Source organism: Lachnoanaerobaculum gingivalis (assembly GCF_003862475.1).
Classification (GTDB): domain Bacteria; phylum Bacillota; class Clostridia; order Lachnospirales; family Lachnospiraceae; genus Lachnoanaerobaculum; species Lachnoanaerobaculum gingivalis.
In genome coordinates, this window is sequence record NZ_RRCO01000005.1 from 1 (window position 1) to 57,671 (window position 57,671).

47 protein-coding genes, 4 tRNA genes, 2 rRNA genes and 3 pseudogenes (1 of these 56 running past the window's edge) are annotated in these 57,671 nt (G+C 35.1%); 8 read left to right on the top strand and 48 right to left on the bottom strand.

Annotation, left to right across the window (positions count from 1 at the left end):
• Positions 1 to 33 precede the first annotated feature (33 nt).
• The 6 genes from EHV10_RS10445 to EHV10_RS10470 all read right to left on the bottom strand — a co-directional run bounded on the left by EHV10_RS10445 (position 34) and on the right by EHV10_RS10470 (position 2,496).
• Positions 34 to 107: transfer RNA gene (locus EHV10_RS10445), tRNA-Ile, on the bottom strand.
• A 6-nt stretch (positions 108 to 113) separates the two neighbouring features.
• Positions 114 to 326 carry a hypothetical protein gene (locus tag EHV10_RS10450; protein WP_128674611.1) on the bottom strand — a complete coding sequence of 71 codons (213 nt, stop codon included), beginning with the start codon at positions 324 to 326 and terminating at the stop codon, positions 114 to 116.
• Between the two features lie 44 nt (positions 327 to 370).
• Positions 371 to 488: ribosomal RNA gene (rrf, locus tag EHV10_RS10455) — 5S ribosomal RNA — on the bottom strand.
• Between the two features lie 62 nt (positions 489 to 550).
• Positions 551 to 2,082: ribosomal RNA gene (locus EHV10_RS10460) — 16S ribosomal RNA — on the bottom strand.
• A 183-nt stretch (positions 2,083 to 2,265) separates the two neighbouring features.
• A tRNA-Ser gene (locus tag EHV10_RS10465) sits at positions 2,266 to 2,354 on the bottom strand.
• Between the two features lie 56 nt (positions 2,355 to 2,410).
• Positions 2,411 to 2,496 (bottom strand) — tRNA-Ser (locus EHV10_RS10470).
• A 194-nt stretch (positions 2,497 to 2,690) separates the two neighbouring features.
• Here EHV10_RS10470 and EHV10_RS10475 point away from each other — a divergent pair.
• Positions 2,691 to 4,079 (top strand): ISNCY family transposase, encoded by a 1,389-nt coding sequence (locus tag EHV10_RS10475; protein WP_128674612.1) that lies wholly within the window; start codon positions 2,691 to 2,693, stop codon positions 4,077 to 4,079.
• A gap of 139 nt (positions 4,080 to 4,218) precedes the next feature.
• On the opposite strand, the gene EHV10_RS10480 is transcribed toward EHV10_RS10475, so the two are convergent.
• The 3 genes from EHV10_RS10480 to EHV10_RS10490 all read right to left on the bottom strand — a co-directional run bounded on the left by EHV10_RS10480 (position 4,219) and on the right by EHV10_RS10490 (position 8,300).
• Complete coding sequence (locus EHV10_RS10480) at positions 4,219 to 4,506, bottom strand: hypothetical protein (RefSeq protein WP_243116125.1); 288 nt, start codon at positions 4,504 to 4,506, stop codon at positions 4,219 to 4,221.
• 61 nt (positions 4,507 to 4,567) lie between these two features.
• Positions 4,568 to 5,860 (bottom strand): UDP-N-acetylglucosamine 1-carboxyvinyltransferase, encoded by a 1,293-nt coding sequence (locus EHV10_RS10485; RefSeq protein ID WP_128674613.1) that lies wholly within the window; start codon positions 5,858 to 5,860, stop codon positions 4,568 to 4,570.
• Positions 5,861 to 5,963: 103 nt separating this feature from the next.
• Positions 5,964 to 8,300 (bottom strand): hypothetical protein, encoded by a 2,337-nt coding sequence (locus tag EHV10_RS10490; RefSeq protein ID WP_128674614.1) that lies wholly within the window; start codon positions 8,298 to 8,300, stop codon positions 5,964 to 5,966.
• Between the two features lie 281 nt (positions 8,301 to 8,581).
• On the opposite strand from EHV10_RS10490, the gene EHV10_RS10495 reads away from it, so the two are divergent.
• Entirely contained in the window at positions 8,582 to 9,154 is a 573-nt protein-coding gene (locus EHV10_RS10495; RefSeq protein ID WP_128674615.1) for a TetR/AcrR family transcriptional regulator, read from the top strand.
• Positions 9,155 to 9,197: 43 nt separating this feature from the next.
• On the opposite strand, the gene EHV10_RS10500 is transcribed toward EHV10_RS10495, so the two are convergent.
• The 9 genes and pseudogenes from EHV10_RS10500 to EHV10_RS10540 form a co-directional block, all read right to left on the bottom strand.
• Positions 9,198 to 10,682, bottom strand: coding sequence for a DUF438 domain-containing protein (locus tag EHV10_RS10500; protein ID WP_128674616.1), 1,485 nt, complete (start codon positions 10,680 to 10,682; stop codon positions 9,198 to 9,200).
• A 142-nt stretch (positions 10,683 to 10,824) separates the two neighbouring features.
• Entirely contained in the window at positions 10,825 to 11,406 is a 582-nt protein-coding gene (locus tag EHV10_RS10505) for a TerD family protein (RefSeq protein ID WP_128674617.1), read from the bottom strand.
• Positions 11,407 to 11,519: 113 nt separating this feature from the next.
• Positions 11,520 to 11,879 (bottom strand): YccF domain-containing protein, encoded by a 360-nt coding sequence (locus tag EHV10_RS10510; RefSeq protein ID WP_128674618.1) that lies wholly within the window; start codon positions 11,877 to 11,879, stop codon positions 11,520 to 11,522.
• Between the two features lie 52 nt (positions 11,880 to 11,931).
• Positions 11,932 to 12,192 (bottom strand): annotated as a pseudogene (locus tag EHV10_RS15435) (HIRAN domain-containing protein); the annotation flags it as partial.
• A 375-nt stretch (positions 12,193 to 12,567) separates the two neighbouring features.
• The gene (locus EHV10_RS10520; protein WP_128674619.1) at positions 12,568 to 12,960 is read right to left on the bottom strand and encodes a hypothetical protein; all 393 of its coding nucleotides are present in this window, start codon (positions 12,958 to 12,960) and stop codon (positions 12,568 to 12,570) included.
• Positions 12,961 to 13,023: 63 nt separating this feature from the next.
• Positions 13,024 to 14,400, bottom strand: coding sequence for a choline-binding protein A (locus EHV10_RS10525; RefSeq protein WP_158609915.1), 1,377 nt, complete (start codon positions 14,398 to 14,400; stop codon positions 13,024 to 13,026).
• A gap of 258 nt (positions 14,401 to 14,658) precedes the next feature.
• The gene (locus tag EHV10_RS10530) at positions 14,659 to 16,281 is read right to left on the bottom strand and encodes a helix-turn-helix transcriptional regulator (RefSeq protein WP_128674620.1); all 1,623 of its coding nucleotides are present in this window, start codon (positions 16,279 to 16,281) and stop codon (positions 14,659 to 14,661) included.
• Between the two features lie 14 nt (positions 16,282 to 16,295).
• On the bottom strand, positions 16,296 to 17,681 hold the full coding sequence (locus EHV10_RS10535; protein WP_128674621.1) for an extracellular solute-binding protein: 1,386 nt from the start codon (positions 17,679 to 17,681) through the stop codon (positions 16,296 to 16,298).
• 363 nt (positions 17,682 to 18,044) lie between these two features.
• Positions 18,045 to 19,052 carry a helix-turn-helix transcriptional regulator gene (locus tag EHV10_RS10540; RefSeq protein ID WP_128674622.1) on the bottom strand — a complete coding sequence of 336 codons (1,008 nt, stop codon included), beginning with the start codon at positions 19,050 to 19,052 and terminating at the stop codon, positions 18,045 to 18,047.
• A gap of 334 nt (positions 19,053 to 19,386) precedes the next feature.
• On the opposite strand from EHV10_RS10540, the gene EHV10_RS10545 reads away from it, so the two are divergent.
• Positions 19,387 to 20,124, top strand: a complete 738-nt coding sequence (locus EHV10_RS10545) for a hypothetical protein (protein WP_128674623.1) — start codon at positions 19,387 to 19,389, stop codon at positions 20,122 to 20,124.
• A gap of 284 nt (positions 20,125 to 20,408) precedes the next feature.
• Here EHV10_RS10545 and EHV10_RS10550 read toward each other — a convergent pair whose 3' ends face one another.
• The 3 genes from EHV10_RS10550 to EHV10_RS10560 all read right to left on the bottom strand — a co-directional run bounded on the left by EHV10_RS10550 (position 20,409) and on the right by EHV10_RS10560 (position 21,937).
• Complete coding sequence (locus tag EHV10_RS10550) at positions 20,409 to 21,137, bottom strand: NAD-dependent protein deacylase (RefSeq protein WP_128674624.1); 729 nt, start codon at positions 21,135 to 21,137, stop codon at positions 20,409 to 20,411.
• 40 nt (positions 21,138 to 21,177) lie between these two features.
• Positions 21,178 to 21,594 carry a YjdF family protein gene (locus EHV10_RS10555; protein ID WP_128674625.1) on the bottom strand — a complete coding sequence of 139 codons (417 nt, stop codon included), beginning with the start codon at positions 21,592 to 21,594 and terminating at the stop codon, positions 21,178 to 21,180.
• 271 nt (positions 21,595 to 21,865) lie between these two features.
• Positions 21,866 to 21,937: transfer RNA gene (locus EHV10_RS10560), tRNA-Arg, on the bottom strand.
• A 272-nt stretch (positions 21,938 to 22,209) separates the two neighbouring features.
• Between EHV10_RS10560 and EHV10_RS10565 the strand changes: the two genes are divergently transcribed.
• Complete coding sequence (locus EHV10_RS10565; RefSeq protein ID WP_128674626.1) at positions 22,210 to 22,905, top strand: DUF542 domain-containing protein; 696 nt, start codon at positions 22,210 to 22,212, stop codon at positions 22,903 to 22,905.
• Between the two features lie 60 nt (positions 22,906 to 22,965).
• Here the strand turns inward: EHV10_RS10565 and EHV10_RS10570 are convergent, their stop codons facing one another.
• Positions 22,966 to 24,381 carry an alanine/glycine:cation symporter family protein gene (locus EHV10_RS10570; RefSeq protein WP_128674627.1) on the bottom strand — a complete coding sequence of 472 codons (1,416 nt, stop codon included), beginning with the start codon at positions 24,379 to 24,381 and terminating at the stop codon, positions 22,966 to 22,968.
• 207 nt (positions 24,382 to 24,588) lie between these two features.
• On the opposite strand from EHV10_RS10570, the gene EHV10_RS10575 reads away from it, so the two are divergent.
• Positions 24,589 to 25,284: a L,D-transpeptidase family protein gene (locus tag EHV10_RS10575; RefSeq protein ID WP_128674628.1), complete on the top strand. Its 696-nt coding sequence runs from the start codon at positions 24,589 to 24,591 to the stop codon at positions 25,282 to 25,284.
• Positions 25,285 to 25,391: 107 nt separating this feature from the next.
• Here EHV10_RS10575 and EHV10_RS10580 read toward each other — a convergent pair whose 3' ends face one another.
• From EHV10_RS10580 to EHV10_RS10680, 20 genes are all read right to left on the bottom strand, one after another.
• On the bottom strand, positions 25,392 to 25,925 hold the full coding sequence (locus EHV10_RS10580) for a DUF2185 domain-containing protein (RefSeq protein ID WP_128674629.1): 534 nt from the start codon (positions 25,923 to 25,925) through the stop codon (positions 25,392 to 25,394).
• A gap of 18 nt (positions 25,926 to 25,943) precedes the next feature.
• Complete coding sequence (locus EHV10_RS10585) at positions 25,944 to 26,750, bottom strand: hypothetical protein (RefSeq protein ID WP_128674630.1); 807 nt, start codon at positions 26,748 to 26,750, stop codon at positions 25,944 to 25,946.
• Between the two features lie 18 nt (positions 26,751 to 26,768).
• Positions 26,769 to 27,569 carry a class I SAM-dependent methyltransferase gene (locus EHV10_RS10590; RefSeq protein WP_128674631.1) on the bottom strand — a complete coding sequence of 267 codons (801 nt, stop codon included), beginning with the start codon at positions 27,567 to 27,569 and terminating at the stop codon, positions 26,769 to 26,771.
• Between the two features lie 39 nt (positions 27,570 to 27,608).
• Positions 27,609 to 28,757 carry a YcjF family protein gene (locus tag EHV10_RS10595; protein ID WP_128674632.1) on the bottom strand — a complete coding sequence of 383 codons (1,149 nt, stop codon included), beginning with the start codon at positions 28,755 to 28,757 and terminating at the stop codon, positions 27,609 to 27,611.
• A gap of 153 nt (positions 28,758 to 28,910) precedes the next feature.
• Complete coding sequence (locus EHV10_RS10600; RefSeq protein ID WP_128674633.1) at positions 28,911 to 29,795, bottom strand: acetamidase/formamidase family protein; 885 nt, start codon at positions 29,793 to 29,795, stop codon at positions 28,911 to 28,913.
• Positions 29,796 to 29,864: 69 nt separating this feature from the next.
• The gene (locus tag EHV10_RS10605; RefSeq protein WP_128674634.1) at positions 29,865 to 30,407 is read right to left on the bottom strand and encodes a hypothetical protein; all 543 of its coding nucleotides are present in this window, start codon (positions 30,405 to 30,407) and stop codon (positions 29,865 to 29,867) included.
• 248 nt (positions 30,408 to 30,655) lie between these two features.
• The gene (locus EHV10_RS10610; protein ID WP_004613237.1) at positions 30,656 to 30,979 is read right to left on the bottom strand and encodes a hypothetical protein; all 324 of its coding nucleotides are present in this window, start codon (positions 30,977 to 30,979) and stop codon (positions 30,656 to 30,658) included.
• A 65-nt stretch (positions 30,980 to 31,044) separates the two neighbouring features.
• Positions 31,045 to 31,611 (bottom strand): SMI1/KNR4 family protein, encoded by a 567-nt coding sequence (locus EHV10_RS10615; RefSeq protein ID WP_128674635.1) that lies wholly within the window; start codon positions 31,609 to 31,611, stop codon positions 31,045 to 31,047.
• A gap of 445 nt (positions 31,612 to 32,056) precedes the next feature.
• Positions 32,057 to 33,097, bottom strand: a complete 1,041-nt coding sequence (gene arsB / locus EHV10_RS10620) for an ACR3 family arsenite efflux transporter (protein WP_128674636.1) — start codon at positions 33,095 to 33,097, stop codon at positions 32,057 to 32,059.
• A 91-nt stretch (positions 33,098 to 33,188) separates the two neighbouring features.
• Positions 33,189 to 34,919 (bottom strand): arsenical pump-driving ATPase, encoded by a 1,731-nt coding sequence (arsA, locus tag EHV10_RS10630; protein ID WP_128674637.1) that lies wholly within the window; start codon positions 34,917 to 34,919, stop codon positions 33,189 to 33,191.
• Between the two features lie 9 nt (positions 34,920 to 34,928).
• Complete coding sequence (gene arsD / locus EHV10_RS10635; protein WP_128674638.1) at positions 34,929 to 35,351, bottom strand: arsenite efflux transporter metallochaperone ArsD; 423 nt, start codon at positions 35,349 to 35,351, stop codon at positions 34,929 to 34,931.
• 97 nt (positions 35,352 to 35,448) lie between these two features.
• A complete protein-coding gene (locus EHV10_RS10640) occupies positions 35,449 to 35,730 on the bottom strand; it encodes an ArsR/SmtB family transcription factor (RefSeq protein WP_128674639.1) in 282 nt (93 codons plus the stop codon).
• A gap of 360 nt (positions 35,731 to 36,090) precedes the next feature.
• A complete protein-coding gene (locus EHV10_RS10645; RefSeq protein WP_128674640.1) occupies positions 36,091 to 37,518 on the bottom strand; it encodes a class I SAM-dependent RNA methyltransferase in 1,428 nt (475 codons plus the stop codon).
• Positions 37,519 to 37,575: 57 nt separating this feature from the next.
• On the bottom strand, positions 37,576 to 37,839 hold the full coding sequence (locus tag EHV10_RS10650) for a hypothetical protein (RefSeq protein ID WP_007590897.1): 264 nt from the start codon (positions 37,837 to 37,839) through the stop codon (positions 37,576 to 37,578).
• Positions 37,840 to 37,917: 78 nt separating this feature from the next.
• On the bottom strand, positions 37,918 to 40,122 hold the full coding sequence (locus EHV10_RS10655) for an ATP-dependent helicase (RefSeq protein ID WP_128674641.1): 2,205 nt from the start codon (positions 40,120 to 40,122) through the stop codon (positions 37,918 to 37,920).
• A 59-nt stretch (positions 40,123 to 40,181) separates the two neighbouring features.
• A complete protein-coding gene (locus tag EHV10_RS10660; RefSeq protein WP_128674642.1) occupies positions 40,182 to 41,078 on the bottom strand; it encodes a TIGR01212 family radical SAM protein in 897 nt (298 codons plus the stop codon).
• 176 nt (positions 41,079 to 41,254) lie between these two features.
• Positions 41,255 to 41,710 carry a DIP1984 family protein gene (locus EHV10_RS10665; protein WP_128674643.1) on the bottom strand — a complete coding sequence of 152 codons (456 nt, stop codon included), beginning with the start codon at positions 41,708 to 41,710 and terminating at the stop codon, positions 41,255 to 41,257.
• Between the two features lie 19 nt (positions 41,711 to 41,729).
• On the bottom strand, positions 41,730 to 42,602 hold the full coding sequence (locus EHV10_RS10670) for a DMT family transporter (protein ID WP_128674644.1): 873 nt from the start codon (positions 42,600 to 42,602) through the stop codon (positions 41,730 to 41,732).
• Positions 42,603 to 42,667: 65 nt separating this feature from the next.
• Positions 42,668 to 43,159, bottom strand: a complete 492-nt coding sequence (locus tag EHV10_RS10675; protein ID WP_128674645.1) for an NUDIX hydrolase — start codon at positions 43,157 to 43,159, stop codon at positions 42,668 to 42,670.
• The gene (locus tag EHV10_RS10680) at positions 43,159 to 43,551 is read right to left on the bottom strand and encodes an SdpI family protein (RefSeq protein WP_128674646.1); all 393 of its coding nucleotides are present in this window, start codon (positions 43,549 to 43,551) and stop codon (positions 43,159 to 43,161) included. The genes EHV10_RS10675 and EHV10_RS10680 overlap by 1 nt, the downstream gene beginning before the upstream one ends.
• Before the next feature lie 189 nt (positions 43,552 to 43,740).
• On the opposite strand from EHV10_RS10680, the gene EHV10_RS10685 reads away from it, so the two are divergent.
• Together EHV10_RS10685 and EHV10_RS10690 are read left to right on the top strand one after the other, a co-directional pair.
• The gene (locus EHV10_RS10685) at positions 43,741 to 44,877 is read left to right on the top strand and encodes an exonuclease SbcCD subunit D (protein WP_128674647.1); all 1,137 of its coding nucleotides are present in this window, start codon (positions 43,741 to 43,743) and stop codon (positions 44,875 to 44,877) included.
• Entirely contained in the window at positions 44,877 to 47,642 is a 2,766-nt protein-coding gene (locus EHV10_RS10690) for an AAA family ATPase (RefSeq protein WP_128674648.1), read from the top strand. The genes EHV10_RS10685 and EHV10_RS10690 overlap by 1 nt, the downstream gene beginning before the upstream one ends.
• Positions 47,643 to 47,705: 63 nt before the next feature.
• Here EHV10_RS10690 and EHV10_RS10695 read toward each other — a convergent pair whose 3' ends face one another.
• Together EHV10_RS10695 and EHV10_RS10700 are read right to left on the bottom strand one after the other, a co-directional pair.
• Complete coding sequence (locus EHV10_RS10695; protein WP_128674649.1) at positions 47,706 to 50,774, bottom strand: right-handed parallel beta-helix repeat-containing protein; 3,069 nt, start codon at positions 50,772 to 50,774, stop codon at positions 47,706 to 47,708.
• 212 nt (positions 50,775 to 50,986) lie between these two features.
• Positions 50,987 to 51,172, bottom strand: a complete 186-nt coding sequence (locus EHV10_RS10700) for a hypothetical protein (RefSeq protein WP_243116126.1) — start codon at positions 51,170 to 51,172, stop codon at positions 50,987 to 50,989.
• Between the two features lie 166 nt (positions 51,173 to 51,338).
• Between EHV10_RS10700 and EHV10_RS10705 the strand changes: the two are divergent.
• A pseudogene (locus EHV10_RS10705) lies at positions 51,339 to 52,709 on the top strand (transposase).
• A gap of 242 nt (positions 52,710 to 52,951) precedes the next feature.
• Here the strand turns inward: EHV10_RS10705 and EHV10_RS10710 are convergent.
• The 4 genes and pseudogenes from EHV10_RS10710 to EHV10_RS10725 form a co-directional block, all read right to left on the bottom strand.
• A pseudogene (locus EHV10_RS10710) lies at positions 52,952 to 53,614 on the bottom strand (Rpn family recombination-promoting nuclease/putative transposase); the annotation flags it as partial.
• A gap of 105 nt (positions 53,615 to 53,719) precedes the next feature.
• The gene (locus tag EHV10_RS10715; RefSeq protein WP_128674650.1) at positions 53,720 to 56,059 is read right to left on the bottom strand and encodes an Ig-like domain repeat protein; all 2,340 of its coding nucleotides are present in this window, start codon (positions 56,057 to 56,059) and stop codon (positions 53,720 to 53,722) included.
• A 4-nt stretch (positions 56,060 to 56,063) separates the two neighbouring features.
• Positions 56,064 to 56,420, bottom strand: a complete 357-nt coding sequence (locus EHV10_RS10720; protein WP_128674651.1) for a hypothetical protein — start codon at positions 56,418 to 56,420, stop codon at positions 56,064 to 56,066.
• A protein-coding gene (locus EHV10_RS10725) for a serine/threonine-protein kinase (protein ID WP_128674652.1) crosses the window boundary here: on the bottom strand, positions 56,420 to 57,671 show its 3' portion. 728 nt of this gene lie beyond the right edge of the window; the window shows 1,252 of its 1,980 coding nt (coding positions 729-1,980); its start codon lies off the right edge, out of view; it ends in the stop codon at positions 56,420 to 56,422. Before EHV10_RS10725 ends, EHV10_RS10720 begins: the two co-directional genes overlap by 1 nt.

A 57,671-nucleotide genomic window follows, 5' to 3' on the forward strand; every position in this document is an offset into this window, starting at 1 on the left:
CGCTTCGCTTGCTTTCATCAAGTGAAAAATGTATGGGCTTAAGTGGACTCGAACCACCGACCTCACGCTTATCAGGCGTGCGCTCTAACCGGCTGAGCTATAAGCCCTAAATTTTACATCGTACTCTGTCCTGTTATTATCATATATAACGAACATATAAACAATACAACAAACATAAGTATTTGGATAGGTCTTACTCTCAATGACCAATTATTCTTTTTAGCAAGAAATATCAACAACCCCTGTCCTACAATAAAGAGTAGTGAAACCAGACAAACTACATGCCATGGATATTGTCTTACCAAATTTCCAAATTGCTCACCCATAAGCCCCTCCTATGTGTTTGAATAATATCTTATTATAAAATATAAAGCGGCATCCACCTACTCTCCCATATCGTCTCCAATATAGTACCATCGGCCGACCGGGTCTTAACCATCGTGTTCGGAATGAGAACGGGTGTATCCCCCGGGCGCATCGACACCGCTAAGATTTCAGCCTTGAGCATTCAAAACTAAACAGTACTCACAACCCCTACTTTTATCCTTAGAAAGGAGGTGATCCAGCCGCACCTTCCGATACGGCTACCTTGTTACGACTTCACCCCAGTTATCCTCCCTGCCTTCGGCAGCTCCCTCCTTACGGTTGGGTCACTGACTTCGGGCATTGATGACTCCCATGGTGTGACGGGCGGTGTGTACAAGACCCGGGAACGTATTCACCGCAGCATTCTGATCTGCGATTACTAGCGATTCCACCTTCATATAGTCGAGTTGCAGACTACAATCCGAACTGAGACGTTATTTTTGTGATTTGCTTGACCTCGCGGCTTTGCTTCACTTTGTTTACGCCATTGTAGCACGTGTGTAGCCCAAATCATAAGGGGCATGATGATTTGACGTCATCCCCACCTTCCTCCGGATTATCTCCGGCTGTCTCGTCAGAGTGCCCATCTTACTGCTGGCTACTGACGACAAGGGTTGCGCTCGTTGCGGGACTTAACCCAACATCTCACGACACGAGCTGACGACAACCATGCACCACCTGTATCCCTTGTCCCGAAGGTCTAGACTCATTACAAGTCTATTCAAGAGTATGTCAAGATTTGGTAAGGTTCTTCGCGTTGCTTCGAATTAAACCACATGCTCCACCGCTTGTGCGGGTCCCCGTCAATTCCTTTGAGTTTCATTCTTGCGAACGTACTCCCCAGGTGGAATACTTAATGCGTTAGCTTGCGGCACCGATGAGTTTACCTCACCGACACCAAGTATTCATCGTTTACTGCGTGGACTACCAGGGTATCTAATCCTGTTTGCTCCCCACGCCTTCGAGCCTCAACGTCAGTTGTCGTCCAGTAAGCCGCCTTCGCCTCCGGTGTTCCTCCTAATATCTACGCATTTCACCGCTACACTAGGAATTCCGCTTACCCCTCCGACACTCAAGCTATACAGTTTCCAAAGCAGTTCATGGGTTGAGCCCACGCCTTTCACTTCAGACTTGCATTGCCGTCTGCGCTCCCTTTACACCCAGTAAATCCGGATAACGCTTGCCCCCTACGTATTACCGCGGCTGCTGGCACGTAGTTAGCCGGGGCTTCTTAGTCAGGTACCGTCATTTTCTTCCCTGCTGATAGAGCTTTACATACCGAAATACTTCTTCACTCACGCGGCGTCGCTGGATCAGGGTTTCCCCCATTGTCCAATATTCCCCACTGCTGCCTCCCGTAGGAGTTTGGGCCGTGTCTCAGTCCCAATGTGGCCGTTCACCCTCTCAGGCCGGCTACCGATCGTCGCCTTGGTGGGCCTTTACCTCACCAACTAGCTAATCGGACGCGGATCCATCTTATACCTATAAATATTTTACCCCTGCACCATGCGGTGCTGTGGTCTTATGCGGTCTTAGCGGAAATTTCTCTCCGTTATCCCCCTGTATAAGGCAGGTTATCCACGCGTTACTCACCCGTCCGCCACTAAGTCTACCTAAATTCCATCCGAAGACTTCCTTTAAGCAGCTTCGTTCGACTTGCATGTGTTAAGCACGCCGCCAGCGTTCATCCTGAGCCAGGATCAAACTCTCATATAAAAGTTTAATCTAGCCTTCTCGCTAGCTTGCATCTGTTTTCACAGATCTACTGTTTTTTAAAGGTTTTAAATTCTATTCGAATCTAAACGTTGTTTTTACTGAAATCTCATCGATTATTATTAAAATAATCAAGTTATTTTCAGGGTTGTGTGTACTGTTTAATCTTAAATTATCAAGGTTCAACGCAGAAGGAGGGATTTGAACCCTCGCACCGCTATTAACAGCCTACTCCCTTTCCAGGGGAGCCCCTTCAACCACTTGGGTACTTCTGCTTGGTTGCGAGTTATCCTTCTTCTGTTCACCTCTTTGCTTTTAGGCAAAAAGGAAGCGGAGAGGGTGGGATTCGAACCCACGCGCCCTTGCGGACAAACGGTTTTCAAGACCGCCTCGTTATGACCACTTCGATACCTCTCCGTAACTGCCTAATTATAATATCGCAACAAGGGTTTAATGTCAAGCATTTATTTTTATTTTTTTTAAAATTTTATAAGCCATAAATGATAAAGTCCTGGTATACCACAAATAAAAATGTCCCACTTATGGTAGAATAGTATTTTGTATATTCTAACACTAGGAGGGACTGACTTATCAGAAAGGTTATTTTATCAATGAATGAACAAAGAAAATATGAGGTTATTAAAGGGCTGGTAGATCACCCGGATACAGCTAATAAGGATAGAGATGCTCTTATCCTAGGATGCACCAAGAGGCATATAAACCGTATGATACAAGGTTATATTAAAGATGGTAAGGCATTCTTTATCCATGGTAACAGAGGTAAGAAGCCTGCCACCACTATACGTCCTGATGTCAGAAGTCAGGTTATTGATCTATACAGAACTAAATACTACGAGGCTAACTTTGAACACTATACGGAGCTTCTTAAAAAGCATGAGGGTATAAGCATCTCTTCTTCCTCTGTAATGAGTATTTTGGAGTCAGAGTACATTCTATCTCCAAAGGCTACAAAAGCTAAACGTAGACGCATTAAGCAGGCTCTCAGAGCCAAGAAGCAAGCTGCAACATCAAAAAAAGAATTATCACAGATACAGGCTAACTTAGTAGCAGTTGAAGATGCTCACAGTCGTCGTCCAAGATGTGCTTATTTCGGCGAATTGCTTCAAATGGATGCTACACCTTATGAATGGGTGCCCGGACAGATATGGCATCTACATTTGGCCATTGATGATGCCTCAGGTGTTGTTACGGGTGCATGGTTTGATACTCAAGAGACTCTTAACAGCTACTACCATGTGTTTGAACAGATTCTTACTGATTATGGTATTCCCTATAAGTTTCTTACTGATAAACGAACTGTATTTACCTACAAGAAAAAAGGTGCCTTATCTGACGACAAAGACACCTATACACAGTTCGCTTACGCCTGCAAGCAACTTGGTATACAACTTGAATCAAGCAGCATACCACAAGCTAAAGGACGCATAGAACGATTGAATCAAACCTTACAGTCACGCCTGCCTATTGAGTTTAGACTCGCAGGCGTAACCGACATCAATAATGCCAATGAATTCCTTTACCACTACATAAAAGAATTCAATGAGAAGTTCTCACTTCCATGTAATGGTATCAAATCTGTCTTTGAAAAGCAACCGTCTAAAGAAAAAATAAATCTTACTTTGGCGGTTTTAACCGAGAGAACTGTTGATGCCGGACATGCGATTCAATTCGAGAAGAAATTTTATAAGATGGTAGATAATAAAGGAATGCAGACCCATTACCGAAAAGGTACCAAGGTTATGCTTATCAAAGCATTTGATAGGTCTCTGTTTGCGTGCGTAAATGACAAAGATATTTACGCTCTGGAAGAAATACCGCCCCATGAGTATAAATCTAAGGACTTGGATGCTGATTACAAACAACCCGAGCCTAGAAAACCTTATATTCCACCAATGAACCATCCTTGGAGATTAGGTGCCTTTTATAAATTCGTACACTCACAGCCACACAGAATTGAAGAAGACATAAAAAGTGCATGATAAAAGCCCCTTTTATGGGGCTTATAAATTAATTTTTTTGGGACATAATCATTTATGCTTGACAGCATTTATTTTTATTTTTTTTAAAATTTTGGAGACATTAAACTTCCTTTATTTAAGCCGATTTAAGCCACTTTTACTAATAAACTTCATAAACTATATCGCTGTTTCCAAAAAAATTTTTATCAAACTTTATTAGCAGGTAAAGTTCTCCTGCCTCTGTTTCTCCTACATGATATCCAAGAGCAAACATATCATAACATCCGCTCTTATCAAAAATAATATTTGTCAACTCCAATGCATCTACACCCTCATCCTTATGTTGCCCTTTTATAATACTTCTTGCCTCCTCATCCAACTTCTCTATCTCATTTATAATTCTTTCAATAATAGGAACTAGACTTGATAGTAACTCTTCTCTTTTCATAACTGCCTAATTACCTTATATATTAAAAAGCGGACAGCCAAGCCATCCGCAAATTAAATCCTTATACAACCTTGATAATAAACTTTCTTGCCTCGGCCTCACTGTCCACTTCTCTTATATCAGCACCCAATGAGACCAACTTGCCTTCAAAATCCTCATATCCTCTTTTTATATACTTAATATCATCTACAGTAGTCTGTCCCTCTGCAGCAAGACCTGCCAATACAAGTGCAGCACCCGCTCTAAGATCCGGTGCTTTAAGCGCCGCCCCTCTAAGTTTTGCTACTCCGATAACCATAGCGGTATTACCCTCCACTTTGATATTTGTACCCATTCTTGCGAGTTCATCCACATATTTAAATCTGTTTTCAAATATACTTTCAACTACCAGACTGCTACCTGTAGCAAGAGCCAAAGCGGTAGTTATCTGTGGTTGCATATCTGTAGGAAAGCCCGGGTAAGGTAACGTCTTTATATTTGTGGACTTTTGATTGTTCTTTGCAATAACCCTTATTGCATCGTCAAATTCCACAACCTCACATCCCATCTCCATAAGTTTTGCACTTATAGCTTCCATATGCTTCGGTATAATGTTCTTTACAGTAATATCACCCCTTGTAATAGCCGCAGCACACATAAATGTTCCGGCTTCGATCTGGTCCGGTATTATGGAATATCTGCTTCCATGTAATGACTTAACACCATTTATTCTTATAACATCTGTTCCTGCGCCCTTTATATCCGCACCCATACTGTTTAAGAAATTTGCAACATCAACTATATGCGGTTCTTTAGCCGCATTTTCTATAACCGTTCTTCCTTCCGCCAATGATGCAGCCATCATAATATTTATAGTGGCACCTACAGATACGGTATCCAAATATATATCCGCCGCAACCAAATCAATGGCATGTGCTTTTACTCTTCCAGACTCAATATCAATCTCGGCTCCCAATGCCTTAAATCCCTTCAAATGCAAATCTATAGGTCTTGACCCTATATTACATCCACCCGGCAAAGCCACCTCGGCACTCTTATACTTACCTAACAGCGCTCCGATAAAATAATATGATGCTCTTATTTTTCTTATAAATTCGTCATCAACCAATACATCCTTTACTTCAGACGCATTAATTCTCACGCTATGTCTGTCAAGTCTTTCAACACTTGCGCCAATAGCCTTTATCGCCTCAAGCATTACATTAATATCTTTTACATCAGGTAAATTTTCTATATAAACATCTTCATCTGTCATTATAGCAGCTGCCAAAATACCAAGTGCCGCATTCTTTGCACCGCCTATAGCAACCTCTCCTACCAATGGACTTCCACCATTCATTATATATTGAGCCATTTTTCTCCTCTAATATAAAACTATATATTCAAACTTTAATATTTAAGTAAATAAAAACCCAAATCAAATCTTTCTTTTTTATTACGATTCTAATTTTATCACATTACATTCTAAAGGTAAAGAAACAAGAAAAGTCATTTTGAGTACTATTGAATATACTTTGAGCCTCATTTATATCTATTTTCTGTACACTTGCTTTATTTATATCATATACTGTGACACTTTTTGAATCATACGCAATTATTATAACCGGATTATTTATTGCTGTAAATGTAAACACAGGCTTTTTAACAGTTAAAAAGTACATTACCTCTTTTAATGTTATACCCTGAAATCTTGTAAGCTCATTATTTTCCCAATAATTTACATATTCTCCGGCTTTGTTTACATCAAAATTTGTATTTGACGCGGTCTCAACCATTGACCTCGCATACACCATTATACCTTTTCTTCTTACAAATCCCATATCTGTATATGCAATATCTATAGCATTCACCGAATTATCGTATGTCCCTTCCAACTTGGAATTAATATAGACATAATACATATTGTCAAGATACGATTTATTCAAATCGATATTATATTCTATATCAGTATTGTCAATTTGAAGATCCACTGAGTAATAAACCTCACCTTCAATCCACTTACCGGTGTCTATAACATAGTTCTTTGCTCTGAAACTATCCATATAAGATGATACTCTGATCTCACTTGCCACAGACTTGTTACTGATTATCGTATCCTCTCCCAACCTGGTAAAGTTTTCACCGTCATATTGATAAAGATCAATATGCACACGATTCCCATTTACATCGATATTGTCAATATATCTGCCGTCATAAGTATATTCCTTTTGTAATTCCAAAAGATTATTGTATATCCTCACCTTTTCAAAAATACTTCCTGTAGATTTGCCGTTGATTGTATTTGAAACATTTTGAGATTCTATTGCTACTACCAAGTCGCTTCCAATATATCCTATAGGCAGCATTATCTCATTTGCATTATCTAATTGCTGATTTTCTCCTGTAGCAAAATTATAAATATTCAACCCGTCTCCGATATTCCAAGATAATAAACTCTTATCCTGACTTATGGAATACTTTCCGTGTTCAAGGTTTTCCGCCACAGTCACATAATTTCCCGACAAAATATCAAGTCCTACCACTTTATCCATAAGCTTAAGATAAAGCATCGCATTATCACCCATATATGCAAGTTCATCTATCGATTCCTTTAAACTTTGAGCATCAATTTCTGTTTTTACAAAAGCCAGCTTTGAAACTTTTTTTGTGTTCTCCATATATTTAAAAAGGCAAACACCTACATCCCCTATATGAGATGAGTCAACATTATACCCATAGCTTATAAAGTACAATCCGTCTCCAAATTTCAGTGGATAAATATAACTGTTTTTTCCTATGCTATAAACCTGTTCAAGGCTTTCCGTTTTACTGTCTGACAAAAAAAGTTTATTATCTACCAGGAATGCTATTTTCTCACCTGTATTATCCGATATAGACTTAACATCTTTATTACCTATGCCTAAATCTATTTTCTTATTATATTCAATATCTTTTGATAAACTTTGATTCATCGTTCTGGTATAATCCAGCATATAAAGTCTTTGTGTACCGGATTTGCAGATAAAATTCTCTTCTATATTATAATTTTTATTTTCTGAACTTGCAGTAAAGCTGAAATGTATTTCTCCTACCTTGCCGTTGTAATTTACAAGGCTCACCTCTTTTTCAGAAGGTGTAAGGTTCATTCCGTTATAACTTATCATATTGAAATCCGACTTCAATGTTACATATTCAAGTCCTCTTGAATTCCCTGTACCGTCACTTTCAAGATATACGGTATTGTCTTTTGCCGTATTTCCGTCAAAATTATTATTTGAAAAAGTATTTGCCATATCTATAAGCCTTTTTGCAAATTCGATGTTGCTCCTGACTATCCTGCTGTAATAATGAAATGTCTGTCCATTTGTATACAATCTAAGTTCAAGAAAGTATTCTTTATTTTCTTCCACCAGACTTGACAGATGCAAATCTATAATATCGCCATCAAGTTTTATCCTGTCTCCGCTTTCTATAAGTTCATCTGTATCAAATGTTCTTATGCTGTAATCATACTCTTCAACATCCGCAATATTTGCATCTACCACTCTAAACTTCATACTGTAATCATCCAGTACCAATGAAAGTATATTATCGGCAGCCTCAACATCCGTCTCATCACTGTAACCATACATCTTATTTATATAATAATCCCCAAGCACATTATATAATCTCGGTATGTTAATGTCACTTGTCGCAATATCTCCACCTGTAGTGTCAACTTTATTTTTTTTCAAAAAAGAGTATAATAAAAAACCTATTACCGCCAATAGGAATACCAATACAAATATAATATATCTAAATTTCTTAGTTCTCATAAAATTCCCTTATATCACATAATATTTTAAAGTCAAATAAGGCTCTTAACCCTAGTATTTTATTATACTATACTTTTCACTTTACTTGAAATATTTTTTAATTAAAAAATATTTATTATGGTCTTAGTTTATACTTGCTTTTTTTACTGTAGTTGACTATACTTTTAAGTATATTAATGTGCATTAGTTAATTAACTGATATTAAAGTTCTTAAACATCGCCTATTGTACATTCAATCGAAAAATTGGAAATTTTATTTTATAACACTATCGGGAGGTTTTATGAACGAAAAAACTGTAGACAGGCGAGTAAGAAAAACCAGGTCACAGCTTAGAAAATGTCTGAGCATCTTACTTGAAACAAAGAAAATTCAAAATATCACGGTAAAAGAATTGGCACAGATGGCAGACATAAACAGAGGAACATTTTACTTACATTACAAGGATGTATATGATTTGATGGAGCATATACAAGCCGATCTTTTAAAAGAATTTGAAGATATACTAGACAAGATAGCTCCAGATACAGACAACCTTGTACCTTTTATAGAAGCTTTATTTGTATTTATATATGATAATAAAGATATGGCAAAAATATTCCTGCATGACGATTTGGATGCAAACTTCTCTAATGAACTCAGAAATAAATTGCAGACCTGTGTATTTAATAATTATAAGGCTTTTATAAAGCAAAAGAATATGCCTTATTTTGAATTATATTACGATTTCATTCTTTCAGGAACACTAGGTCTGCTTGTAAGGTGGATTGACAGTGAATTTGAGATGTCACCTCATGATCTCGCAGTACTTACTCTGTCATTTATACGTGACGGACTTACAAATATTATAGAATAAAAAATCGAGCCTATGAAGTAAAATTCATAGGCTCTTTATTATATCAGTTGTTCTGACCTTCTTCTTCAAAATGCTTTCTTGCAAAATCCATATCCTGAACTATTTCCATTGTTCCAAGATATTTTTTATTTTTATCTCTGACCGCCATATACTTTACGAGCATGTCCTTATTGTTCTTTTTCATCCAGATAGCAACTTCATCTCTGCTTCCGTTTTTAAAGCCTGATATTATTTCTCTTACCATTGGCTCTATCTTTGGAGGATGGCATGAATACACATCTCTGTCAATTGCCATCAACGGTCTTTTAAATGCTTTCGGGCAATCATTGTCGTTAAAGAATCTGTTTATATCAGCTGCGTCTATAAATGTAATCTCAAGAGGCATGGTATCTAAGAGTGCAATAAGTTGCTCTTTTGTAAAATGTCCTCCCGGAAGAACTATCTCACCGTCAATATCATCAAACTCTCTTTTAACTTTTTCGGCTTTATAGAAACTTTCAGGTACTATATCAAGACAGTTCTCATATCCCTTGCTGTCCAAATAAATATTTAACCAGTCCTCATCTGTAAAGTTCACTGTACATATCGGGAATAAAATATTGGCTTCTTTATAAATCATCTCCTGCATACGAGTGATTACAGCCTTTATATCCTCTATCCATTTCTCATCTTCTTTTTCGATTTTATCAAGTCTTCCAAGCTCATCTCTGATTTCGTCATCTACAGACCACATTACAGTAGCCGGACCCGAAACATTATATTTGGTCTTTAATAAAGGATATAAAAGATCTCCTTTTTTTGCATAATGCATGGAAACTTCTCTTATCTTTGAAAGTAGAACTCTGTCCACCTCATTGTTTCCAAGTTTAACCAGAAATTCGTTTATATACTTATCAAGATTTTCGTTCTCTCTTGTAAATGTAGAAAGCGGATGTCCCTTTGTCTCAATAAGTATTTTAGTATCATCTTCATTTGCACCGTCTGCCATACTCATAGTATTCTTTATTTCATTCTCATTTCCAAGCTCATTGCTTGTTGTTCCATGAAACAGTGCCGAGTGAACATCACATAATTTTTGAACCTCCTGATACGGCATTCCCGATTCCATCAGCGACTGCTCCGCCTTCATTATTTCACTTGCATCTACAGATTCAAACTTTTCTCTAAAATCTTTTTGAACTGACTCCAATGATTCACCGTTTGAGAGTCTTATCAAATATTGCTTGAGTAACTCGGTACTGTCTTCAGTGTTATTTTGTATACTGTCTGCTACCTCTTTTAATTCTTTTTCTTCTTTTTTGTCCTCAGCTATTTCATATCCATGCTCTCTAAAAACTTTTTTTATTTTTTCAAGAGGAATCCCTTTCATTTCAGCGCCCTTATTTATAGTAATAAAACGTCCCATAGAATTTAACATAACAGGATTTTTTATATCTTTAAATCCGAGACCTGCAAATATTTCAATAAAATCAGGATATTCCTTTGCCAACTCAAAAACCGGTTTATTTAAATCAAGTATTTTACTCATATCATTCTCCTTTTCCCCATATAAGTTAGTATTCCCTAATTATAGTCTTATAAAGCTTGTTTTTCAGTATCATATGTTACAATATAAAAATAAATAAAAAAAGGACCTGCACTAAAAAAGTGCACAGTCCAAATTTCAAAATTTAATCCGCATCAATACCATACATATTGCAAAGAGCAGCCAATCCACCTTGATATCCGCTACCTATCGCATTGAATTTCCACTCGTCACCGTTTTTATACAGTTCACCAAATACAACTGCGGTTTCAATAGAGAAGTCTTCACCAAGGTCATATCTCAAAAGTTCTTCACCTGTATTCTCATCAAATATTCTTACAAAGGCATTTGATACCTGACCGAAGTTCTGTCTTCTAGCTTCCGCCTCATAAATAGTTACTGTGAATGCAATCTTTGTGATTTCTGCAGGAACTCTTGAAAGATCGATCTTTATCTGCTCGTCATCACCGTCACCTGCACCTGTAAGATTATCTCCCAAATGGCTTATAGCACCTGAAGGATGATTAAGGTTTCCAAAGAAAACGAAATCATTCTGACCTGAAACCTTACCTGAATCTGTCAAGCAAAATGCTGCCGCATCCAAGTCAAAGTCTGCACCTGTATCATAGGCATTTGTATCCCATCCAAGTCCTACCACAACATTCTTAAGTCCCGGATTTCCCTTTGTAAGACTAACTTTTTGACCTTTTTTTAAACTAATTGGCATATTATCCTCCTAATATATCATTGATATATAAATTACCAAAATTTGTCATCTCAATCATATATCAATTATACTCATTTTTCAATCAGCTACAATATAATTTAAGAATGTTTTCATTAAATCACTCTTGCTCCAAAAGGCATTAATGAAAGTTTAGCCAATTTGAAGAACTGAAGTCCAAAAGGAAAACCTATTATGGTTACACAAAGAATCAGCCCAGCAGTTGCATGAGCGATTGCCATAGGTATTCCAAGCATAATAAGCCAAATAATATTTACAAGAAAGCTTACAGCACCTCCGCCATATACCACTTCTTTTCCGAACGGAAAAAATGCCAATCCGGCAAATTTAAAGCATTGAAGACCTAAAGGTATTCCTACAACCGTTATACAACAAAGACAACCGGCAAATATCCACAATAACCCACTCCAAAGTCCACAAAAAATAAACCACAAAACATTACCCAAAGTACCCATACTTACTCCTTATATTATCCGGGTAAGAATCTCTTCTAACCCAATTTTATCTCTATACAATGATAGACTTTTTCTCGCTACCCAACAAGGATTTTTTTGAAATCTTGCATACAATACCGTAATCTGTTTTATGTACTACTTTTTCTACAGCTCTCTCACCTATTTTATCATACAATCTTCCTGCACTGAATGACTCACCCAGCACTGTATACGGACTGTTTGCCACATATCCTATCTTACCAAGTCCTTCACAAAGTATCTGTATAGCATCTTTGTCATATTCATTGTCAGGCTCCTTTTCTAAAAAAATTTCAGATACTACAATATCTTTTCTTGAATCCTTTTTTTCTTATTTGCCTCATTTTTTTACTATTCTTCTTATCATTTTTCTCTCCGGATTCTGTTATACTTGTTCCAACTTCTTAGTTTTCCCCCGGGTTCTTATACAATATACTGACATAGGCATAGTCAAAGCCAAAAGTAGTATCACAAAGAAGTTTTTTTATATTTTTCATCTTATACCTCCAGTTTACATTACATCTCTAAAATCTATTGACAAAAACGGATAGCTCAATTTTCGAGCTATCCGCTTTCAAAGTTACAAATCATAAATATATAATAGATACCATTATCCAACACATCAACAACAGAACTCCCTGTTCAATTTCATAAAAGAGTTTTTTTAATTTTAAGGATATACAACATCTGTTCCTTCTCTTGCAAACTGCAAGTCTATTGAGGCCCCTACCTGATCTTTTAAAAATCCTTCAAATATAATTGTATCTTCACTAATTGTTCCTACCATATTTATCTTATCAATTTTAACTGTAACAGTAGTATCATCATTAAACCATTTACCCTCTACTCTTATATCCTCTGCTACCATAATTGCCTGCCCATCAACGCCTAGCTCAATAGTAAATCCTGTTATCTCATCACGAGAAAGATTAAGTCCAAATGCTTTTCCTGATATCGCTATATATTTCCCTACTAATGCTTCATCTCTTTTTTCATTAATTGAGCAACCCATACAGAATAATAAACTAATTATTATTATCAAAATCGTACTATATCGTTTCATCTTCCCTCCTTTTGGGAAATTGAACAGTTTCTTCCGGTTTATATTGGATTTAAAAACACTTGTCTAACGAATATATTCTCCATTTTTATCAACTTTGAATCCATCCGGCGTATTTTCATTTGTATACATTGATCCAAGTGGTCTTGAATTTTCTATATTCTTAAAATACCATTCACCATTACGCAATTCCCAAGTCCAATTAGGTGTATGGTTATTAAAGAAATACCACTTTCCACCTATATTGTTCCATCCTGTAAACATAACACCGTCTAAAAGATTTAGATAATACCATTTTCCGTCTTGTGGATCCAAATGCCAACCTTTTTTCAGTGTATCTCTGGTAGTTCCTGAGTAATAGTACCATTTGTCATTTTCTAATATCCAGCCTTGCTTAATAGTTGCTCCGATTCCTGACCCACCTTTTCCAATAGCCTTATGGCCAACTCCTCTACCGCTTCCACTATTATGGCTTCTTTCGACTTTACCTATGCTTCCACTTCCACTTGTTCCACCGGGAATTACTACTACGCTCTGTGTTGGAGTTGTTCCGCTGCTTCCACCAGTTATTCCACTTCCTCCCGTGCTTCCGCTTCCGCCTGTACTTCCGCTTCCTCCTGTGCTTCCACTTCCTCCTGTACTTCCACTTCCTCCTGTACTTCCGCTTCCTCCTGTACTTCCGCTTCCGCCTGTACTTCCGCTTCCTCCTATGCTTCCACTTCCTCCTGTACTTCCACTTCCTCCTGTACTTCCACTTCCTCCTGTACTTCCGCTTCCTGTCGGATACTTTCTCGTGCAGATAATTGTGTATAATGGATAATTTGCACCTACAAGTACCTTAATATCACTTGATGAGTTATATTGATATTGAAATGTAGGATATACCTGATTCGGTTTTACCACATAAACTATTCCGGTATCATATTGTGTAGCAACAAATTCGGTATTAGTTAAAGGCATCCAAGTCATATCCGGGGCTCTACCAATCTGATCATTAGTAAGTGTATTGCCGGATTCATCTTCATATTTAATTACATATGAAGATCGATTATCCATACATAACAGATTATAAGTCACCCTGCCTGTATATGTAATCCAATTAACAGTTGCAACAAGCTCATCCCTTGTAGAACTCAAAGTTGCATCAGTGAGCAAGTTCTGATCTGCACTGCTTTTAACATAATATGTTATACCGTCTTCAGTAAATGTAGGTAACACCGGAATTGTAAATGTTTCCGTAATTAAACCTATGCTACTGCTCATTTGATTACCATTATCTGTTTTTACAACATTACCTAATTCATCCACATATTTAACTTCATAATCAAAAGAGTTACTCATTGCATAAGACTCTTTTTGCATAATGCAAAGTAGTGCCAATATCCAAAACACAAATAGTATAATTTTAATTATTTCTTTTATAATTATCTTTTTTTGATTCATAATACATTCCTTTCTTATTATATTTTTATAATTTGTATCAATATTAAAATGTCTACATAATTTTACCTCCTCTTTTCTATTTTCTTTATGGAAATACTTCTATTTGTATTATCAATATCATACTTTAAAGCAAAAATATATTATTCAAAGAATACTTTTAAGCCGATTTTCCAAATAGTATCTAATGAATACCAAAGAAATGCACAAAAATACACCTAATATTTGTATGATTTATACTAATATTAGGTGCATCTAATTTCATTTCAATATTTCATTAATCCTTCCACAGCGTACCAATAGATCAATATATATCTGTAACTCATCTTTAGAATTCACTTCAAGCTTTGTGTATATATTCCTATTATGTTTTCTTACTGTATTTAAACTTATACAAAGTAAGTCCGGTAGTTCAGCAATCTCATATCCATTTACATAATATTCTAAAATATTTCTTTCTGATGCAGTCAATTCCTTTGAATTTTTTATAAAGCGATCAAACATCTCTTCTATTTCTGATGGAACTGCACCCATACTCTTGTATTTTTCTTCTTTACTTTTTAGAAACTCTGCCAGAATATCAATCTCCGCAATTCCTGTACGAGAGTCATTTTTATAGAAATCATCTGTCTTTAGATTCTCTATTCCCTTCTCAATAGGCTTCACAAACTGTCTAGATATAATAAGCGATATTATAAACATAACGATACTAAATACCATCAGTATTGCTATCATCATTATTTTTTCATATCTTTCCTGAGCTTCAAAACTACCATATGAAACAAGTATGGCAATCACCCATTGTCTGCCTTGTTGATCAAAAGCACCCTCTATTGTTTGTTGTACTCCAATATATTTCCCTTGAGAATTAGAGTAAACATTATATATTTTACCTGTATCAATAAAAAGATCATCATTTTCATTTATATAACTATTACCCTGAGAACCACTAAGTCCTTCACTAAGCAATAACTTCTCCTGATCTACAGGTGCGATTATGGTCACCATATCACCATATTTACTTTCGAATTTGGGATAACTTAAACGAAATAAAAGACCACTGATTTCAAGACCACATATTCCATATCTTTTGCCCTCGCTTCCAATAACCGGTACACTTAAAAATATGCTGTTTTCCCATGTATCCTTCAAATGTTGTCTGTTAATCCATAAATACTCCTCTGTTGCAGCCTTGTTACTTCCTGTAGATACCTGATTATTAAACCAGTACATATCCTCAGTATTAAATTCCATATTCCAACGATTATGTATCTGGATTTTATTCTGCATAGCTACATTTGGATTCCCACGAAAGAGAAACACATCATCTTCCAAAACATTTCCACTTACGTTAGCCAACCTCAAATAAACTCCACTACGTGAGTATTCCGCATTTGGTGCTGAAGTATTTACTGTAGTATCAAATGCTGCATAAACACCACTTGCACGAGTAACATGTAATTTGCCTTCTAATAGCATATACATATTTTCCTGCATTTTTCGAAGTTTGTCTCCATCATTTTCCAATTCTTTTATATCATAGGGATATGACAGCACTTCTCTCTCTAAATATATTGTAAGCCTTTTTGATAGATCTATACCATTTGTTGCAAACAAATCCATTCTATCTTTAATATCTCTTTCTTGATTTTGAAGGTGAACTTGCAGATTTTGCTCAATTTGTCTTCCACTTTCTGAAAACACACCTGAAGCCACCAGCATAACCAATAATATTCCCGTTCCTGCCAAGACCAGGCAACAGAGATATATCATAAGTTTGCTACGCATTGATCTACTTTGATGATTAATTCCCTTTAGAATCTCGCAAAAAGATAACTTATTTCTTAGAGTTGCAGACCTGTTTTTTTCTTTATTCTGTTCCATTTTTTGTCTCCAAACTATTGCATCGCATTCATCATATTTTGATATGCCTCTTCAATATAAGCCTCTTTATCCGGGTGTTCATTATTTTGCAAAGCTTCTTTATATTCCTCTTTGGCCCTTGAGAGCTCAAGTCTTACATTTTTTTCAAAGTACATTTCCATGTCAAGATAATTAGATAGTTGCGGTGCTACATAGAAAGTATATTCTTCTTTAGTTTTTGAAATAGCCTCATATAAACTTCTATACTTAGTGCTCTCAAGCTTTCCTGCCACCTTGGAAAGCTGTGCAAATGCCTTTTCTGTCACAGGCATGTATCCTGCTTTTACTACAAATTCAATATTATTGTCAGGTTCTGTAAGCCATTTTAAGAACAATGCTGCCGCCTTTTCGCGCTCCGGAGTAGACTTAACTGTACAAAAGCCAGCTCCCCTTTGCATAACCATCTTTTTCCCACCTTCAAAAACAGGTACCGGATATGATACAACCTCTATAGGTTCTGAAATATTATTCTCATATGTTACAATGTCCTCATAATACAGTACGCTCGCGGATGATGCTACACTCACTATTGCCTTTCCGGTTCTTAGCGGTTCTGTAGCATAACCGTCACGTAGCCATACTCCACCGGAAATAGCCGCATCAGCATAAGGTTCCCAAATTTTTCTAAATTTATCTCCAAATGCCAACTTGCCACCTTTTAATACATCTGTAAAAAAGTATTCACCTAGCGACTCACACCCCACCTGGAAATAATTAAAATGGTAGTCATGTACAAAGAAATTCTCTCCATCATTTGGAATATCTGGAGTCTTATCATCTGTCCATTTTTCATAGACTTTTGCCATTTCAAACAGACCTTCCCATGTAACAAGATCCTCCTCCTTTGCCCCGGTTTCTTTTGCAAAGCGTTCAAACAATGTCCTGTTTACAAAAAGAATCTCTGTTGATTTCGCTACAGGAAATACCATCAACTTATCATCAATTATTCCTTCCTGTACAAATTCAGGAATAAGTTCATCTAGCTCATCTTCCGTAAAATATTTCTTATAATCAACCAAAATATCTTTATCCTGTAAACTAAGTACAGTTTTTGGATATGAGACAAACATATCCGGAAGCTCTGCCGCCCCCGGCTCATTTTTTGCAGCTGCAATAACAGCTTCATGTATTGTATTTGTATTTGTTACGCTTGTAACATTTATTCTAATACCCTCTTCTTTTCCTATGGTCTCATTAAATTTATCTATACTTTGATTTAAGGGAGAATCCGTCTGACCACCGTATACATGCCAAAGTGTAAGAACGACTTGCTTCTTCTCTTTCCCGGACCTCCATGTACATCCTACCAAAATCACAACAAATATTATTACGAATAAATGTAAAGTCTTTTTTCTATTCATTTTGTCCTCCCTCTAAACCAACTGTTACGTAAATTGTATAACTAAATATCATAATTTATATTTATCAATTAACGTTAATTTGTAGCTTTTTGTATAAATTTATTATTATAATATGTAAATTTTGATTTTTTATACATTAAATTATCTACTATTATTTTACATTGCCGTCATAATTATGTCCAGTATGATTTTATTCAGTTTTAAGAATATATGTTTTCAAAAAATCACTAATTTTTATTAAAAGATAAGTAAAATTATAACATAGTTTTTTGCTTAAAAATTAGTTGCTAAAGACTTGCATATAAGATTATTCACATTTCTTTTCCGTTTTTTAAATTCAACAAAAAAGAGCTCTCTTTAGAATTATAATTCACCTCTGATTAGCTCATATTTTAGCATAAATTTCTTTGTGTATTCCCTCAATTCATTAACAACTTCTTTTGGAGAAACTATTTCCACATCATTTCCCAAGCTGAATATCCATCCGAAAAACTGCGGGCTTACATTTATATCCACTACCAGCTCACTGTGGTTTTCATCTGTTTTCCTAAAAATAGTATCTTTCCCGAATCTGTCTATAAATACTCCACACATATGATTAGTAAACTTTATACATACCTTTGTCTTATCACCATGATACATACCAAAGGTTGCCTTTGAGTATTTTGCCATATCAAAGTTTTTAAACTCTTCTTTTCCGGCTCTTTCATCTTTTCCAACCTCAATATACATCATCTTATCTACACGGTAATGTTTGATTTTATTATCCCAATCATCAAAGGCAATCATATAGTAGTTTTCATCATCCCACAGCAGTGCCCACGGACTTACAACAAAATAGATCCCTCCATGTCTTTCCACAAGTTTCTTATCTATATCCCATTTGTAATATTTGAACTTGATCTTCCTATTTTGATTTATAGCAGTATGTATATCATCCACATTATAATATACGCTTTCATTCATTGTCTTTACACGATCATTTATAACAATCTGTCTTTGTAATTGTTTAGCCTGATACTCACTTACAAATTTTTTTACCTTTGAAATCAATAACTTTGACTTTTTTTGAGTTATAAACTTTGCGGATTGCACAGCATCAATTAGAAGCTTTACCTCTGCCAATTCAAACTCTCTTCCTGCAATATGATAAAAGGTCTCCCTACCCTTCTGCTCCTTTATAATATCTATGCCGAATCTTTCCATATCTTTAAAATCTTCGTAGATACTCTTTCTCTCAGCACTTACTTCATACTTCTTAAGCTCATCAAGTATCTGAGGCATAGTGAGACTATGCTCATCATCAGTCTTTTCTGTCATAATCTTCGTAAGATATGTAAATTTAAATTTTTGATTGCTCCCCCTTGGCATAATTCACCTCTTTTTTATCAATATTTTTTTGATGTAATTGTATCATAATAATATCTTATCTTAAACTCAAATATATCCTCCTTGTAGTGTTTATATTAAGACTTTTATTAAAAAAATTTATTTATGAATAGTAAATATTATAATGGTCAAAGTGTAATAATTATCCGTATTTATAGTTATTTTATTGTACATTATTTCTTATTCATGTGATACCATTTATTTTTTTACTGAAAGAGTATTCGAAGGGTAATATACTTTTAATTTTATAAAGCGTAGTATGAATTCAAAGCAAAAACTTGATTGGCAAAAAGCGTATAAAAGAAAGGAGAGTAAAATGAAAAAAATTTTATCAATGCTTATTACAATCATACTATCTATGGCTTTGGTTGCCTGTGTAGGTTCTTCCGGCAAGAGAGACGCCAAGCTGGCCGGAAAATATATAGGAGTAAGTGAAACATCTTTTGGAATGACTCTTACCGGGAATGATGTATCCGGATTCACCCTCGAGTTAAAAAAAGACGGTAAAGCCTCTATATCTTTAGAGAGCGAAAATGCAACAGGAAAATGGGTTAGCAATGACAGTACAATTACTATAACCATAGATAATGAAGAAATAGTTGGCGAAATTGGAGAAGATACTATAACCTTTGAGAATTTTCTAGAAGAATACCTGGGAATTGAACTTGCTATAACATTTGCAAAAGAAGGTACAGACGCAGCAAACCCTGAGAACTATATTCCTGAAGAAGATAAAGCTCTTACAGGTGAATGGGTTGGTGTTTCAGTGGCCGATGTATTGGGTAGCGATGCTTCAAAAGATGTAACACCTGATTTTTTCACAGCAACTTTAAATGCAGATCATACAGCAGTCATAAGTTTTGCTGACGAAGAAATCTCAACTCCTACATGGTCTTTCTTCATCGATTCAGTATTGTTTGAAGGCGAAGTTGCTGACGGCGCTAATCTTTACGGCAAATATAAGGATGATGTATTTGTAATTACTTACAGCAATGATGAAGAATATTATGACTTTACAATGGAAAAATCCGGTGATACTACAACTAAACACTAATGATGAGAAATCTTCCAAATGAACTTCTGATACAACAACTCATGACGATGCAAATATGTCACCGGCAAAAGAGTATCTTGTTTCCGGTGACGGAGTGGCCGTCAAATAAGACTCACTTATTATGAAGAGATTTCTATTCATTGTGTGGGAAGAAAAGTTAATGATATCTCAGACCTTGTCGTAAACTAATATAAATCAATCAAACAACCTCTTTAAATAAATTGGGGAGCATATTGCAAAGATATCTCCCCATTTTCATTTCCTCTGATTAAAATTTTTATCTTCTATTTGATCTTTATTCCGCTCATAATCTCTCCGATAGGCGCATTCACACACAACTCTGCATTTACGGTTTTTCCGGTCTTCAACTTATTGATAACCACAAGATGCTTGCCATGAAAATAATCAATAAAACCTGCCGCAGGATATACCACCAAAGATGTCCCGCCGATTATAAGAGTATCTGCCGATGCGATTGCTCTTATCGCGGCATTTATTACATTCCCGTCAAGTCCCTCTTCATACAAAACAACATCAGGTTTTATCATACCGCCACATTCACAATATGGTATTCCTTTTTGGTTTTTAACATATTTTGCATCATAAAATTTTTTGCATTTCATACAGTAATTTCTATGTATACTTCCGTGAAGCTCATAGACTGTTTTATTTCCGGCTTTTTGATGAAGCCCGTCAATATTCTGCGTCACTACAGCCTTAAGCTTTCCCGACTTTTCAAGTTCCGAGAGTTTATTATGTGCGGCATTTGGCTTTGCCTCAAGACACATCATTTTGTCCTTATAAAACTCATAAAAAACATCAGGATATTTCATAAAAAAGCTGTGACTTATCACCTGTTCGGGAGAGTACTTATACTTTTGACGGTAAAGACCGTCCTCGCTTCTAAAATCCGGAATACCGCTTTCTGTAGAAACTCCGGCACCACCGAAAAATACTATATTGGTACTGTCATCTATAATTTTTTGAAGCTTTGTCTTCTCATTTTCATACATATAAACACCCGCTTTCACTTACAAATACTTTTACTTAATATCAATGTCCCTTATGTTTTTTTCTTTTCTTATACTGTTTTAATAAAAATCTCTTAAGCACATCCGCCTCTTTTTCTTCTCGCCTTCTTATCTTACTTTCCTTCTTATTCTGTTCATGTTGCGATTTTAATGCAAGCTGTGACTTTGTTCCTATACCGGATACTTGCATCTGCTTTCTTACATCGCGTTGAGCTTTCTTCGGATTTGTTTTGCCTTTTTTTATCTTTGTTTCAACAGCAGGGCTGAATACCAAACTATAGTAATTTTTTATTATGTAGTCTAATACCTCATAGCCCTTAGGCTCTGCACTGAACGTTACTTTTGATACAACAAGAAAGTTGTTTTCAACATGCTCAAACACACCTACCCAAAACGGATTTTCAAAAAACACAGTTAACTTGACATTTATATCATTCATCGCCATCCCTCCAATTTCTTTACAAAGAACGGACAACCCGGAGGGGCAGGTTACTTACCCTATATACTTATAGGACTGCCGGGCTACCTACCGGCTATAGCACAATAAATGTACATTGCGTTTTTATCTTTGCTTATATAATCAAGATTAAACTTGACTGTTCGCTATTATTTTCTCATATAATAAATAGTTATTCAATAAAAATAAAACTTTTATATACAACAAAAAACGATAATGACAAGCATCTATCGCAAGTCATTACCGCCAAAAATGTTCCCTGCGGGAATCGAACCCACAATTACAGCTTAGGAGGCTATCGTTATATCCATTTAACTAAGAGAACCGATATATAATTATAACAAAAAAAGTATACAACAAATACATACTTCTTTCAAGCTGATTTTAAACCCTACCATTTCATCTGTTTTTTTGTATCTTTTAAATTCAAAACTATAATTATATTCTTATAATATTTTATTTTGTCTTATTTGTTACAGATTCCTATATTTTATAAGTGTATAATCTTTTTATAGATATTGATGTAAGTTCATCTTTATCTATAAAACTGACAGTGAATTTGTTTATGATAATTCACTCACTTTAAGGAGGTATGCTATGATTACAGCTAAAATGTCACTTGCCGATATTGTTAAACAATATCCTCAAACAATTCCTTATCTTAACAACTTACACCTAGACTACTGCTGTGGTGGTCATATGCCACTTGATGAGTCTTTCACAGACGGGAGTATTGACCTTACTTCACTTATAAATGAACTTAACAATATAGCTTCGCAGCCTGTTCCACAAAACAAAGAAAGTGTGGAATCCATAGAAGATTTTGAAAAACTAAGCGTTAATGAGATGCTTGATAATCTTGAGGCAACTCATCATGTTACAGAGCGTGAGATGATGGAACAAATCGAAAAGCTTTTAAACAAGATTTTGATAGTACATTATCAGCATCATGGTGCGGAACTTACAAAGATTCACAACTTATTTGCAAGAATGAAAGCAGAACTTGAAGAGCATTTTGCAAAAGAAGAGAGGCTCATATTCCCGCTGATGCGTTCAAATCATCACCCTGACAAAGAAACTCTTGAATTGATAAGTGAACTTGAAGGTGAACATGTAGATGTAGGCGACATGATTAAGGAAATGCAAGAGCTTACAAATAACTTTCAAGTACCGGCTGATACTTGCGTCACATATGCCAATACGTTTAAACTTATGAAGGATTTCGTTGAGGATATTTTTGTTCATGTTTTCAAGGAAAACAGTATTACATTTCCTGAATATGCAGAACAATAATAATTGACAAAAGGTCTTAGATTTACAGTTATACATCTGTGAGTCTAAGACCTTTTTACTTTATATTTTATTATGAACGCCACGCTCAAAAAATGATTTTGTCTCTCTTACCACTACACCGTTTAATGCTATCAAGGCTATCAAATTCGGTATTGCCATAAGTCCGTTACAGATATCAGCAATAGTCCATACCGCTTTCACTGTCATATATGGACCTATAAAGATACATGCAATATAAATCCATCTATAAACCGTTATAGCCTTCGGCTTATTTCCGATTATGTACTCCAGGCATTTTTCAGAATAATAATCCCAGCCGAGAATAGTTGTAAAAGCAAAGAATACAAGACATACCATCAATATAAATGCAGACACACTGTTTGAGAAAGGCAATCCTATTTGAAAAGCCTCTGTTGTAACAGCTACACCTTCAAGTCCCATATCCCATGCACCTGTAATAACTATCGAAAGTCCTGTCATAGTACAGATAATAATAGTGTCTATAAAAGTACCAAGCATTGAAATAAGTCCCTGTCTTACTTCTTCCTTAGACTGAGCCGCAGCTGCCGCTATAGGTGCACTTCCAAGTCCTGCCTCATTTGAAAATATTCCTCTGGCAATTCCCTTTTGCATGGCTACTATCATAGCACCAAACATACCTCCGCCAAAAGCTCTCAGTCCAAATGCACTTTGCACTATCTCAATAAGTGCAGCCGGTATCTTTCCAAGATTAAGTATAAGAATAATCATAACTACGGCGACATAAATAATTGCCATAAAAGGCACTATTATCTGAGCCACATTTGAAATTCTCTTTAAACCTCCTATTAAAACCAATGCTACAAAAAATGTAAGTACAATTCCTGATATAATAATGGTAAGAGAATAATCTCTTCCAAACAGATTCACATAATGAACACTCTCTTTGTCAAAGAAGTTTCCTATTGCGCTTGTAATGCCGTTTATCTGTGTAAAAGTTCCTATTCCGAAGAGCCCGACCATTATGCCGAATATTGCAAATATTTTTGCCAACCATCTAAACTGCTTGCCCATTCCGTTTTCAATATAATAAAACGGTCCTCCGATAACATGTCCGTCTTTTTCAACGACTCTGTACTTTACAGCCAAAAGACATTCAGCATACTTTGTTGCGGTTCCTACTATAGCTGCCATCCACATCCAAAACAGTGCTCCGGGTCCTCCGGAAACTATGGCGGTAGCTACGCCTACAATATTTCCTGTTCCGATTGTGGCCGATAGAGCTGTACAAAGTGCTGCAAAGCTTGATACCTCTCCGCTTCCGTCTTCCTCATCCGATGAGAACATATACTTGATTGCGAGAGGTAACCTCTTTATCTGAAGCCCCCTTAGTCTTACAGTCAAAAATAATCCCGTTGCCAAAATCAAAATAATCAGTGGTAATCCCCAAACAAAGTCATCCACCGTGCTCAAAATTTTTGTTATCGTACTCAACATATGCCACCTCTCTTTGTGTATACTTTAGTATGTTATCACATTACACTGTTATATGTCACCTCTTTTTTGTGTAAAAAGAAATAATGATTATATTTTTTTAATATTTTTTTCATTGACTAAAACATATTTATCAGTATAAAATCTTATTTATAGAAAATCTTTAATAATGAGATGTATTTACATCTCCAATGCAGAATGGAATAATATATGAAATTAATCAAAAAAATATGTGCAACTTTTATGGTTCTCTCAACACTACTTGCAAGTACAACTATAAGCTCACATGCCGCTCTACCTGTAGAAAAGCTGGCAGTTTCAAAAACTGCAAGCCATATTGTGCTTATAGTCGGACATAAGAGCAATAAAAACAAGGTGACAGTCAATGACTATACAAAATCGGCTGACGGTACATGGAAAAAGAACTGGTATGTAAACGGTATTGCAGGTACAAACGGTATTTCTCTTCAAAAAGCTGAAGGTGACAGAAAAACACCTGAAGGAGTATTCAGTGCTATGTTCGCCTTCGGACTTAAGGATAATCCCGGAAGCATATTGGAATATCGTAAAATCGGTGATGACGATTACTGGGTAGATGATTCAAACAGTGCATACTACAATAAATGGGTAAATACCTCAAATGTAAAGAAAGACTGGAATTCAGCCGAAGATTTAAAGGCGGCTCATCCTTTCTATAACTATGCATTAGCACTTAACTATAATACAGAATCCATACCGGGTAAGGGGTCGGCAATCTTCATTCATTGTACAAAAACCGACAACGATACTTCATCAGCCGGTTGTGTCAGAATTCCTGAGGAATATATGAAAAAACTTGTAAACAGCGTAGATGCCGATACAAAGATTGTTATAATTGAAAATGTAGATAAGCTTACAAGCTATTAATAATAAAAAACGTACCTATTCGGTACGTTTTTTATTATTAAGTATGTATTATTTTACTCTACATTTTGCTCAGTCAATAAATATTACTACGGTTTATATGCGATTTATTATGATTCATCATAATCAGAGAAAATACTTTTTAATAATTCTTCTACATCATCATCGGACAAATCATGATTCTCCTGAACTGTCTTAATATTTTCATATATCTCTGCCAATTCCTCCGGATCTCTGTTCTCATAATCCTCTGAGTTTTCAATCTTATACTCATATAAAATTTCATCTATCTCCTGTCTGGCAATTATATTAAAATCATCCTTTACAAGTTTCCCGTTTTCATCTCTGAAAAAACCGCTTCCTACAGGTGAGTTCAAAAAAGGAATAATATCCATATCAATATTAGCTACTGCATTTAGAGTATATACACCGGCATTTTCAGCATTTGACATATATTCTTCGTTCTCATCTCCTGCAGTAAATCTCCAACCGCTGTCTTCTTTGCGGTCGGCATACTCTCTATACATATATCCGACCTTTCTGCCTTCAACCATTATCCTGTCGGAAGCTATACAACCCTCAGGACCGTCTGTGTGAAAAAGATTTTTTAAATCTTCAGGCTTTATACGACATTTCTTATTCATTATAAATTACTCCTATAATTAATTTTCTAAAATTTCTTCTATTATTTCGCTTATCTTAATTGTTTTAAAAGGCCATAGATCAGATTCATTTGTAATATCATCATAAAAATGTTCAAGCGAATCAGCAGGCGAGAGTACTCCCAAACTGTAAGGTTTAAGTTTTACCTTACCTATTTTCTTTAAATATGGCAGTAATACACCCAGATCCTTATGATTAAACCAGCAATCTGTTTCAAGTACAAACTCGGTATTCATTTTCTTATACGCAATACTGCTGTTTACAAAATCATCTATAGTAGGCTCTGATTTTTGCAAAGTTCTTGCACAGGCTATATGATATTCTATCTTTCTCGGCCTTACTTCCAGATCTGAAATAAAACAAATTCCATATTCATTCTCAAACTTTACCGAGATAACATCTCCAAGTTCAAAATACGGTTCTCTTCTTTTTTGTGGCTTGGGCTTTTTAATCGGCCTTGGATTTTCACTTTGAATCTGTTCAGAGAGCTTATTTAGTGCTTTTTGTCTTGTTTTCAATGCCTTCTCATCTATCTCATTCCAAAGTTCACTTGCTCCTTTTGATATTATATCTAACACTTTTTCTTTTATATATTCATCCAAATTCCCTATCTTCCAAAGTGAATAAGCAAGAGCTGTCCAATATATCTCTGTATGCAACTCATCCGTACAAAAATTTGCTTCCTCATCAAGCCATTCTTTTTTAATGAGTGCTACATCTACACCATCTTTATACCGCTCTACAATATCATTATATATATCATAGGCATCGTCACTGTCTATAATTTTAACTCCGTCTATCGCCATAAAACCTCCTGTTGAAATTTATTTTGAACATAGATGAATCACCATAGTTCTTCTTAGTTTATCTGTAAAGTACATATATATTTTTGTTTTCAATCTCATCCCATTACAATGTAGCAATGCATCAGAGAAGAACCCGTCAATGCTTGCTAATTTCATCCCCACTTCTTGTGAAAACATGTCAGCATCTTCTATGCTAAAATACATTGTCGCATCTGTATTTCCTGTCTTTTTTACATATCTGTTTGCATACTTTAAGCCTGTAGTATTTGTTGCATCAAATACCAATTCAAATTTTGGTATACGCTCTGCCGTTCTTTTAATCATATCTACAATTTTAGGCTTTGTAAAATACTGATATACACCTGACACCACAACCATACTTGGAAGTTTAATATCTATTTCATTTATCCATTCAAGTGTAAACATATCACCGGATATCAGCTTTTCATTTACAGCTTCACCCAGCAGACTCTTCCTTATATTTATAACATTTGGTAAGTCCACCTGATAAAATTTTGCAGTCTTATTCCCTATCCTATCATATGCTGTTTCCAGCCCTGCACCAAGAAAAACAACATTACATTCTTTGTGCGCCCTTAAAAAGTCTTTTATTTTTTTATCTATTGTCTGCTGCCTGCAAGCACTTGCCATATTGAAAAATTCTGTAGTATTAATTAATGGTATTATTTTTAAAATATGTTCTTCAAGTTCCAAAGCCTTTTCATCATAGAAAAAGTACGGAAATCTCTTTGATGCATAAATTCTTGCAGCAAGCGGAATATATAATGTGTCTTCAATACCGCTAAGTTTATTCTTCATACCATTGCTCCTATGATACAATCATAAACATTGTAATCTTTATTTTGACAACAGCTTTGTAAACAGCTTCTTCAAATTAGTTATATTACCGTTTCTAAAGTCCTCATCTGTGACAATCATATTTATCTTTTCAATTATTTGCTTATTTAACTTGGACTCAATTATTTTATTGATCCAATCCACATCGTCCAAAGACTTGTTTCCAAGGTGAATTTGCTCATATGTATACACACACACTTCACCTATTCCAAGAACGATAGCACCTGCAACAGCTGCATTTATTACAGAGGCTGCCAAATTGATTGCCGGAATTGCTTTTAGAGCATTTATAGCCGCCTTTGCAGCCACACCTACAGTTCCTGCTTCTACAACAGAATTTAAAAATCTTTTAGAGTTTTTATCATTCTTTATGCCGTATATCTTTGCTAAAGAATTTATTTCTCCAATCTCTAAAGGTGATAACAATACCGCATCTGAAAGCGGAATAGGTATTGCAGCTATTGCCACAGCACTTAAAGTAAAAGTCGCGATGGCCGTTTGTGCAAATGACCTTTTTCTGTTTAACTTAAATGCTTCAATGTCTTTTCTTGCAGCCTGCATACCCTCAGGTATCAGCTCATAGGTCATATCTATAAGCTCCGTTATACCTTCCTGTGCCACAAATTGCTCTTCATCTATTTCATATATCATTGCAACTACGGGAATAATCCCCTTTAGATTTTTAGTGTTCTTTTGCTTTTCAAATACCTCTTTCACCATCTGTACATTTCTTTCACGCTCAGGCTTTGAATATGATTTTGTAATTACAACTATTATAGGAACAGACGGATAAATAGATGTCGCTTTAGAAAGACTTTTTATAGTCTCCGGAAATAATTTACTCGAAGTACCTTCAACACAAAACCATATGACATTTATATCGGAATTCTCTTTTCCGTCTTTAACGGCATTTTTTGACCACTTTTTTACAGCATTTATAGCCCCCATTCTTTTAAAAAATGAAGGTTCAAAACCTACAGTGTCTATAATACGAAAATCAAGTACATCGCTTTCATATACTTTCAATTCTTTTGTAGTACCCTTATCTCCAAAACCGGATTCAGCGATTTCTTCCCCCAAGACGGCATTGATCAAAGTTGATTTACCAACCCCCGAGTCACCTATTACCAATATATTCCCTTTATCCATACTTTCTCCATTTATTCTTTCTTAATATACTCTGTAGTAATTTATCACATGATTCCATTATAAAAGTAATCGATATATAGTCAATGTATTGATATTTAAACTACAAAAACCGGAGTAAAATTTTCCTCCGGCTAAACTTAATATATCATTATTTTAAAACAATTCACTCAATATGGCTTTCGGTATACACATCATAACTGTACGCTCAGGATCTACCACCTGACAAAATCTCAAATCTCCAACCGCACTGGTCAGCATACCGGCATCATTAAATGAAAGCCCAAGTTTCTTTTGCATTATCTCATTTGTAATTCTTACTGCATGAAATACTGCTTTTTCAATCTCTTCGTGAGAATAGATTACACCACAAATATCATCGTTTTCAAGCATCGGTGTCTCAATACTTACACCCTTTATTACAGAGAGTCTCACTGTAACATCAGCTGAAATTTCCACACCGCTGACCATTATTTCTCCATCTCCCATAGCCGCATGTACATCACCTAAAGAAAATATTGCTCCGTCATGAAATACAGGGAAATAAAGAGTCGCACCTTTTGCAATCCTCTTATTGTCCATATTTCCACCATGATTTCCGGGCGTTCCGCAATTTATCGCTCCGCTATTTGGTGCTACACCTATAACTCCAATCATAGGATTTACATCAAATATAATATTTTCATTAAAGTAAACCTTATTATTTTCCACTTTCAAACGCTTTACAGACTCTTCTTTTACTAAAGAACCCAATACACCGTTATCAGGGAGTGCGCACATCACACCTTGGTTTTCAAGTTTAATGTCAAGTATTTCAACCTTCAGTACATCACCTGCAAGAGCACTTTTTACATAAACAGGTCCTGTGGCCGGATTGATACAATCCCAGTTTAAACTTCCTATACTCGTACCTTCTTCACTTAACTGATTATCAAAACAATCATGTGTACGGAAAACCAGAATTTCTCCATCCTCAACCTCTGCTACACATTTGTTTGTTCCATCAAATGCAAACACCATTTTATTTTCGATTATTTTCATATCTCCACAATCCCATATTCTTTTTTAATACAGGATTTTCTCCTTTCTGCAAAATGTTCAGTATAATATCTAATTTCTAAGCATACCTTTAAGCTCTTTTATCAAACTGTTTACTATGACTAAAGCATTGTCATAGTTTCTTTTTATAATTTCCAGTTCCCTGTCAAGCTCTTCATTATTAAAGAAACTTCTTTCTTCCCTGGAATGTACAGGCTCTAAGCAGGCATGTGTCTTATATCTTTCCACAAGAGTTTCCGGATATTCACCATATTTATCCTTATACTTTTTTCGTAATAATATAAACTCTTCATTATCATATAATGTTTCAATGAAAAGATTACTATACTCATAATCCGGAAGAAGCTTAGAAAAAATCATTCGTATAATATCAGAAGACAAATCATCCGCATGTGTAAAAAATGAGACATTAGAAAAGTCTCTATTATGGATATAATTATTACGTATATACAGACAATATGAAAAATGGTACTCTATAGCAACCGGATTCTCCATAAGGTATTCTTTATCTTCTACAGACATATCCTTTAGGCAATCCTCTGCCACCTCATTTATAAACTCTATTTTATTTTTACAACTAACTTTTTTCTTCATATAAAGTTCTTATATAGATTTAATACAATCCAATATAGAATATTGGACCTTCTCCTTTCTGCAAGACCTGTTTTAGTAATATTTCTGTCTTTTCATAATTCTATAATAAATATAACTCTTATTCAAGTATAGTTGATTATGCTCTATATCTTTATGTACTGACTAAAATATTAAGCTCTTTTAGTAGACTTTCTATATTTGGATATTCACCATAAACATCCCTATATTTTTACGCAATAATATAAATTCTATTTTCTTAAAATCTCATGTGGAGCTTCTATTTCATTTGCCAAGGTATGCTCTGTTAATTCTGACATCAATTTCAATTTTTTATTAATCAATGGTCGCATACAATTAGGAACATGTTCCTGATGCGCTCTGTGGATTGCTACACATTCCTTACAGTTTCCGTGATAACGACAGGCTTTCAGGCAAGGACAGTGATCTTTGTCTTTATACTCCTTACGAAATTCCGCTGCAAATTCTTCTTGCAGTCTCAGCCCCTCGACACGGTTTCCCTTATGAAATTCTACCATTGCATCCAGTTCTTTCTGGTTCCCTTCAATCTTCATGTTATTATAGCGCCTCCATTTCAACTATTCCTCATTTTCTGATAAATTCCTGTTTATACATTTATCTAATACAATCCCACGTAATCTTTCCAAAACACAAGTCCATCTTCTTCCACCATACTACTCATCAGTTCAATAAACTCTTTTTCATTATTCTTCCAAAGCGCATACTGTCCTGTTCCCATGGCTCTCACCAGTTCTTCAAAGTCCAAAGCAATCTGTATTTTTTCTTCATAACTCATATCACTTGTAAAGGCATATATCTTTCCGGAGCTGTATTCAAGTAAAATAGTATATGGATCTCCGTTTGCAATAATAATAATTCCTTCTTTTTGTAGAATATGATAATCACTGTATTCAAGATTTCTATTTATTAACCAATCAAGTCCAATCTCATCATTGTTGCCAAATTGATAACTTAAAAAACCGACATTACCCCAGTTATATTTTAAAATATAATACGAGAATACCTGATCTAAATATTCTATTTTCAGCAATTGTTTTACTTTATCAAGACTTGAATATGGAATCATCTCTTCCTTGAGAATCATTCCGTCAGTTATCTCTTCATCAAGTCCCTTGGTTTCATCAAGAATCGAAGACATTATCTCATCAATTGTTAATAGCTTCATATATGCACCATTTATATCCTGTTTAGACTATAAACTCAATATATTTTCCCCTCAAATAATTCAAATATTTATACAGCTCTTTTTCCACTAAATTTACACTATTTTTTCACTATTTTACATTAGTGATTTGTAATGCTCTCAGATGTATTCCGTCTCTTGACGGATCGAGTATTATAATATCAGGATTAAAACCTAATGTATCCACAACCTTTAAGTGTAGATTTTCCAACTCCGTTCTCTCCAACAAAAATTGTGACCGGTTTAGTCATCCATTATCCATTTATACCCTACCTCCATATTTTCCTCAAAAATAAAACTCGATACTTATACTTAGCTACAACTTCTAACTTATCTCTCTTCTGTCTTGGAGCACGTTTGCCTATAGTACACTGCCCAGCCATACGGAGTATGTTGTAGGCTATGGCGATTATGATTCAGGTCCTATTCAACGATTAAATTTATTTTCCATAGAATTGGCAAACTTTACCAAGGCTAACATAACAGGAACCTCAACCAGAACACCTACTACGGTTGTTAGCGTAGCTCCTGATAATAGCCCAAATAAAGATATAGAAACTGCAACGGAAAGCTCAAAAAAGTTTGATGCACCAATCATGCCACAGGGAGCTGCAATTGAAAATGGCAGCTTTGCTAAATATGCCATGAAAAATGTTATTGCAAATATAAACAAAGTTTGAATGATCAAAGGAATTGCAATAAGGATAATATTTAGTGGCTGATCCAATATCTTCTGTCCTTGAAATGAAAATATTATAATCAACGTCAACAATAATCCCATCATAGTGTATTTATCAAATGCAGGGATAAAGGTTTCATTTAGGTAGTCCTCCCCTTTATTTTTAATGATTATACTTCTCGTTACCATGCTTAAAACAAGAGGAACAACAATAAATAATACAATGGACAATAAAAGTGTTCCCCATGGAATATTTATATTTCCAACCTTTAGTAAGAAGCTCACAATCGGTATATATGCAATCAAAATAATTAAGTCGTTACTAGCTACCTGTACTAAGGTATAAGCACTATCACCTCTTGTTAACTTGCTCCATACAAATACCATTGCTGTACATGGTGCAGCTCCGAGTAAAACCGCCCCGGCTAAATATTCTGATGCCAATTCCTTATTTATAAATCCCTTATAAATAATAAAGAAGAATAAGGAAGAAATTAAATACATGCTGAGTGGCTTAATGATCCAATTCACAAACCATGTAATAAATAGACCTTTAGGATTTTTTCCTATGTCTTTGATACTCTTAAAATCAATTTTCAACATCATTGGATAAATCATTATCCAAAGTAAAATTGTTGTTGGTATAGACACGTTATAGAACTCAAATTTTCCTAACCATTCCGGAATAGAAGGAAAATATTTCCCAATAAATATGCCTATTACCATACAAATCAACACCCAAAAAGTCAGATTTTTCTCAAAAAAACCAATTCCATTAATTTTCTTCATTCCTAAATCGCCTCAACTTTCTCAATTATTTTTTGAACCTTATTTTCAATCTCTTTAATGGTTTGTATAAACTCTTCATCATTTTTTCTTTTTATATCTGATAAAGTTTATCACCACAAAGGTCTTCTTTTGTCCATTCAATAACGGCTAGCTTTCCTGAAGTATGATCTAATATCTTGTTAATCCACTTAACTTCTTCATTCGCTTTAGCAGATAACATCTTGTTACCGGGATTTGCTTTATACAAGGATGAATTGACAATCCACCAATTGGTATGAATGGATGCCCTTGTTAGATCTTCTTCTAATCGAGATGCCTCATAAAACGGGGTAGCCTCCGCCAAGCTAACTATTAATACTTCTGTTTCCTCTCCCCTTAATCTGGGTAACAAGTTTTTTACAGATTCAGGTATCTGTCCTTGTGTTCTTTGAACTTCTTGATGATAACTTAAAGTTGAGTCTAACAACAATAGGGTATGACCTGTAGGAGCAGTATCAATCACCACTATCTCATCGTCTGCTTTTTCCACGAGCTCTGCAAAAGCTCTAAATACAGCTATTTCCTGTGTACATGGTGATCTTAAATCTTCCTCAATGTAAGCTACATCATCCTCACTCATTGTTTTTCTTGCATTTTCAAGTATTTCATCTTGATATTTTTTTAATTCTTCTTTTTCATCAATATGACTCATAGATATTCCACTTGAACTATCTATCATAAATTTGATATGGTCAGCGGGATCTGTTGTAGCCAGATGTACCTTTTTACCAAGTTTGCTTAGCTTGAGGGCAACGGAAGATGCAATAGTAGTCTTTCCTACACCACCCTTGCCCATAGTAAAGATTACTTTTCTATTATTTTTTACAAGATCACTAACAATATCATCTAAATTAAAGAGTTTGCCTTCTACTTCCACTTTTTGTTCATTTATTTGATCTTTCTTAAGTAGATTTCTTATAGAGTCGATTCCGGTAATATTGTATGATCTCAAGGCAATTGTATAGGTATCAAACTCAGTCAACATATCCGGCATATTTTCAAGGGCTAACTTTTGTTTGTTAAATATACTTTCAGATAAGTCATCATCATAATTTTCTAAGATACCATTAATCACTAATATTTGATTTTTTATTCCAATCTCAGATAGCTCCTTTGATGCTCTGGCTACCTCATTAAGTGGTGTTTTATCAGGCCTTGTAACTAATACCAGAGTTGTTAAACTCTTATCTGATAAATTTTCAACTGCCTTTTTATAAGTTTCTTTTTTAGACTCTAATCCTGAAAGCTGTCCTAAACAGGATGCTCCATGGGTACTTTCGCTGATAAAATCAGTCCAAGCAGAAGGAAGCTGTAACATTCTAAGGGTATGACCTGTAGGTGCTGTATCAAATATAATATGGTTATAGTCTGTATTGATCTTAGAATTTGTAATGAAATTAGAAAACTCATTAAAGGCAGCAATCTCCACTGTACAAGATCCGGATAGCTGTTCTTCCATACTATCAATAACAGAATCAGGCAATTTACCCCTAAAAGGTGCTACAACACTTTCTTTATAGTTATATGCCGCTTCCAATGGATCCAGATTGATTACTTCTAAATTATCTACTCCTTTAATTGGCTTTGCTTTACCGTCTAATTCTGTTTCAAAAACATCTTGAAGATTTGAAGCAGGGTCTGTACTAATCAGCAGTACTTTCTTTCCTTCATCTGCTAAAGCCACTGCTGTTGCACAAGCTGTAGATGTTTTACCTACACCTCCCTTGCCTGTGAAAAATAGATATTTGGTTAATTTAATATCCGCAAGATTAAATTCCTTCATAATTCCCCCTTAGCAACAAGAGCTGTTATTTCCACAGCCCCCTTGATCCGGTTCTTTATCTTCACTACAGCAAGAATCATTACCTGAAGAACAACAGCCATTTTGCTTACTACTTTCAAGATAATCTTTAGAGATTTGTAAAAGTTCCATTATTTCTTCATTCTTTGGATATCTGCCCTCTATGACTATATCCTCGTCCACAAGAATTAATGGAAGACTATCGGTTCCATTTTTATCCAAAGCCTCTTTTACCTTGTTATTATTGACAAATGCCATTGGCTTACTTGATAAATTGTATCTTTCAATAGTGATACCATTTTTCTTCAAGTTGTTAATCACTGTTGAAATACGTACGAGTTCAGGATCCACATTAACTCCGCAAACACCTGTATCACAACACATAGCCGGTTCATAAATTGACATTCTCTTCATTTTTTTCACCCTTTCTTCAATTCTTTGAATTAAACTTTATTAATATATCAATTTTTTTTGATGTAAATAACGTTTTTTTAGTTACCCTTAAGGGTAACTAATTTCTTGCTGTAGATTCTAAAAACATCTGTATTATTTTTTGTCTTCCTTGTTCAGATATAGTGTAGTAAACCCACTTACCTTCTTCTCTTGCTGTAACAATTCCTGACTCTATCAATATTTTCATATGGTATGACAAGCCTGATTGCGTTAAATCCAGTTTTTCCAATAAAACACAGGCACATACTTCCCCGTTTTTTAATAAATCTAATATCTCTAGGCGAACCACCACTGAAAAGGCTTTAAATATCTTTGCAGTTTTCACTAAATCTCTCTTCATGAAAGCCCCTCACATCATTTTTTTTTGATATGTTGATCATATCACCAATTGTTCTCCTTGACAAGTCTTATTTTCTGAGATATCAAAAATGTTTCCGGATAATCTTGGTATCTTTGACTTGTATCTACTCAGTTGATTTTTCTCACAAAAAATACGGCTTACTCAAAGCTACCGATTACATTTTAACGATGGCCTTTGAATAAGCCTTTACTTTTTAAATTTTATTTACTTAGTAGGATGCAACTTTTGACAGCATAACAACCGCCTCCGCAGTTCGCCGTTTCCGTTCTGTCTGCGTGCTTCGCACTTGACAGTCACGGACGGCTATTGCATGGGTGGTTTGTAATGCTCTCGCTTCCCTTACGGTCGCGACAGCATAACAACCACCTCACAGTTAACTGTGTTTGGGAACATGTCTACTCCCACGCATTTTTCCATTCTATAGCCGGCGGCTTCCATCACTTTTAGATCACGCACAAAGGATGTTGGCTTGCAGGAGATATAAACTATTCTTTTGGCACCGAAGTCCAGTATCTTTGGTAATGCCTTTGGATGGATTCCGTCTCTTGGCGGATCCAGTATTATAATATCAGGATTAAATCCCAAGGTATCCACCACCTTTAATACATCCCCGGCTATAAACTCACAGTTATCAAGGCCGTTTTTCTTTGCATTTTCTATAGCGGCTTCAACAGCCTCTTCAACTATCTCCACGCCATAAACTTTTTCAGACTCAGATGCCAGAAGCTGTGCAATAGTACCTGTACCTGAATAAAGGTCAAATACCGACTTGCCTGCTGTATTTCCCAAATACTTCCCTGCAACATTATATAATACTTCTGCTCCCTTAGAATTAGTCTGAAAGAATGAGAATGGTGTTATTTTAAATTCAAGTCCGTTTAATTTCTCTGTGATATAGTCCTTACCATGAATAAGGGTCGTTCCCTGATTTAATACCGCATCAGCGTATGAGTCATTCTTTGTATGTAAAATTCCACCTATACTTCCGTTTAATATTCCCTTATCAGTCTCTGCTTTTATATAATCAGCCCATTCTTTTATAAGTACTTCCTCAGTAGTTCCAAGTACAGAAGGCTCAGGCAATGTATTTGGATCCTCTACAAAACCGAAGCTGCTTGTAGTAACCAAAGACACAAGTATCTCTCCCGTATACTCACTTCTTCTGATTAGTAAATGTCTTAAAAAACCTATGTGGCTGTTTTTATGAAAATATGATACTTTTCTCTCTTTGAAAAAATTTAAAGTAAGCTCAAGTATCTTAGTAAAATCACTGTCTACTATCTTACAACCAAATACATTCACTATATCATAGTGGCTTCCCTTCTTATGCATACCCAGTGCCAAATCACCGTCTTTTCTTTCATCACCGAAAGAAAACTCCATCTTATTTCTGTATGCCAGATACTTTGGAGACGGAATAACTCCCTCCCATTCAAAATCCTTATCTGTAGCACCCTCCATAAGTTCTCTAAGCTGTTTATCCTTTAACTCCAACTGATTCTCATAACTTAAAGTCTGATAAGTACAGCCTCCGCATACCTCATAATGTATACATGGATTTTCATTGTCTTCTAATTGGGATTTTTCAATTATATTTAATGCTCTTCCTTCAAGCTTTCCTTTTCTCTTTTTTGTAACAGCAAACTCTATTGTTTGACCGAGTATACCTTTCTTTATAAGTACCTTTTCTCCTTCAATGTCAATATATGAGCTGTCGGGGAAATGGCTTTGTGTAATCTGTCCCTTTAAGATATCGCCTTTTTTCATTATCACCTCACAAAAGATAAGGCGACCTCAAGGGTCGCCATCATATCATCTTATTTCTTATTCTTCTGTTTCATCATCAAAGTCATAGTCAAAATCATCATCAAAGTCTTCTTCGAAGTCTTCAAGATAATCAGGTGTGAAGAATTTATATACTGCAAAAGCAATACCTGCTACAGCTGCAATTGCACCGATAATAGCTAAAACCCATATAATGGTATTTTTCTTCTTCTCATCTTCTTCTCTCTTTGCCAAAAGACTGTTAAGTCTTGATGCATTAACCAATTCTTCCATTCTAGAACTTAAATTATTAAATTTATCCATAACCATACCTCTCTTTTAAAGATATATTTTGTGTAAAAAGTCAGGCAAAATGCTTAACTACTCAATTAATTGATTCTATCATATTTTTACCAGCTTGGCAAACCCTGCATACATCTTTTTAATTCCAAATTTCTCAAAATTCACTTTGACTTCAAAATCTCTGTCTCCGTCAACTATTTCAAGAACTTTTCCTACTCCAAACTTTATATGCTTTACGGTATCACCTACAGCGTAGTCAAGACTCTGTGCCTTTTCAACTTTAAACTGCTTTCCGAAACTGAGTGTTTTCTCAAAATTATTATTTACCGGAGTTTTTGTCTCCCAAGGCAATTCCCCGCCAAAACTACCGCTTCTTTCTGTATACCTTTTTTCGGTATCAAGAACATGTTTATTTAAAAGTTCTCTTGGAATTTCACTGACAAACCTGGACATCAAAGAATACCTTGTTTCACCATTCACCATTCTCTGCTTTGCCGATGTAAGTATAAGATTTTTCTTTGCCCTTGTAATACCTACATATGCAAGTCTTCTCTCTTCTTCCAAATCCTCTCTGGAATTTGAACTCATAGCGCTTGGAAAGAGACCTTCCTCCATGCCGGCAAGATATACAGTATCAAACTCCAATCCCTTTGCACCATGTAAAGTCATAAGTGTGATCCTGTCGGCATTTTCATCCATCCTGTCAATATCGGCAACCAAAGATACATCTTCAAGGAATAATGAAAGTTCTCCGTCCTCGTATTCTCCGGACTTATTTATAAGCTCGTCGATATTTTCTTTTCTGCTTTCACCTTCAATTTCACCCTCATCATAGAGGCTTTCAATATATCCGGTTTCATCCAAAAGTTCTTCAATCAGATTTGCAATATTTGCCTTCTGTGCTACCTTCTCTCTAAACTCCTCAATCATTGTAATAAAACTCTTGATTTTATCACTTGCCTTACCTACTCCGGCCATTTCACTGATACTCATAGCATCATAAAGACTTATATTGTTTTCGTTTGCATACTCACTTACCTTTGCAATAGTGGTAGCTCCTATTCCTCTTTTCGGCACATTGATAATTCTAAGTAACGCAATATCATCATTGCCGTTGGCAATAGTCTTTAAATAGGCAAGCACATCTTTTATTTCTTTTCTTTGATAGAAGTTTACACCGCCCACAAGCTGATAGGGAATACCCAAAGTTACACATCTCTCCTCCAAAAGTCTGGACTGTGCATTTGTCCTGTAAAGCACTGCAAAGTCTCTGAAATTATCCCTTGCTCTGTCTCTGATATCCTTTATTATATTGTCAGCCTCTTCACTTGCAGTCTGAAATTGGCGAAGTTCTATATTTTCTCCACTTTCTCCCTCTGTCCAAAGACTTTTATCTTTTCTGCCACGGTTATTTTTTATAACAGCATTTGCCGCATCAAGTATATTTCCTGTGGAACGATAGTTTTGTTCAAGCTTTATTACCTTAACATTTTCAAATCTATCCTCGAAACTTAGGATATTTTCAATATTTGCACCTCTAAACTTATATATACTCTGGTCATCATCACCTACCACACATATATTTCCGTATTTTTGTGCAAGCAAATAAATAAGTCTAAACTGTGCCGTATTGGTATCCTGATACTCATCCACCATAATGTATCTGAATCTGTCTTGATAATAATCAAGCACTTCAGGACATTTTTCAAAAAGTTCCACGCTTCTGCAAATCAGGTCGTCAAAATCCAGTGCATTATTCTTTTTTAGAGTACTTTGATATATCTCATAAAGTCTGGCCACACCCTTTTCATATGAATCCACAGCCGATTTCATATATTCAGAAGGTGACATGAGTTCATTCTTACAACTTGAAATAATGTTAAGTACTGCTCTTTCCTTGTATACTTTTGTGTTTATATCATGCTCTTTGAAAATCTTTTTCATAAGAGTTTTTTGATCATCACTGTCATATATTGTAAAGCTGTTGTCAAAACCAATTTTATCAATAAATCTTCTAAGAAATCTTACACAGCTTGAGTGGAATGTCATTACCCAAACAAAATTTCCTTCTTCACCTATAAGTTTTCCTATTCTTTCTTTCATTTCCTTGGCAGCTTTATTTGTAAAGGTGATTGCCATGATATTGTAAGGATCTACATGTTTTTCCTCTATCAAATATGCAATCCTATGCATAAGCACACCGGTTTTACCGGAACCTGCTCCCGCCAAAAGCAAAACCGATCCCTCTGTAGTAAAAACCGCCTGTTTTTGTTTATCATTTAATTTATCGTATATAGTAGACATAATACCTCTAAAAGTTTTCTTTACTTCATTTTAGACCAAAACATATGTTCTTGCAAGCCTTATAAAAACTCTTCTCTTATTCTTTTATTTATATAATTGAGCACTCTTTTTTTATCTGCACTCCACATAGGTTCAATTAAAAGCTTTTTGTCTCCGTCTCCCGTCATTCTATGTATGATCGTACTCTCAGGCAATATTTTCAAACAGTTTATAAGTACCTCTGTGTATTCTTCCAGACTCATTATTTTAAACGGGTGATCTTCGTATTCTTTTGCAAGTCTTGTACCTCTTAATATATGCAGTCCATGTATCTTAATTCCGTCTATTTTCTTTTTCGCAAGATACTTAGCTGTTGCATACATATCATCTTTCGTTTCACCCGGCAAGCCCAAAATCATATGCACAATTACTTCAAAATTTCTTTTCTTTAATTCATCATATGTTTTTTCAAAAATATCAAGTGTATAACCTCTGTTAAAAGCCTTTGCAGAATCTTCATTTACAGTCTGCAGTCCAAGCTCTATCCAAACCGGCTTAATCTTATTTAATCTTTCAAGGGAATCCAACATATCTTCACAAAAGCAATCCGGTCTTGTAGCAATGGAAAGTGCCACTATTTCATCTCTTTGTATCGCCTGTTCAAACAGGCTGATAAGTCTCTTTGTATCACCGTAAGTATTTGAAAATGATTGAAAATAAGCAATATATTTTCTATCACTTTCCTTTATTGAACCGGGAATTTTAGCAGAGATCAATATCTTTGCTTTTTCTATTTGCTCTTTTATATCTTCAGAGCTTACAGCAAACTCACCCGAACCCTTATCAGAGCAAAAACTACAGCCACCCACCCCAACCTTTCCATCACGGTTGGGGCAGGTGGCTCCTGTAGTCAGTGCCAATCTATACACCTTTGTTCCAAATTTTTCTTTACAATAATCTGATATTGTTTTTATCATAATCCCACTTCCCTCCCTCACACAAACAGTCAGTAATCGGTAATAACAATTATTTATAACAATACACTTGTACACTGTCGGGGCATAACTATGAACATATGCTTGCCCAAGGCTCCGATATGTATGCAAACGCATATTTTTTTTACTCGCCCTGAATATGCTACCATCTAAAAATATTATTCTATAAGTTCATTAGTCCAGTTTGTTTCCTGGATTTTATTATCTATAAGTCTGATTTCTTTTGCTGTCTCATCAGCCTCTTTTTGCCAAGCTTTAACATCTATAACAGGAACTATCTTTATCTCGGTACTTCTTGCTCTGTCTGTATTACTGCTTCCCACATATACACTGTCTCTGTAAGCAGATGCTTTTACTTGCAGCGCATCCTTTCTTGCAAGCAATTCGGTAATAGACTTTCCGTCAACTATTGTTTCACAGTTTGTTTTATTGATAGCTGCTATCAAATATTCCAATCTTTCAACACAAGAGTCCAGCTCTTTTTTTAGATCCTTAGGATCTTCTGCAGGCTTTTCACCTTCCTGTACCAATATATTTCTGTTTAATCTTCCCTTCAAATCATCTATTTTGATATTAAGATCTGCTCTTTCTTGTAAAGCTACCGCTAATTTCATATAAAACTCCCTTCAAATCCTATTCTTTCTTTTCTTTAATTTGAATCACTATTGACATCAGTATAAAACATATACCGACAAAAATCCTCAGACTCATATGTTCTCCAAGGAATATTACTCCAAGTAAAATACTGCTCACCGGTTCTATAGTGCTAAGAAGTGCCGCTGTTTGAGCGCCACACATAGGTGCTCCGATTTGGAATGTAGCAAGTGCCAATGTAGATATAACAGCCGCCATAAATACACTCATTCCTATAGCTGTGGCATCCATTTGAAATCTGAACTTGCCCGATACAAGCATTACGATTGCAATCTCTATTGCAAGTAAAAATGAAAGCCATGCAGACATTTTCAGTACAGTTATCTTACCTGCTTTTCCATGTGTCAATACTATAATATATATGGCATAACCTACACCTGAAGCAAGTGCCATAACCATTCCCAAGATATTTATATTTCCGTCAGGTTGATAAAATACACCGATACCTATTGCACAGAACAATAAACATAACAGCTTTATCTTACTTATTTTCTTTCTAAAAATCAATAATTCAAGCAAAATAACTGCAGCCGGATATGAAAAATGCAATGTCGAAGCCAAGCCTGATGATATATAACTGTATGATAAAAACAGCAGTATACACATAATTACTTCAGGAACCGATAAAATAAATACTGAAATAAACTCATCCTTTGTCAGCCATATACTGTTACCGAGCATCATATAAATAGCAGCAAATACAGCTCCGCTTATCAAAAATCTCAAAACTAAAAGACTGTATGCATCTCCTCCATGAGCATATATGATCTTTGCAAAAAAAGGCTGAAGTCCGAAGAAAAATCCGGACAGTAATAAGTATATTTCACCTTTTATACGAATTTTCTTTTCCATAATCCCCCCTCAAATCCAATAATTAATTTTATTATACAATATTGCTTCCGAAAATTCATCTATGATTATATATCCATTGATTTTCCATCCAGGAAAGCTTCACTCAGTATTTCATCCTCATTATACACGAGTTTCAGTGAGAAAAATTCCTTTCTCTCTTCTAAGAGTTTTAGAAAGATTTTATCTCCTTCCCAGAGATTAAGATTTAACACATCTTTTTTATCTACCCACTGTAAAACACCTTCATTACATTCTATAGGCTCACCCTCTACATTTCTTCCGACAAAAAGGTGCATATACTCTACGACCTCTTCCCCTGCTTTGCCATATACAAAGGTTACGATGCCTCGAAAATCAAAGTCAACCAGTTCATATCCCGTCTCTTCTCTTACTTCTCTGATAAGGCAATCCTCAGGACTTTCCATTTCCTCAAAATGTCCGCCAACCCCTATCCACTTGTCCTTGTTTATATCATTCTTTTTACTTACTCTATGAAGCATCAAATATTTATCATCTCTCTCAATATAGCATAGCGTGCAAAGTTTAACTTTTCTCATTACTTGTCCTTTCTGTTTCCATACTTGTCAAATCTTCTTCTAAGTGATATCTCTGTAGGAATAACCGGCAAAAGCATTGCAACCAATTGAACATAACATATGATCATTCCGGCAAATCCTACAGTATCTTTATCTTTTCCAATAAAAAAGATAAAGGCAATTATACTTATTACCCCTACCGGAATACCGAATCTAAACCAAAGCTTACCAAAAAATCTATTTGCATATTCCCAGGTTTCTTCATTTTTCATAGACATTGACGTTCTATATCCTGAGTATGCAAACTTACTCTTTGGCTTTTGTGGTGGTTTTTTATTATAAATATATCCAAAAATTATCATAGTCAATGGAATAAGTAAGTTCATTACCAGCATAAAAATCCAAAATTTCATAAGTCAACCTACCTTTAAATATTATAGTTTAATGCACGCAAAACAACGAAAATAGTCCAAAAATTTTCACTATTCTTCTTCCTTATGCTATAATATTAACATATATATTTTTATACTTAAAGCTATAATATATTTATTTTTAGCTGTAAGAATAAAATTCGTAATCATACAAGTGAAAGGAATCAGCTCATGAAGCTTATGCATCTATCCGATTTACACCTTGGAAAACGTGTAAATGAATTTTCCATGCTGGAAGACCAGACCTATATCCTCAATAAGATCATTCACATTATAGATGAGGAACAGCCAAGCGGTATAATACTTGCCGGTGATATCTATGATAAGCCTATTCCTCCTGCCGAGGCGGTGGAGCTTTTTGATGATTTTCTCTATAAACTGTCACAGAGAGATCTGAATGTTTTTATAATAAGCGGCAATCATGATTCTGCCGAGCGTATTGCATTCGGTTCCAGACTTTTTGATAAAGCCGGTATACATCTGTCTCCGGTTTATAACGGCAATATTTCTCCAATCGAATGTACTGATGATTTTGGAAAAATCAATATATACATGTTACCGTTTATCAAGCCTGTTCATGTAAGAAGATTCTTTCCGGATGAAGAAATATCCTCATATACAGATGCCATGTCAATTGTAATAAATAATATAAATATTGATACTGATATCAGAAATATCCTTGTTACTCACCAGTTTGTTACAGGCTCTTCAAGAACAGAGTCGGAGGATATATCTGTCGGTGGTAGCGATAATGTGGACTCAAGCGTTTTTAAAGACTTTGACTATGTGGCACTCGGACATATTCACCGTTCACAAAGCTGTGGAAATGAGTATATAAGATATTGCGGTACACCACTAAAGTACTCATTCTCTGAAGCAAATGATACTAAGAGTATAACCGTCATTGATATAAAAGAAAAAGGAAATATAGAACTTGATTTCATTCCTCTCACACCACTTCGTGATATGGTGGAAATAAAAGGTAAATATAATGATATTATGCTTAAGGATTTTTATGAAGGCAGCACTTTAAAAAACGACTATCTTCATATCACCTTGACTGATGAAGATGATATACCGGATGTTATAACAAAACTTCGCGTAGTTTATAAAAATATAATGAAGCTTGATTATGACAATCAAAGAACAAGAAACAGTGCTGAAATAAACCTTATAAACGATATGGAATCAAAATCACCTCTTGAATTGTTTGATATCTTCTATGAGTCAAGAAACGGTCAGCATTTAAGTGATGTACAAAAAGATTTTATAAAAAATATTATTGAGGATATTTGGAGGAATAAATAATGAGACCTATAAAATTAACAGTTTCTGCATTTGGACCTTATGCCGGAAAGACAGAGTTTGATTTTGACAAACTTGGTACAGGAGGACTCTATCTTATAACCGGTGATACAGGTGCCGGAAAAACAACTATATTTGATGCTATTACCTATGCACTTTACGGGGATCCAAGCGGTAATAACAGAGAAGTTTCCATGTTTCGCTCAAAGTATGCAAGCGATGAAACACCCACATTTGTTAAACTTATCTTTAATTATAAGGGAAAGGAATATACCATCAAAAGAAATCCGGAATATGAAAGAGCGGCACAACGAGGATCAGGGCTTACAAAGCAGACTGCAGCTGTGGAGCTTATTCTTCCCGATGGAAAGCCTATTACCAAAACCAGAGAGGTTGATAAGGAAATAAACAATATCATAGGTATTAACAGAGATCAGTTCTGTCAGATAGCAATGATTGCGCAGGGAGATTTCCTAAAACTTTTAATTTCACCTACCAAAGATAGAATAGAAATATTCAGACATATCTTTAAAACAAAACTTTATTCGGATCTGCAAAGCAGGTTAAAATTAGAGGCAGCTTCTCTTGATAACTCCTGTTCAAAAATAAAGCAAAGTATTTCACAGTATATATCCGGAATAAGTTGTGATGAATCCTCACTGCTTTCTACAGAGGTTACAAAGGTAAAAAACTCTGAATTACCTATAGATGAATGTATTGAGCTTATTGAAAAACTTATATCAGAAGATACTGCAGCTGAAGAAAAGGCTTCTGACTCTATATCTGAAATAGAAAAGCAACTTGATGTACTAAAGATAAATATTGAGCGTGGTGAGAATTATCTGAAAGCAAAGTCAGCCTTTGAGCAAAATGAAATAAAGATTTCAAGATTCACTGAAGATAAGCTCTCTTTAACAAAAGCTTTAGAAGAAGAACAGAAAAAAATATCACTCCAGGAAAAGCTTACTAAGGATTCTGCCACTATAGAGTCTCAATTGCCTGAATATGATGAGTTAAGTAAAAAAGAATCGGCCTTTAAAAACAATGCTGCAAATATTGAGAAAAACAATGCTCAGCTTATAAAAACAAGAAAAGATATAGAAGATTTAAAGGCTGAAATCGAGCGATTGAGTGAAGAATCAAAGACTCTTCAAAAATCCGGCGAGCAAAAGATTTTATTTGAAAATCAAAAGTCTGTTTATAAGGATAGCCTCTCAAAGTTAAATACTTTATTAAAGAGCATGGAAAGTCTGATACAAATTGCTGCTGAGTACAAAGAGGCTACTGTAATATATGAAAAGAAAAAAGCTGCAGCAAATGAGCTTGACCTATCTTTTAAGGTAAAAAATAATCTTTATCTTGATGCACAGGCAGGTCTTTTGGCAGAAACCCTTGTAGATAATATGCCCTGTCCGGTATGTGGTTCTCTATCCCACCCACAAAAGGCCGTCAAGCCCACTGATGTTCCGAAAAAGGATGAACTGGATGCTCTCCAGTCTAAGCTTTCAAAGGCTAATGCCGAGGCAACTGATGCCAGCCTTAGGGCAGGAAACTTAAGAGGTATCAAGAAGGAAAAGACAGATGCTACAGTGTCATCTATCAAGGAACTGCTCGGAGATATCGATATGAATAATGCCACCGATATTACGAGGTCAAAAATAGCCGAACTTGAAAGTAATATAAAAGTACTTGACCAAAATATCCGGGCGGAAGAGAAAAACATTGCCAGAAAAGAAGCTATTGAAGTCAGACTTCCTCAGTCACGTTCAAAGGTAGAAGAATTGCAAAGTAGTATAACTGCTATCAGCAATACTATAAGTACTTTGACATCTGAGAATAACTCACTAAATGCGAGAATTATTGATTTAAAATCAAAACTTCCATTTGCTTCAAAGCTTGAAGCAACCAGGGAAATACAAAAGCATCAAGAAATGATTTTAAAAATAAAAAAAGATATAGAGCTGGCTACAAAGAGATTAAATGAATGCAATGAAAATCTGGCTTCAGCCAATGCTACAAAGACCGAGCTTTCAAAGCAGATGGAAAATAAGCAGGAAATAGATCTTGAAGCTGAAAACAGGAAACTTAATGAACTTACAATAAATAAAATTCAGCTTAATAAAAACAAAGAAAACATTCATAGCAGAATAGTAAATAATCAGTCAAACCACGATAATATAAAGCTCAAATCCTCCGAACTTATAGATATTGAAAAAAAATACACTTGGGTAAAGGCATTGTCAGATACTGCAAACGGCAGTATTACAGGAAAGGATAAGATAATGCTTGAAACCTATATTCAGATGCATTATTTTGACCGAATTATCTCAAGAGCAAACAGCAGACTGATGATAATGACAGACGGCCAATATGATCTTATCCGTAGAGAGGAATCACTCAGTAAAGTCGGTCAAAGCGGACTTGATCTTGATGTAATAGACCACTACAATGGTACAACCAGAAGTGTAAAATCTCTATCAGGCGGTGAATCCTTTAAGGCTTCTCTGGCTTTGGCTCTTGGCCTTTCTGATGAAATTCAGTCTTCAGCCGGCGGTATACAGCTTGATACTATGTTTATAGACGAGGGTTTCGGCTCACTTGATGAAGACTCCCTTTCTCAGGCAATGAATGCTCTTGCCTCACTTGCAAGCAGTAATAAGCTTATCGGCATCATCTCCCATGTCGGTGAATTCAAGCAAAAAATCGATAAGCAAATCGTTGTAAAAAAAGACAAGACCGGCGGAAGCAGAGCTGAGATAATAGTATAGAAACAAGGCTATAGTAGTCGTTTTTGATTACTATAGCCCATTTTAAATATAAAGTATTATATACTATTTTTTAATCCACTCTCCCAAAGATCCGTCTGAAATCTCACTTAGGTAATAGTTTATTCCATTTTCATTAATCCATCCTGTCTCCATAACACCATTTTTATCAAATCTGAACCATGCATTTCTACCTGTATATGGATTAAATATATATGCCCACTGAGATGTTACACTCTTACCGTTTTCCACGTATTTCCAGACAATAGCACCGTTTAAAATCTCCATTTTCCATCCTGTAAATATGCCATGATGTATTCTTGTAATTACTCCACCTGTGTAAGATGATCTTCTCTTCTGTGAACCCGACCTACCACCATTGCCATTGCTCTTTGAGTCATTTGGTATAATTACTTTACTTTCATTTGAAGGTGATTGGTTATTATCATCTGATACTTTTGTATACTCCGTATCAAATAATTTATTATCTTGTTTGTCATCTTTTTTATCAGTACTTGGTAAAGCACTACCGGACTCTTCTTTAGCTACATCTATGTTTTTATCAGGTTTATCAGATATTATTTCTCCAAACTCTTTTCCACCGGCACCTGAAGAAAGTCTGTCCTTAGCCTCGGGTTTTAACAGCAAAAGGCCATTCATGTCAATTCTTCCGTCTTCACTACGCTTTGGCTCTACTTCTGTATCCAAATTAATGAAGTCATTTTCATCTACTGTAAGTACCTTTGATGCAGTGTTTTTCGAAATATTTTCCTCCTTATTCCAATAAAAGTTTGTATTATCCATTACATCTGAAGAATTTTGGCTTTGTAGTGAAATCTGTTCTCCTATATTTGTCCCCTTTCTAAATGACAATATACCTTTAGCACTGAAATCTGTTTTTAATGTCTTATCGCTGGTATACAAAGCCACATTGTAGCTTCCGTTGTTATATGATGTTGAATTGGAAATCTTTATATTAGGTCCGGAATTTGAATCAATTCCCTTCGCCTTATTTTCATATGAGATAGAATTATCCAGTTTATGTGCTCCAAAAACATTTGAACCACCCATCTTAAATCCATTACCGTTTCCGGCATCTAAAAGCAAGTTAGGTTTTTCAAATGATAAATTTCCACTCTCATCAACTGCTCCGTCAGCAAATTCAAAGTTCTTTTTATTACCACCTTTCTTCACCAATATATAACCGTTTCTATAAGCAACGCTGTTTTTTATTGTTACATTTCCTATGGCACCTGTTGCCACCTTGGCAAAAAGATCCCAGCCGTCATCAGCATTATACGCTGCTATACAACCGTCAAATATATTACCTACTCCTGATGTTATCTTAGCTGCAAATCCGTCTGCATCCTCCATCGCAGCATCAACATTATTCATTGATGTACAGTTTAGAATGTAGTTATAACTTGGCCATTTATCTATAGTATCATCGGCACTACCTGAAATCTGCAATCCTGTTGTTCCGTTATTAAATAAATTCAATCTTTCCACTATATTGTGGCTTCCCGAGATTTGGAGTCCTTTATATCCGTCTGCAGTATTTGTAATATTAAATTGTCTAAGTTCCCAATAATCTCCACCAAGGCTAAATCCTTTACCTGTCCTCTTAAAATCCAATGTGGCGAACCCGCCGTCACCTTGTATTTTAATTGTATGTCCTTCACTTCCGTTTATTCCTTTTTGTACAACAAGTGACCTACCTGACATATCATAAACTTCCGGCTTAAGTAATATCGTTTGTCCTGACTTTGCATATTTTAATGCAGACTCAAGGCTTATTGCACTGTCATATCCTGAACCGTCATTTTCATCCAAGCCTGCATTTGTAACATAAATAAGCCCGTCTTTTCCAATGGTTCTAAAAGTGACTGTTTTATTTAATATAATAGGAGCATAGGATTTGAACTTTACAAAAGGCTCCGGCTCATAACCGGCTTCAGGGGTAAACTCAACGCTGAAATTTTTACCTGATGATAAATCATAATCTTTCTTAAGTTCCTCATTATTAACTACTTCTACGCTATCTTTAAGTACATTATCCTGATAAATTTTAGCTGATCCGTTTGAATTAGCTTTAAATACCAAAGTATAATTATCTTCAGCCGCAGTATCCGGACTTGTAATCTTAGCCTGTAAATCTATATATCTGCTTTCTTGCGGCCTCCAATCATTTGCATCAAAATCACTCTTTTCAAACTTTATATTTGAATATGTGACATTCATACCTCTTGCAACAGCAAATCCTACATAAGCAAAATTGTCCTGTACACTCATTGGATCATTCAGCTCTTCATATCTGTTTATACTGTTTGCACGGATATCCTTTGCCTGTATAGGAATTACATACTTATAAAGTTCAGAGCCATCCATATCCAACTGATATACTACATAACTTGAAGAATTTTTCTCTAATCTGACTCTGTAAATATCTCCGCTACTTACTTTCCCTCCATCCTTGTCAAAGCCTAATCTGTAAACTTTAAATGTATCAGGATTAGGCTTTATCTTATTATAAATACCTGTGTATGCCCTTACTCCAAGCATATCCTTTACTTGCGTAGTAGAATTCAACTCTCCCTTAGGCAATTGTGTTGCACCTATAGATACTAAATTTGATTCGTAACTTGCCGCATCTCCTTTTTCACCTATAGAGTCCCTTACCATCAGTGCAAATCCTTCCTGTCCGTCAGGTTTGGGATTCATATAATCAATTCTTACATCCGCTTCAAGAATAAAATTTTCTTTGCTTGGATCTATTTTTGTATAATAGAAACTTATTCCGTCAGCAGGATCGGAAGACACGAACTTTCCACCTTTTTTATTTATACTTCCGTCTTTTTTATATGTTGCTGATTTTAAAATTACTTCTCCATCTATATCTGCATTATCATTTACAGTATTTGTAATTATAGATGTAGAAGGGCCAAAGTAAGTAAATTCCCATTCTTTTGCATTTGAATCCGTTGCCTTTGAAATCAAAGTATCACTTCTTTCACTTTCTTCTGATGATATACCCTCTACATTTGTCAAAGTACTTGCAAATACTTCTAAGCTGTTACTTAACAGTAAAATGCTTAAAATATATGCCATAAAACATCTTAAAATATTTCTTTTCATACCCTTATTCTCACGTTCCTCCTTTATTTTTATAGAATAAGCTAATTTACTTATATAACAAAAATTATATAAATACTATGTAAAAGTAGTCTAATATCTTCGCTACTACTGATTTTTTGCCTATATTAAATTACCTAAAACAAAAAATGGGTACTGCAAAATCGTTGTACATCAGATTTTGCAGTACCCTTTTTTTAGGTTCTGTTAAAAACTCAATTTAATAAATTGTCCATCAAATTATACTTTTTAAGTAATTCATTTCTGTATTCCTTATTAGTATTGGCTTTAAGGATTTTTTCCAAATCCCCTTCTCTTACCAATATTTTATTCAGCTTGCTTATTATATCCGCTCCTTTTTCAATACCTTTTGCCTCTACTCTATCAAGTACTTCACACATAGTCACTCGCTCCTTTCCGTTCAAATCATTTATAGGCGTTTGCGAAACGCCAAAAGCCGTATAAATACGACACTTTTTTGTTACTGAATATAAAAATCTCCTCTAGATCTGTGATATAATGGAGTTGCACAAAACCATAAACCACATCCCTAAAGGAGACATTACTATGATATCACAAAAACAACTCTCTTTGGCAGATATTTTTGAAGATTGTAAAGATATTTTTGAATCTGACAAACCTCAGTTTCTTACTCTGCTCGAAAATCACATTGACCTTGATGAGATTATTCCGTTTTCTTTTTACAATCATTATTATGCAGCCACAGGTAGAAATCGAAAATATCCTTTGACTGCTATGCTTTGGGCTTTGATCATTCAACGCCTGTTTTCTATTCCTACAGATTCTCTTTTACTGGTCTTCCTTCATTATTCCAGACATCTTAGAGAATTCTGCGGCTTTACCAAAGTTCCTGATGCCTCTAAAATCACTCGTTTTAAGCAAGATTTTTTATTGGACTTACAATCTGTTTTTGATAAGCTTGTCGATATAACTGAACCGATATGTAGGGATATTGATAACAACCTTGCTTCTATGCTTTTGTTTGACACTTCAGGTATTGAAGCTTATGTAACCGAAAATAATCCTAAATACGCCAACCGCATTATCAGGCAGCTCAAATCCTATGCAAAATCTATGAATTTTGATAGTTCTTATGACCATTATAAGGTGGCATATGCTTCTATGCCTACATCAGCTTCATCAAACCACATGAGGTTAAACAGCAGTACATTAACGGGCATTTCTGTTACGCTTACAAGTTCGGTATTATTACCAATGGACTTGGAATTGTTCGCTCCATTGATTTTTACAACAAGAGTTATCTTGCTTCCCATCCAGACATTGTAGTTGAAAAGAAAGCAAAGTCTCCGGATGAAGACAAATCGCTTGCTGATTCCAAAGCTTTACTGCCTACCTTAAAGGACTTTAAAACAAGGCATCCAGACATTAAACCATCTATATTCCTTGGTGATGCAGCCTTTGATACCATTGAGATTTACAAATCACTTTTTGAAGATTTCAATTTCACAAAAGCATTTATTCCTTTAAAAGTTAATCTCTCAATGGATAATGTTAAATATACATTCAATGAAAATGGTATTCCCTGTTGCCCTCATGATTCTTCGCTTCCGATGAAACGTGAAGGAAGTAAATCCCATTTAAGGAGCAAACTGTCTACAATGAAGTTCGTATGTCCAAAAATGAAATGGGAATACAACCGACAAGACAAGTCCAAACGGCGTGTCTACCACTGTGACAATCCTTGTACAACTTCTTCCTGCGGTAGAATGATTTATGTTTATCCTGAAAAGAATCTCAGAGCTTATCCCGGAGTAGAACGAGGTTCTAAAGCGTGGGATGAAACATATAAGATCAGGGTAAATGTTGAAAAATCAATCAATCACTTTAAGGACAGTTTCTGCATTGCCAAACGGAAAACAACAAATGAAAAAACACTGCATTCCGATTTACTGCTAGCCGGTATCTCACAGTTATTAACTGTAGTTGTTGCTGATAAAATCAACCAACGACAACTTATCAGAAGTTTAAAATCTTTAATTGCTTAGGACTTATCAACTTTATATAAGCACTATGCTTATTAAAGTGCGCCCAAATCTTGCAGTTATCAACTTTTTAGCTTGAAATTTGTGCTTTGCACAAATTTATCCTTGTATACAATAATGATTACGAACGAGCTCAGCGAGTTTCGCAATTACCTAAAGCTCTTTTATAGTTTCCTCAAATCTGTTATCTCTGGTCATTGCACTCATCAAATAGAGCAGCTCTTCTACATGCTCGATTGTAGTTTTATCAGCAGTATAGTCTCTCTTCGTTCGCATTTGGTAAAGATAATCAGCCAATATTTTAAAATCGCTTTTAAATAAATCTATTTTCACTCTATCCAAATATGCGATTTCAAAAAGGTTAATTTTAAAATCATTTACATAAGATTTGATATCTTTATGTACATTCAATATTTCTAAGAGTGTAGTAGGATAATTCCATCTTTTATCATACCCAAGATATAAGACCAAAGTAATCACAGGATACTTTTCCTTATACCTGTTTTCTTTTCTGGTCTGATTTACATACTCACTGCCGTCATATCCAAATACCCTAAGAGGCATTAAATTATCAGGTCTTGTCTGATTCTCTAATCCAAACAATGATAAATTTATTTTACTGTTTTGCCAGTATTTTGCAATATCTCTCTCCTGCAGTCTGACACTACTGCCTATCTTAAGCATACTCATGGGTAACGCATCTGACAATGAAGATTCGGCAACTACATCTTTGCCGTCAAATAAAAGTACATTTAAAATATCAGCAAATACATCATTGTACTTTTCAAGCATCTTTTGAGTTATGTCCTTATCTTTCATATATACTTCCCCTATTATACCAAAAATATTATTATTAGGCTGTTTTTTAATTAAATTTTTTAATAAAAGGGCCGTCACTTTTGTAACAGCCCCCTATGCACTAATCTATTCTTCTTTTCTTTTTTTGTATACAAAGACTATTCCCAACCCCAGTGCAATACCCAAAGTTATAACTGCCAGAGGAATATAGCCTGCTGATAAAAGTTTTGCCTGTGGCGCTTTTATTTCAAAGCTTACAGAAGCGATATCACTTAAATTACCTGCACTATCCTTTCCCTGTGCTTTTACGGTGTGCTTACCTTCTGTATAAATACTTAAGTTTATTGTACCGTCATCCTTAATTGTATACTCACTCTTATCAAGTAATTTATCATCCAACCAAACAGATTCTATAAAATCTCCCGGTAATTCCGTACTTAAAATAATATTTACATTACCCTCATAGGTCTGTTTATCTTCCACACCTAAAATCATAGCTACAGGCTTTGTGGCATCATATATAACTTCCACAGGCTTCATTGAAGACTTATTTCCTGCCGTATCTGTTACTTCGAGATTAAAAGTATATTTTCCGTCCTTATCTATTGACTTTAAAAACTTCAGCTCACCGTTTACAAACTCAAACGGCTCATCCATTCCGTTTATAGTTGCCGACACAATAGAAATTTCATCAGTGTTCCATACCTCAATACTTGGCTTAAAAGGCTTGTTTGTATACTGTCCTACAAGTTCTTCAGGCTTAAACTTAAATGTTGCGCCTTTTTTATTTACTGAGAAATTCACCTTCTTCTCGGTAACATTACCTGCCATATCATATATGGTTACGGTAAGTATATAATTATCATCAATGTATATAGGATCAAGATTTAATATATAACCTCCGTCCTGCTTCTTTGCCTTATATATAAGCTCTCTTGATTTTCCGTCCGCAACAGATGTAAGAGTAATCTTTGACTTTAACAAATCTATATTTACATCACTGTATTTCACTACAGGTGAGACTGTTCTTGCATTAGCAGTCAAATCTTCCACTCCGGTAATAGTAATATGTGGTGCTGTAGCATCGACATTAAACTTTTCTTCAAATCTTACTTTCCCGGATCCTGATCCCTGATTATTTTTAACAACTGCTATTCTATACTCACCGTCATCATCAAAAAGTATATTGGCTCTGTGATTTCCACCCTCCGAACTCCATGTATATTTTGCATTTGACAGTACTTCTTTTCCATTCACATTTTTGTAAACCGATACGGAATAATTGTTCTCATTAAAGTCGTTGTCATCTACATTTACATATGTCGATCTTGTGTTCAAGAATCCGTTTCCCCTGTTATTTACTATATCTCTGTTTATACTTACTGTATGTCTGACATTATTTATACTTCTTCCTGTATCCGTTCTTTCGCTTACGGAATTTCCGGTTCCGATAGGTTGGAAAAATTGCGGCACTTCATTTGATACATCTGTTACTTCTCCTGTTTGAACAGATTGAGGAGTGTTTTGTATTTCCGTATCAGTAGTTTGACTTGTATTATTATCTGTAATATCTCTGCTTGTAATATTATTTCTTATCACTGAACCGGATATATTTCTGTCAGTATTTACATTACTGCTGACATGATCCGTTCTTCCAACACTGTCTGTCCTTCCAACACTATCTGTTCTTCCTGCACCTGTCTCTTCCGTATTATTTCCGCTCTCAACTATAGTATCTGCTGTAATACTGTTTGTCATCCTTGATCTTTCTATAAGCTGTACATTTTCATGTACCTCATGAGATACTTCATGCTCTATAACAGGCTGTGACGCCAAAAAGAATATCTGATTCTTATTACCGTTTTTTGAAACAAACCGTCTCATATCTGTATTAACTGTGTTTAGGCTGTTTGCCCTTGTAATCTGTACACTTCGTCCAATATCAAAATACACATTACTTCTGTAAAGGATTATATTCGCATTGCCGCTTTCTGCATTGCTCGAATTTGAAAATCCTGTTCTGATTACCAAATCATCTCTATTTGTATTTGAATATGTTGCAATAGAAGAAGTCGCTATAGAAGAAGTCGCAACAGATGATGTGGCAAGAACCGGAGGTCTTGAAACATCATAATCCTCTATCTCAATATTTCCGCCGTTTAGAATTATATTCTTTATATTTTCAAAAGAATTTTCTACCAAAACAGGACTCCAGTTAAAATAACTCTCATCATTTGTATCACCCAAATCTCTTGGTGTCGGAAGTGTTAACTTTCCTTCCGAATCTAAGAATGATGAAACATTTCTGATATGATATCCTTCGCTGTCTCTGAAAATCAATCCTATCAAAATGTTTGTAGACGCCGCTGTGGAATCAAAAATAAAAGATCTGAAAATAATTTGAAATAAAAAACAAAAACAAATGATTACTGCAATTAACTTTTTTTCTATGCCTCTAACATTCATAATACTACCTGCCTCCTGCAATTAAATTAATTTCTTCGATAATTTCAAAATTTGTATTTTCATTGTGATTATTTAGAATTTGACCATGATAATTTTTTAAAAGAATTGTTTCGTCCGTATCTTTATTATTTTTACCGATATCATTTATACTTCTTTTTGCCGGTAATTTCCTCGAATTTATTTTCCTAAGAGGCATTGTTGTGTTTTGCATCTTCCGGTCCACCATCCACTTTTTCTTTGAACCATAACTTAAAATATCACTAAATGCCTTTCTTACTCCCATTTTAAACCATAACAAAATACTTATAAACAACATGATGACAGATGAAAAAATTCCGCTAAAAAACAGTATTCTATGCATCAGATACCTCCGACATTTTTCAATTTATTCTTTAAGGAAACGAAGTTGGAATTAAATTCTATATCAGGTAATTCCACTGCCTTCATATAAATCATAGCTGATGTATTCACATCTTTCATATCTATCAACAACATAGTCGAAAGACTTATATAAGCCGTAGCATCTTCAGGATATTTTTCTATAATATCTTCGTACTCTTCAACTGCCATTTTATATTCCCCAAGAGTTCTGTAAATATCTCCTATCCTGTTTTTAAATAAAACAGTCTGTGCAGTTGTAGCGAATATCAGGTATCTTTCATAATACGATACGGCTTCATACAAATCATTTCTTGATTCTTTTTCATCCGGCTCTATATTCGCTCTTCTGTAGTAAGCATCAGCAAATCCGAAGTACAACTCCGGTAAATATTTCTCTTTCAAATTCTTATCTATATAGGAACTGTTTAATATCTCACCTGCTTTATTTAAAAGTTCCATCGCTTTATCAAAAGGTTTTTCGCCCACCTTCTGTATGGCAAAAGCATTTGCTCTGTAAATTTTTGACAATGTAATATATATTTCCGCCTTTTCTTCCTCATTTACTTCTGTATTCAGATACTCATCAACATTTTTCATATCTTTGACTATAATTTCCCAATCCGTACCTATTTCCGATAAGGATCTTGACAATGAAGAATAATATTTTGCCTGTGGATATTTCTTTATATTTACTTTGTCAAAATATCTTGCGGCTGTTCTATAGTCAATATTAAACTCTGTATCCTTACTGTTGCCGAGAAAATAAATCTGTCCCATTCTCATCATAAGATCGTCATTATTACCCAAATTACCTGTTCCTGATGCAATCATTGCAGAAATCGCCATCAGTCCGTTCCTTGTCTGCCCAAGATCACAGTAATAATCAAGCATCCTTATATATGCTTCCGTACTGTTTGGGGATATATTTATAGCATCTTGAAAAAGTTTTAAAATATCGGAATCAACCACATTCTCGCTTCCTGTAGAAGCAATTTTAAGAGCCGCTTCAGATAAATAATTATTATAGACTTTTGATATTTCCCTTTTCTCCATTCCGTTTACAACGATAGCCATAGAGAAAAATGCAAAAGAAAGAATAAGACTTGCCGCAAACAAAAATATCTTCTTTTTTTGTGTTGCTATGTATGAATCATCCAAATCTCTGAAATGTTGCAGTGCATATGACATTTCTTTACAATCGTTAAATCTTTTGTCAGGATCTTTTCTTGTG

Coding starts and splice junctions, on each gene's coding strand:
- EHV10_RS10680 (WP_128674646.1), bottom strand. CDS start 43,551: ATGAAATTTTGGATTTTTATGCTGGTAATGAACTTACTTATTCCATTG.
- EHV10_RS10505 (WP_128674617.1), bottom strand. CDS start 11,406: ATGCCAATTAGTTTAAAAAAAGGTCAAAAAGTTAGTCTTACAAAGGGA.
- EHV10_RS10450 (WP_128674611.1), bottom strand. CDS start 326: ATGGGTGAGCAATTTGGAAATTTGGTAAGACAATATCCATGGCATGTA.
- arsD (WP_128674638.1), bottom strand. CDS start 35,351: ATGAAGAGAATGTCAATTTATGAACCGGCTATGTGTTGTGATACAGGT.
- EHV10_RS10540 (WP_128674622.1), bottom strand. CDS start 19,052: ATGCCAAGGGGGAGCAATCAAAAATTTAAATTTACATATCTTACGAAG.
- EHV10_RS10485 (WP_128674613.1), bottom strand. CDS start 5,860: ATGGCTCAATATATAATGAATGGTGGAAGTCCATTGGTAGGAGAGGTT.
- EHV10_RS10655 (WP_128674641.1), bottom strand. CDS start 40,122: ATGTCTACTATATACGATAAATTAAATGATAAACAAAAACAGGCGGTT.
- EHV10_RS10700 (WP_243116126.1), bottom strand. CDS start 51,172: ATGTGTGAAGTACTTGATAGAGTAGAGGCAAAAGGTATTGAAAAAGGA.
- EHV10_RS10545 (WP_128674623.1), top strand. CDS start 19,387: ATGAAAAAAATTTTATCAATGCTTATTACAATCATACTATCTATGGCT.
- EHV10_RS10525 (WP_158609915.1), bottom strand. CDS start 14,400: ATGAATCAAAAAAAGATAATTATAAAAGAAATAATTAAAATTATACTA.
- EHV10_RS10580 (WP_128674629.1), bottom strand. CDS start 25,925: ATGAATAAGAAATGTCGTATAAAGCCTGAAGATTTAAAAAATCTTTTT.
- EHV10_RS10720 (WP_128674651.1), bottom strand. CDS start 56,420: ATGCATAGAATACTGTTTTTTAGCGGAATTTTTTCATCTGTCATCATG.
- EHV10_RS10695 (WP_128674649.1), bottom strand. CDS start 50,774: ATGAAAAGAAATATTTTAAGATGTTTTATGGCATATATTTTAAGCATT.
- EHV10_RS10595 (WP_128674632.1), bottom strand. CDS start 28,757: ATGGATAAAGGGAATATATTGGTAATAGGTGACTCGGGGGTTGGTAAA.
- EHV10_RS10610 (WP_004613237.1), bottom strand. CDS start 30,979: ATGAAGATTGAAGGGAACCAGAAAGAACTGGATGCAATGGTAGAATTT.
- EHV10_RS10690 (WP_128674648.1), top strand. CDS start 44,877: ATGAGACCTATAAAATTAACAGTTTCTGCATTTGGACCTTATGCCGGA.
- EHV10_RS10685 (WP_128674647.1), top strand. CDS start 43,741: ATGAAGCTTATGCATCTATCCGATTTACACCTTGGAAAACGTGTAAAT.
- EHV10_RS10645 (WP_128674640.1), bottom strand. CDS start 37,518: ATGAAAAAAGGCGATATCTTAAAGGGACAGATTACACAAAGCCATTTC.
- EHV10_RS10530 (WP_128674620.1), bottom strand. CDS start 16,281: ATGGAACAGAATAAAGAAAAAAACAGGTCTGCAACTCTAAGAAATAAG.
- EHV10_RS10520 (WP_128674619.1), bottom strand. CDS start 12,960: ATGAAACGATATAGTACGATTTTGATAATAATAATTAGTTTATTATTC.
- EHV10_RS10500 (WP_128674616.1), bottom strand. CDS start 10,682: ATGAGTAAAATACTTGATTTAAATAAACCGGTTTTTGAGTTGGCAAAG.
- EHV10_RS10640 (WP_128674639.1), bottom strand. CDS start 35,730: ATGAAGAGAGATTTAGTGAAAACTGCAAAGATATTTAAAGCCTTTTCA.
- EHV10_RS10590 (WP_128674631.1), bottom strand. CDS start 27,569: ATGAAGAATAAACTTAGCGGTATTGAAGACACATTATATATTCCGCTT.
- EHV10_RS10575 (WP_128674628.1), top strand. CDS start 24,589: ATGAAATTAATCAAAAAAATATGTGCAACTTTTATGGTTCTCTCAACA.
- EHV10_RS10675 (WP_128674645.1), bottom strand. CDS start 43,159: ATGAGAAAAGTTAAACTTTGCACGCTATGCTATATTGAGAGAGATGAT.
- EHV10_RS10650 (WP_007590897.1), bottom strand. CDS start 37,839: ATGGATAAATTTAATAATTTAAGTTCTAGAATGGAAGAATTGGTTAAT.
- arsB (WP_128674636.1), bottom strand. CDS start 33,097: ATGAAGAAAATTAATGGAATTGGTTTTTTTGAGAAAAATCTGACTTTT.
- EHV10_RS10535 (WP_128674621.1), bottom strand. CDS start 17,681: ATGAATAGAAAAAAGACTTTACATTTATTCGTAATAATATTTGTTGTG.
- EHV10_RS10615 (WP_128674635.1), bottom strand. CDS start 31,611: ATGAAGCTATTAACAATTGATGAGATAATGTCTTCGATTCTTGATGAA.
- EHV10_RS10605 (WP_128674634.1), bottom strand. CDS start 30,407: ATGAAGAAAAAAGTTAGTTGTAAAAATAAAATAGAGTTTATAAATGAG.
- EHV10_RS10600 (WP_128674633.1), bottom strand. CDS start 29,795: ATGAAAATAATCGAAAATAAAATGGTGTTTGCATTTGATGGAACAAAC.
- EHV10_RS10550 (WP_128674624.1), bottom strand. CDS start 21,137: ATGTATGAAAATGAGAAGACAAAGCTTCAAAAAATTATAGATGACAGT.
- EHV10_RS10510 (WP_128674618.1), bottom strand. CDS start 11,879: ATGGGTACTTTGGGTAATGTTTTGTGGTTTATTTTTTGTGGACTTTGG.
- EHV10_RS10665 (WP_128674643.1), bottom strand. CDS start 41,710: ATGAAATTAGCGGTAGCTTTACAAGAAAGAGCAGATCTTAATATCAAA.
- EHV10_RS10555 (WP_128674625.1), bottom strand. CDS start 21,594: ATGAATGATATAAATGTCAAGTTAACTGTGTTTTTTGAAAATCCGTTT.
- EHV10_RS10660 (WP_128674642.1), bottom strand. CDS start 41,078: ATGATAAAAACAATATCAGATTATTGTAAAGAAAAATTTGGAACAAAG.
- EHV10_RS10570 (WP_128674627.1), bottom strand. CDS start 24,381: ATGTTGAGTACGATAACAAAAATTTTGAGCACGGTGGATGACTTTGTT.
- EHV10_RS10480 (WP_243116125.1), bottom strand. CDS start 4,506: ATGAAAAGAGAAGAGTTACTATCAAGTCTAGTTCCTATTATTGAAAGA.
- EHV10_RS10565 (WP_128674626.1), top strand. CDS start 22,210: ATGATTACAGCTAAAATGTCACTTGCCGATATTGTTAAACAATATCCT.
- EHV10_RS10490 (WP_128674614.1), bottom strand. CDS start 8,300: ATGAGAACTAAGAAATTTAGATATATTATATTTGTATTGGTATTCCTA.
- EHV10_RS10670 (WP_128674644.1), bottom strand. CDS start 42,602: ATGGAAAAGAAAATTCGTATAAAAGGTGAAATATACTTATTACTGTCC.
- EHV10_RS10475 (WP_128674612.1), top strand. CDS start 2,691: ATGAATGAACAAAGAAAATATGAGGTTATTAAAGGGCTGGTAGATCAC.
- EHV10_RS10585 (WP_128674630.1), bottom strand. CDS start 26,750: ATGGCGATAGACGGAGTTAAAATTATAGACAGTGACGATGCCTATGAT.
- arsA (WP_128674637.1), bottom strand. CDS start 34,919: ATGAAGGAATTTAATCTTGCGGATATTAAATTAACCAAATATCTATTT.
- EHV10_RS10495 (WP_128674615.1), top strand. CDS start 8,582: ATGAACGAAAAAACTGTAGACAGGCGAGTAAGAAAAACCAGGTCACAG.
- EHV10_RS10715 (WP_128674650.1), bottom strand. CDS start 56,059: ATGAATGTTAGAGGCATAGAAAAAAAGTTAATTGCAGTAATCATTTGT.